Source organism: Paenibacillus sp. NPDC093718 (assembly GCF_050279985.1).
Taxonomy (GTDB): domain Bacteria; phylum Bacillota; class Bacilli; order Paenibacillales; family Paenibacillaceae; genus Paenibacillus_AQ.
This window is the reverse complement of sequence record NZ_JBNNUS010000008.1, coordinates 272,847-315,734: the sequence shown is the minus strand read 5'-3', so window position 1 is coordinate 315,734 and position 42,888 is coordinate 272,847. Positions and strand designations below refer to the sequence as shown.

The 42,888-nt window shown below is 51.0% G+C and carries 43 protein-coding genes (1 of these 43 cut by a window edge); 14 read left to right on the top strand and 29 right to left on the bottom strand.

The features are described from left to right. Positions 1-223 precede the first annotated feature (223 nt). From ACQKPA_RS24245 to citZ, 4 genes are all read right to left on the bottom strand, one after another. A complete protein-coding gene (locus tag ACQKPA_RS24245; protein WP_076324327.1) occupies positions 224-649 on the bottom strand; it encodes a hypothetical protein in 426 nt (141 codons plus the stop codon). A 153-nt stretch (positions 650-802) separates the two neighbouring features. Beyond that, positions 803-1,744 carry a malate dehydrogenase gene (gene mdh, locus ACQKPA_RS24240; RefSeq protein WP_427495047.1) on the bottom strand — a complete coding sequence of 314 codons (942 nt, stop codon included), beginning with the start codon at positions 1,742-1,744 and terminating at the stop codon, positions 803-805. A gap of 14 nt (positions 1,745-1,758) precedes the next feature. Next, on the bottom strand, positions 1,759-3,051 hold the full coding sequence (icd, locus tag ACQKPA_RS24235) for an NADP-dependent isocitrate dehydrogenase (RefSeq protein ID WP_100538798.1): 1,293 nt from the start codon (positions 3,049-3,051) through the stop codon (positions 1,759-1,761). A 142-nt stretch (positions 3,052-3,193) separates the two neighbouring features. After that, positions 3,194-4,306, bottom strand: coding sequence for a citrate synthase (gene citZ, locus ACQKPA_RS24230; protein WP_427495046.1), 1,113 nt, complete (start codon positions 4,304-4,306; stop codon positions 3,194-3,196). Between the two features lie 376 nt (positions 4,307-4,682). On the opposite strand from citZ, the gene ytvI (ACQKPA_RS24225) reads away from it, so the two are divergent. Continuing rightward, on the top strand, positions 4,683-5,801 hold the full coding sequence (gene ytvI, locus ACQKPA_RS24225; RefSeq protein ID WP_071218068.1) for a sporulation integral membrane protein YtvI: 1,119 nt from the start codon (positions 4,683-4,685) through the stop codon (positions 5,799-5,801). A gap of 162 nt (positions 5,802-5,963) precedes the next feature. On the opposite strand, the gene ACQKPA_RS24220 is transcribed toward ytvI (ACQKPA_RS24225), so the two are convergent. From ACQKPA_RS24220 to ACQKPA_RS24185, 8 genes are all read right to left on the bottom strand, one after another. Continuing rightward, positions 5,964-6,356, bottom strand: coding sequence for an FxsA family protein (locus tag ACQKPA_RS24220; RefSeq protein ID WP_427495044.1), 393 nt, complete (start codon positions 6,354-6,356; stop codon positions 5,964-5,966). Positions 6,357-6,360: 4 nt separating this feature from the next. Further along, positions 6,361-6,870, bottom strand: coding sequence for an acyl-CoA thioesterase (locus ACQKPA_RS24215; RefSeq protein WP_113057495.1), 510 nt, complete (start codon positions 6,868-6,870; stop codon positions 6,361-6,363). Between the two features lie 103 nt (positions 6,871-6,973). Next, a complete protein-coding gene (gene pyk / locus ACQKPA_RS24210) occupies positions 6,974-8,401 on the bottom strand; it encodes a pyruvate kinase (RefSeq protein ID WP_071218065.1) in 1,428 nt (475 codons plus the stop codon). A gap of 120 nt (positions 8,402-8,521) precedes the next feature. After that, the gene (locus ACQKPA_RS24205; RefSeq protein ID WP_427495043.1) at positions 8,522-9,505 is read right to left on the bottom strand and encodes an acetyl-CoA carboxylase carboxyltransferase subunit alpha; all 984 of its coding nucleotides are present in this window, start codon (positions 9,503-9,505) and stop codon (positions 8,522-8,524) included. Next, a complete protein-coding gene (gene accD, locus ACQKPA_RS24200; protein WP_071218063.1) occupies positions 9,505-10,398 on the bottom strand; it encodes an acetyl-CoA carboxylase, carboxyltransferase subunit beta in 894 nt (297 codons plus the stop codon). The genes ACQKPA_RS24205 and accD overlap by 1 nt, the downstream gene beginning before the upstream one ends. A 92-nt stretch (positions 10,399-10,490) precedes the next feature. Beyond that, entirely contained in the window at positions 10,491-10,679 is a 189-nt protein-coding gene (locus tag ACQKPA_RS24195) for a hypothetical protein (RefSeq protein WP_006212044.1), read from the bottom strand. A gap of 156 nt (positions 10,680-10,835) precedes the next feature. Further along, the gene (locus ACQKPA_RS24190; protein ID WP_427495042.1) at positions 10,836-11,330 is read right to left on the bottom strand and encodes a phosphatidylglycerophosphatase A family protein; all 495 of its coding nucleotides are present in this window, start codon (positions 11,328-11,330) and stop codon (positions 10,836-10,838) included. A 146-nt stretch (positions 11,331-11,476) separates the two neighbouring features. Continuing rightward, positions 11,477-15,205 carry a DNA polymerase III subunit alpha gene (locus ACQKPA_RS24185; protein WP_427495040.1) on the bottom strand — a complete coding sequence of 1,243 codons (3,729 nt, stop codon included), beginning with the start codon at positions 15,203-15,205 and terminating at the stop codon, positions 11,477-11,479. Between the two features lie 178 nt (positions 15,206-15,383). Here ACQKPA_RS24185 and ACQKPA_RS24180 point away from each other — a divergent pair, with 178 nt between their 5' ends. The 3 genes from ACQKPA_RS24180 (at position 15,384) to ACQKPA_RS24170 (ending at position 16,676) form a co-directional block, all read left to right on the top strand. Beyond that, positions 15,384-15,710 (top strand): YtrH family sporulation protein, encoded by a 327-nt coding sequence (locus ACQKPA_RS24180; RefSeq protein WP_427495038.1) that lies wholly within the window; start codon positions 15,384-15,386, stop codon positions 15,708-15,710. A 3-nt stretch (positions 15,711-15,713) separates the two neighbouring features. Beyond that, positions 15,714-16,217: a hypothetical protein gene (locus tag ACQKPA_RS24175; RefSeq protein ID WP_427495036.1), complete on the top strand. Its 504-nt coding sequence runs from the start codon at positions 15,714-15,716 to the stop codon at positions 16,215-16,217. Between the two features lie 147 nt (positions 16,218-16,364). Next, positions 16,365-16,676, top strand: coding sequence for a YtpI family protein (locus tag ACQKPA_RS24170; RefSeq protein WP_427495035.1), 312 nt, complete (start codon positions 16,365-16,367; stop codon positions 16,674-16,676). Between the two features lie 81 nt (positions 16,677-16,757). On the opposite strand, the gene ACQKPA_RS24165 is transcribed toward ACQKPA_RS24170, so the two are convergent. The 4 genes from ACQKPA_RS24165 to ACQKPA_RS24150 form a co-directional block, all read right to left on the bottom strand. Next, positions 16,758-18,092: a DRTGG domain-containing protein gene (locus ACQKPA_RS24165; protein WP_071218057.1), complete on the bottom strand. Its 1,335-nt coding sequence runs from the start codon at positions 18,090-18,092 to the stop codon at positions 16,758-16,760. 177 nt (positions 18,093-18,269) lie between these two features. Then, entirely contained in the window at positions 18,270-18,557 is a 288-nt protein-coding gene (locus ACQKPA_RS24160; protein ID WP_427495034.1) for a hypothetical protein, read from the bottom strand. Positions 18,558-18,695: 138 nt separating this feature from the next. Continuing rightward, complete coding sequence (locus ACQKPA_RS24155; protein ID WP_071218055.1) at positions 18,696-19,043, bottom strand: YlbF family regulator; 348 nt, start codon at positions 19,041-19,043, stop codon at positions 18,696-18,698. A 74-nt stretch (positions 19,044-19,117) separates the two neighbouring features. Beyond that, positions 19,118-20,284 (bottom strand): DUF445 domain-containing protein, encoded by a 1,167-nt coding sequence (locus ACQKPA_RS24150; RefSeq protein WP_427495032.1) that lies wholly within the window; start codon positions 20,282-20,284, stop codon positions 19,118-19,120. A 137-nt stretch (positions 20,285-20,421) separates the two neighbouring features. Here ACQKPA_RS24150 and ACQKPA_RS24145 point away from each other — a divergent pair, with 137 nt between their 5' ends. Genes ACQKPA_RS24145 through ACQKPA_RS24120 form a run of 6 tightly spaced genes read left to right on the top strand, consistent with a single transcriptional unit; the run spans position 20,422 to position 27,130 of the window. Next, on the top strand, positions 20,422-21,816 hold the full coding sequence (locus ACQKPA_RS24145; protein WP_427495030.1) for a YheC/YheD family protein: 1,395 nt from the start codon (positions 20,422-20,424) through the stop codon (positions 21,814-21,816). Between the two features lie 14 nt (positions 21,817-21,830). Next, on the top strand, positions 21,831-22,967 hold the full coding sequence (locus ACQKPA_RS24140; RefSeq protein ID WP_427495028.1) for a YheC/YheD family protein: 1,137 nt from the start codon (positions 21,831-21,833) through the stop codon (positions 22,965-22,967). Further along, on the top strand, positions 22,964-24,337 hold the full coding sequence (locus ACQKPA_RS24135; RefSeq protein WP_071218051.1) for a YheC/YheD family protein: 1,374 nt from the start codon (positions 22,964-22,966) through the stop codon (positions 24,335-24,337). The genes ACQKPA_RS24140 and ACQKPA_RS24135 overlap by 4 nt, the downstream gene beginning before the upstream one ends. Continuing rightward, positions 24,334-25,440 carry a YheC/YheD family protein gene (locus ACQKPA_RS24130; protein ID WP_427495027.1) on the top strand — a complete coding sequence of 369 codons (1,107 nt, stop codon included), beginning with the start codon at positions 24,334-24,336 and terminating at the stop codon, positions 25,438-25,440. The genes ACQKPA_RS24135 and ACQKPA_RS24130 overlap by 4 nt, the downstream gene beginning before the upstream one ends. A gap of 53 nt (positions 25,441-25,493) precedes the next feature. Then, positions 25,494-26,033, top strand: coding sequence for a GNAT family N-acetyltransferase (locus ACQKPA_RS24125; protein ID WP_427495026.1), 540 nt, complete (start codon positions 25,494-25,496; stop codon positions 26,031-26,033). Continuing rightward, complete coding sequence (locus tag ACQKPA_RS24120; protein ID WP_427495025.1) at positions 26,015-27,130, top strand: YheC/YheD family protein; 1,116 nt, start codon at positions 26,015-26,017, stop codon at positions 27,128-27,130. The genes ACQKPA_RS24125 and ACQKPA_RS24120 overlap by 19 nt, the downstream gene beginning before the upstream one ends. Before the next feature lie 107 nt (positions 27,131-27,237). Here ACQKPA_RS24120 and ACQKPA_RS24115 read toward each other — a convergent pair whose 3' ends face one another. Next, positions 27,238-27,924 carry an HAD family hydrolase gene (locus tag ACQKPA_RS24115; RefSeq protein ID WP_427495023.1) on the bottom strand — a complete coding sequence of 229 codons (687 nt, stop codon included), beginning with the start codon at positions 27,922-27,924 and terminating at the stop codon, positions 27,238-27,240. Positions 27,925-28,112: 188 nt separating this feature from the next. Here ACQKPA_RS24115 and ACQKPA_RS24110 point away from each other — a divergent pair, with 188 nt between their 5' ends. After that, positions 28,113-28,391: a hypothetical protein gene (locus ACQKPA_RS24110; RefSeq protein WP_427495022.1), complete on the top strand. Its 279-nt coding sequence runs from the start codon at positions 28,113-28,115 to the stop codon at positions 28,389-28,391. A 15-nt stretch (positions 28,392-28,406) separates the two neighbouring features. Here ACQKPA_RS24110 and ACQKPA_RS24105 read toward each other — a convergent pair whose 3' ends face one another. After that, positions 28,407-28,613, bottom strand: coding sequence for a DUF5957 family protein (locus ACQKPA_RS24105; protein ID WP_427495021.1), 207 nt, complete (start codon positions 28,611-28,613; stop codon positions 28,407-28,409). Between the two features lie 7 nt (positions 28,614-28,620). Next, positions 28,621-29,013, bottom strand: coding sequence for a DUF6220 domain-containing protein (locus tag ACQKPA_RS24100; RefSeq protein ID WP_427495020.1), 393 nt, complete (start codon positions 29,011-29,013; stop codon positions 28,621-28,623). A 182-nt stretch (positions 29,014-29,195) separates the two neighbouring features. On the opposite strand from ACQKPA_RS24100, the gene ACQKPA_RS24095 reads away from it, so the two are divergent. Both ACQKPA_RS24095 and ACQKPA_RS24090 read left to right on the top strand, forming a co-directional pair. After that, a complete protein-coding gene (locus ACQKPA_RS24095) occupies positions 29,196-29,882 on the top strand; it encodes a response regulator (protein ID WP_427495019.1) in 687 nt (228 codons plus the stop codon). Then, a complete protein-coding gene (locus tag ACQKPA_RS24090) occupies positions 29,879-31,252 on the top strand; it encodes an ATP-binding protein (protein WP_427495018.1) in 1,374 nt (457 codons plus the stop codon). The genes ACQKPA_RS24095 and ACQKPA_RS24090 overlap by 4 nt, the downstream gene beginning before the upstream one ends. 103 nt (positions 31,253-31,355) lie before the next feature. Here ACQKPA_RS24090 and ACQKPA_RS24085 read toward each other — a convergent pair whose 3' ends face one another. From ACQKPA_RS24085 to ACQKPA_RS24040, 10 genes are all read right to left on the bottom strand, one after another. Then, the gene (locus tag ACQKPA_RS24085) at positions 31,356-31,925 is read right to left on the bottom strand and encodes a manganese catalase family protein (protein WP_113057512.1); all 570 of its coding nucleotides are present in this window, start codon (positions 31,923-31,925) and stop codon (positions 31,356-31,358) included. A gap of 96 nt (positions 31,926-32,021) precedes the next feature. After that, complete coding sequence (locus tag ACQKPA_RS24080) at positions 32,022-32,297, bottom strand: spore coat protein CotJB (RefSeq protein WP_127593322.1); 276 nt, start codon at positions 32,295-32,297, stop codon at positions 32,022-32,024. Between the two features lie 6 nt (positions 32,298-32,303). Further along, complete coding sequence (locus ACQKPA_RS24075; RefSeq protein ID WP_074961779.1) at positions 32,304-32,525, bottom strand: spore coat associated protein CotJA; 222 nt, start codon at positions 32,523-32,525, stop codon at positions 32,304-32,306. Between the two features lie 152 nt (positions 32,526-32,677). Further along, positions 32,678-33,709, bottom strand: a complete 1,032-nt coding sequence (gene ytvI / locus ACQKPA_RS24070) for a sporulation integral membrane protein YtvI (RefSeq protein ID WP_427495017.1) — start codon at positions 33,707-33,709, stop codon at positions 32,678-32,680. A 34-nt stretch (positions 33,710-33,743) separates the two neighbouring features. Further along, entirely contained in the window at positions 33,744-35,069 is a 1,326-nt protein-coding gene (locus tag ACQKPA_RS24065; RefSeq protein ID WP_427495016.1) for a hemolysin family protein, read from the bottom strand. A 25-nt stretch (positions 35,070-35,094) separates the two neighbouring features. Further along, a complete protein-coding gene (yfkAB, locus tag ACQKPA_RS24060) occupies positions 35,095-36,234 on the bottom strand; it encodes a radical SAM/CxCxxxxC motif protein YfkAB (protein WP_071218038.1) in 1,140 nt (379 codons plus the stop codon). A 139-nt stretch (positions 36,235-36,373) separates the two neighbouring features. Continuing rightward, positions 36,374-38,635, bottom strand: a complete 2,262-nt coding sequence (locus ACQKPA_RS24055; RefSeq protein ID WP_427495015.1) for an MMPL family transporter — start codon at positions 38,633-38,635, stop codon at positions 36,374-36,376. Between the two features lie 29 nt (positions 38,636-38,664). Further along, positions 38,665-39,750 (bottom strand): HD-GYP domain-containing protein, encoded by a 1,086-nt coding sequence (locus tag ACQKPA_RS24050; RefSeq protein ID WP_427495014.1) that lies wholly within the window; start codon positions 39,748-39,750, stop codon positions 38,665-38,667. A gap of 108 nt (positions 39,751-39,858) precedes the next feature. After that, a complete protein-coding gene (locus tag ACQKPA_RS24045; RefSeq protein ID WP_427495013.1) occupies positions 39,859-40,683 on the bottom strand; it encodes an undecaprenyl-diphosphate phosphatase in 825 nt (274 codons plus the stop codon). A gap of 69 nt (positions 40,684-40,752) precedes the next feature. Next, on the bottom strand, positions 40,753-42,186 hold the full coding sequence (locus ACQKPA_RS24040; protein ID WP_427495011.1) for a bifunctional metallophosphatase/5'-nucleotidase: 1,434 nt from the start codon (positions 42,184-42,186) through the stop codon (positions 40,753-40,755). A 113-nt stretch (positions 42,187-42,299) separates the two neighbouring features. Here ACQKPA_RS24040 and moaD point away from each other — a divergent pair, with 113 nt between their 5' ends. Further along, positions 42,300-42,888, top strand: the 5' portion of a protein-coding gene (gene moaD, locus ACQKPA_RS24035) for a molybdopterin converting factor subunit 1 (RefSeq protein ID WP_427495010.1). It continues 149 nt past the right edge of the window; the window shows 589 of its 738 coding nt (coding positions 1-589); the start codon lies at positions 42,300-42,302; the stop codon falls past the right edge of the window.

Sequence of the window (42,888 nt, the reverse complement as noted above, 5' to 3'; positions counted from 1 at the left end):
AAAAGCCCCACGTTCTCCCGGCTACCACCATCTTAAAGCACCTATAAAATTAGGCCAACCAAAATTTCTGGCTGACCTAATAATACGAAAAAGCCCCCAAAGTGGGGCCTTGCTCCGAAGTCCATTCAGCTCCTTTGCGGGGCCCCGGTAATTTATCATTTCTATAATGTCAAAAAAAGCCGCCCGATAAACGGAACGACTTCTCTTTCGTATGTAGCTATTCTTAGATGATATGGTTGAATACCATGAAGAAGATCATAACCAAGAGCAGCAAGGAAAGAAGTGCGCTAAGCGTACCCAGCTTGCTTGTTTCTTCCTTCACTTCACGCTTCTCGCGGATCCCTGCAAGCGCATTCTTCAATGGCTTGCTCATGATGCCTCCAATAGCAAACATCGCCAGCAGCAATACCGTTACAATGATCATCCAAGGAACCGAATACTCGCCTTGGGACATCATGTATCCGCCAGTCAACAACTGAATAACTAAGCCGTACTGAGCAAAACGATTCGCTACTCGAATCGTATTAACGGCTCCTTCTTGAGCGCCGAGGGACAGCTTCTGAATACCGCCAACAACAAACGGCAGAATCAAGTAAAATCCTAGCGCCGCCGTACCGACCATATGCAGAAAAAATGTCACGTTCCACATAAACAATTCCTCCAAAGTCGTTAGTGTGATTTTTATTACATTAAGTTCATCGTCTCTTATTATACTGGAGAGATCATCCAAAGAAAAGCAATCCCGCCCCGAATCATGGGACGGGATTGCATTATTAGACGATTTTGTGAATCCTGATTCAAATTACAGGCTCACGACCGAAGTGACGTTGCGTACGGATTCCGCCGACTTATCCAGCGCCGCTTTCTCTTCGGCGGTCAGCTCCAGCTCGAAAATCCGCTCGATGCCGTCTCCGCCGAGAATGGCCGGTACGCCCATGAACAGGTTGTCATAACCGTACTCGCCTTCCAGAAGGGCAATAACCGGAATAATCCGTTTTTTGTCCTTTAGAATCGCTTCCGTCATTTGTACCAGGGAAGCAGCCGGCGCATAGTATGCGCTGCCGTTACCCAGCAGGTTCACGATTTCGCCGCCGCCGACCCGCGTACGCTGCACAATCGCTTCAATGCGCTCAGCCGGAATCAGCGTGTCGATCGGAATGCCGCCCACGCTGGAGTAGCGAACGAGCGGAACCATGTCATCGCCATGGCCGCCAAGTACGAATCCGCGGACATCCTCAACGGATACGTTCAGCTCTTGCGCGATGAAGGTGCAATAACGGGCCGTATCCAGTACGCCGGATTGGCCGATGACGCGGTTCTTTGGAAATCCGAGCGTGTTGTATGCCACATAGGTCATGGCATCCACCGGGTTGCTCAGAATGATGACCGTGGCGTTCGGTGCGTGACTCTTCACATTCTCACATACGGATTTCACGATCCCTGCATTGGTATTAACGAGGTCATCGCGGCTCATGCCCGGCTTGCGGGCTACACCTGCTGTAATGATTACGATATCGGAATTAGCTGCATCCTCATAGTTGGATGTACCGACTATGTTGCTGTCAAATCCTTGAACGGGACTTGCTTCGAGCATATCCAGCGCTTTACCTTTGGTTGGGTTCTCGAGCTGCGGGATATCCAGCAGCACCACATCACCCAATTCTTTTTGAGCAAGCATCAGGGCGGTAGTCGCACCTGTGAAGCCAGCACCTACTACCGTAATCTTTTTACGAGTAATTGCCACGATGAATCTCCTCCTTACAGGTTTTTAATGATTTCGTCTGCGAACTCGGAGCATTTCACTTCTGTAGCGCCTTCCATCAGGCGGGCGAAGTCATAAGTCACGGTTTTGTTGTTGATGGATGTTTCCATGCCTTTGTAGATCAGGTCAGCCGCTTCCTGCCATCCGAGGTGCTCAAGCAGCATGACGCCGGAGAGGATAACGGAACCAGGGTTTACTACGTCTTTGTCTGCATATTTCGGAGCTGTACCATGAGTCGCTTCGAAAATTGCATGTCCTGTTACATAGTTGATGTTAGCCCCTGGAGCGATACCGATACCGCCAACTTGTGCAGCCAGCGCGTCAGACAGATAGTCCCCGTTCAGGTTCAATGTCGCAATGACATCAAAGTCGGTTGGACGAGTCAGAACTTGCTGCAGCGCAATGTCGGCAATCGCATCTTTAACGATGATTTTGCCAGCTTCTTCAGCCGCTTTTTGAGCAGCGTTAGCCGCATCTACGCCGTCTTTGTCCTTGATGATATCGTATTGAGCCCAAGTGAACACTTTATCGCCGAATTCAGCTTCAGCCACTTCGTAACCCCAGTTTTTGAAGGCACCTTCTGTAAATTTCATGATGTTACCTTTGTGAACCAGTGTCACGGATTTGCGGCCATGCTTGATCGCATACTCAACCGCTGCACGTACAAGACGCTTGGAACCTTCGGAGGATACAGGCTTGATCCCGATGCCGGACGTTTCCGGGAAGCGGATTTTGTTTGCTCCCATTTCGTCTTGAAGGAACTTGATCATTTTCTTCACTTCTTCGGAGCCTTCTTTATACTCAATACCTGCGTAGATATCTTCTGTGTTCTCACGGAAAATAACCATGTCAACCAGCTCAGGGCGTTTTACCGGAGATGGTACGCCGTTGAAGTAACGAACAGGGCGCAGGCAAGTGTACAGGTCAAGCTCTTGGCGAAGGGCAACGTTCAGGGAACGGATACCGCCGCCGATTGGCGTTGTAAGTGGTCCTTTGATAGCAACGATGTACTCGCGAATCGCTTCAAGCGTATCGTTCGGGAGCCATTCACCGTATGTATTGTATGCCTTCTCACCGGCAAATACTTCATACCAGGCAATTTTCTTGGAACCGTTATATGCTTTTTCTACTGCTGCATCCAGGACGCGCTTGGAAGCTTTCCAGATGTCACGGCCTGTGCCGTCGCCTTCAATAAAAGGAATGACAGGGTTGTTAGGCACCTGCAGGGTTCCGTTATCAATCGTGATTTTCTCGCCTTCAGTTGGTAATGCGAATTTTTCCAATTTCATGAGTATGAGTTCCTCCTTCGAATATGGTTCTTGTCTCTAGCCATTCCCAAAATACTCGCGAATAGGCACAGAGAAACCCGCCACCCGCGATTCACTCACGTTTGAGCGGTTCTCTAGCCTATTGTACATGATTGCCAGCCACTTAGCGAAGTTCTATCGGCACATATTTTTGGTCGGTCATCCCTGTATACTCTGCGCGCGGGCGGATGATACGGTTGCCTTCATACTGCTCAAGAATATGCGCGGTCCATCCGGATACACGGCTGATGGCAAAAATCGGCGTAAACAATTCATGTTCGATGCCGAGCTGCGTATAGACCGATGCGGAATAGAAATCAACGTTCGGCTTCAGCCCTTTTTGGTTGGTAACCGTTTCGTCGATCAGCACCGACATGTCGTACAGCGTGGTGTCGCCTTTCATTTCACCAAGCTCGCGCGACATTTTTTGGAGATGCTTCGCGCGCGGATCGCCGTTTTTGTATACGCGGTGTCCAAAGCCCATTATTTTTTCACGGTTGTCCAGCTTCTCCTGAATGTAAGCCTGGGCCCGATCAATCGAACCGACTTCGTTCAGCATCTTCATGACGGCTTCATTCGCGCCGCCGTGCAGAGGACCTTTAAGCGCGCCAATAGCGGAAGTAACGCCTGAATATATGTCGGACAGCGTGGCTACGGTTACACGAGCAGAAAACGTGGATGCGTTAAGCTCGTGATCCGCGTGCAATACCAGTGCCTGGTCCAGAGCCTTGATCGAAGTCTGATCAGGATCTTCGCCTCTGAGCATATACAGGAAATTCTCCGCGATGGAGACGCCGGCTTTCGGAGCCACCGGCTCTTTACCCTGACGAACACGGGCGATGGCAGCAATGATCGTTGGAAGCTGAGCTTGAAGTTTAACCGCTTTCTTCTCATTCGATTCACGGCTCATATCGTCGCCTTCGGCGTCATACAGAGCAAGCGCGGATACAGCCGAGCGAAGCGCAGCCATCGTATTGGTATCCTTCGGATACAATTTGATCTGCTGGATAAGCTCATCCGGAATGGCAGCATAGTCGCTCAAATCTTGTTGAAGGGCCTTAAGCTCTTCAGCATTCGGAAGCTTTCCGAACCAGAGCAGATAGGCTACCTCTTCAAAACTTGCATGTTCTGCGAGATCGTCAATATCATATCCACGGTAAGTCAGAACGCCATCGACGATCGAACTAATCGCGGAGGTGGTAGCTACAATGCCTTCCAAACCCTTGGTAGCTGTCATGCAACATCTCTCCTTTATGATCGGGATAAACTGAACTATTTTGACATTCATGAAAACATTTTCATGAAGTCGGATAAAAAAGAAAAACGCGAAAAAAATTGCTATGGTCCTAGTCACAAACCTTCTCATATCATACTGGATTTTGTCTGATATGTGAACATGAGGAGCGACATTCGCCGCATCAAATTGTTTTATCGACACCATAAACATTTTTTTGAAATCACTTACAATTCCATTATACCTGTGATAATTCTCATTGTCGAATCATGAAGACAAGCGTTTTCCAACTCTTTATCCTTATATTGAATCTCCTTGCATACGTATAGGAATGAGCGTTTCTGCTCGTCCCTGAAGTGCTGCAAAGGAGTGTGATTGTTTGGAACGATTGATGCTCAAGCGTTTTGGCCGGGGAGTGTGGGTGCTGTCTTCCATCTTCGTGATTGCCTATTTGATCTATGTACTGCTGCCGCTGCTTTACCCCTTCCTTCTGGCCTGGATCATCGCCTATGCCATGAATCCTTGCGTGCGCCTGCTTCAGCGGAGTTTGAAGCTGCCGCGGTGGCTCGCTGTCATGTTGTCCCTGCTGCTGTATTTCGGAGCGGCTCTGCTGATTCTCACGGCAGCCGTCACGAGACTGGTCAAGGAGCTGATTATCCTGTCCCAGTCCTTCAATCTTCATATTGATGCCTGGATGGAATGGCTGACCGCCTGGACCCAGAATGATAGCTTCCAGAATATCATCAATGAGATTAGCCGGTTCTATCAGAACAACCCGAATTATCACGATACCATCAATCAGAACATTACCCGCACGACGCAAACGATTGGCACGGCCGTGACCGACCTCGTTACCGGTATTTTTAACGGAATTTTGCAAATTATTTATTACCTGCCGAACTTAGGCACGATTCTCATCGTCGTTTTGCTGTCCACGTTCTTTCTCAGCAACAGCTGGGAGCGCCATAATCGCGCACTTATCCGCATCCTGCCCGACGTCATTCGCAAACCCATGATCTATATTTTCACAGATCTAAAAAAAGCGCTGTTCGGATTCGCGAGGGCCCAGCTGATTCTGATCTCCATCACGGCCCTGATCGTCATGATTACGCTTTATGCGCTCGGGGTCGATTCCGCCTTCTCCATCGGTCTTCTGATCGGCTTGGTGGATCTTCTCCCCTACTTGGGCGTCGGCATCGTCCTAATCCCCTGGTCGCTGTATGCCTTTATGTCGGGCGACCTGACGCTTGGCATCGGACTAACCGTCCTGTACAGCATCATCCTGATCGTCAGACAGATCATGGAGCCCAAGGTGCTCGCCAGCAGTGTGGGACTGGACCCGCTCGCCGCCCTGCTGGGCATGTTCGTCGGTCTCAAGCTGTTCGGCATTCTGGGACTGATTATAGGTCCAGTGTCGCTTGTCATCCTGGATGCTTTTCACCGGGCCCACGTATTCAAGGACCTAAGGAATTATATTATCGGAGGCAGGTTCAGATAGCAGTCAAACGAACAAGCTTGACTCGGCCTATAGTTATAGTGATCAGATTATCACAGGATTAATAAGGTACTTCATGATTGCTGATTCCTGATATTTCCTCGTGCTCCATAAATAAATAGACCGGCCCATGATGGGCCGGTCTTATGGGTGATCCTGTTTGTATTACCTGCGAAAGATCGTAATCTTGCCGTTTTCCATATTTTTCTTCATCCATTTCAACAGCAAAATCCGATACAGCGGGCGAGTCAGCGGAAATATCAGCGTAAATCCGATTATGTCAGTTACAAAGCCCGGCAGAATAAGCAGCACTCCACCCGCAAATATACATAGGCCATCGGCCATGGAAGCACCCGGAACCATGCCTGAGTTCATTCTCTGCTTGGCATCTTCCATCGCTTTGCGACCTTCAAACCTCATCATGGCCACGCCAACCGCAGAGGTCAGCAGTGTCAATAGCAAGGTATTCATGCCACCCACGCGATCCGCAACAAACTGGAAGCCGAATATTTCAATAGCAGGCACGAAGATAATCGCTGCCAGCAACCATTTGAACATGAAGCTACTCCTTCCTCCCCCAAAGGGTGTCCCTCAATGCATCATACAGCTTTGGCGCGCATTTATCCAGTCGGGCGGGTTTCCACTCTCTATTCAGCCATACATGACGGGTCGCGCCGGCCGTTAACAAGGCACCGGGAAGCTCGGATTCGGGAGACAGGTCCATCGTCCCCAAATCTGCCTGCTCCTGTTCGCTTAGCAACCGGACCTCATATTCATAGTGTATTCGAAGCGGGGAGAAAGCAGTCATTCTGGTAAATACCGTTACAAGATCATCATACCTCGCAGGCTGGCGGTACTTGATATCAAGATCAACTACCGGGAGGAGGACACCTTCTTCTTCCATTCCGCGATACGTAAATCCCATTTCACGGATCATTTGGGTACGCCCGATCTCGAACCAGTTTAAATAGTTCGCGTGGTATACAACACCCATTTGATCGCTTTCCTGGTAACGCACCCGAAATGACGTCCAGAACCAGCGGCTTAGTGTCGGTACGGATGGTTTAGGCATCAACATCACCCCTTATCTATGCAAAAAGCAATGGTCGACAGAATCATCGTCCATTGCTTATATTCTGCTATATTCAGAATCCAACGGATTCTTGACGGTTGTATTACTTCTCCTGTGGAATTTGATCCACTTTCAGGAGGTTGGTCGAACCGGAACGGCCAAGTGGTACGCCTGCTGTAATCACAACAAGATCGCCTTCTTTCACGAGTCCGGACTTCACGCCGCCTTGCAGCGCGTAATCAAACATCTCGTCCGTAGAAGAAGCCTGTTCGCCTTTAACCGGCGTTACGCCCCAAGTCAGTGCCAAACGTCTCAATGTTCTGTCTTGAGTCGTGACGGCGACGATAGGAGCCTCTGGACGGTATTTGGATACCATGCGAGCTGTTTGACCGGATTCCGTGGACGAAATGATGGCTTTGGCATTCAGGTCAAGTGCCGAGATCGCAACGGATTGGCTGATTGCTTCGGTAACGCTGGTATCTTGAGCAATACGCTGCTTCAAGAACATTTCACGGTAGTTCAGCGCGGATTCCGCTTTCTCCGCGATACGGGACATGGTCAATACGGATTCTACAGGGTATTTACCTGCAGCCGTTTCGCCGGACAGCATGATGGCATCAGTACCGTCAAAAATCGCATTGGCAACGTCACTTGCTTCCGCACGGGTAGGACGTGGGTTGCGCTGCATGGAATCCAGCATTTGCGTAGCCGTAATGACCGGTTTGCCAGCCAGGTTACATTTTTCGATCATGCGTTTTTGAACCAATGGAACTTCCTCTGCCGGAATCTCAACGCCGAGGTCGCCACGGGCTACCATCAAGCCGTCGGATACTTCGAGGATTTCATCCAGGTTGTCAACGCCCTGCTGGTTCTCGATTTTGGAGATGATTTGGATGTGCTCGCCATTATGCTTCTTCAGCAATTCGCGAATTTCAAGCACGTCACTTGCTTTACGAACGAAGGAAGCGGCAATAAAATCGATGCCCTGTTCGATCCCGAAAATGATATCGTTGGCGTCTTTTTCCGTAATGCCTGGGAGAGAAATCGCGACTCCCGGTACGTTTACACCTTTTTTGCTCTTAATGGTTCCGCCATTGACGATGCGGCATCTGATTTCAGTGCCTTGAATCTCTACCACGGTCAGACCGATCAGACCGTCATCGATCAAGATCGTGGATCCGACTTGAACATCTTGCGGCAACTCTTTATAAGTAATGGACAAACGATTCTTATCACCAAGGATTTCCTCGGTAGTAAGGGTGATATATTCATCTTGTACAAGCTCAATCGGTTCCACTTCAAGTTTACCTGTACGGATTTCCGGTCCTTTGGTGTCAAGCAGGATCGCTACCGTTTTGTTCAACTCTTCGCAAGCTTGGCGGATGTTCTTGATCCGGTTGCCATGCTCCTCGAAGTCGCCGTGAGAGAAGTTCAGACGAGCCACGTTCATGCCGGCCATAATGAGCTTCTTGGTGTTTTCCAACGATTCACTGGAAGGACCGATGGTACATACAATTTTTGTTTTGCGCATTTGGGTTTCCTCCGTTTATTAAAGGGTTCTCTATATCTCTTTTTCCAACAACTAAATCTACTACAAAAAGTCTAATTTGTATAGGAACTTTGTCATATCGTCACATACTCATCAGAACTTTTACAAAATCGCGTCTTCCTGTTCCGCCTTCGCAAAATCGAATTCGCCAATCTTGCGGAATTTGCGGTACCGGTCTTCCTTCAACTCGCAGGCATCCATAACGGATAGTTCTTTCAGCTGGCGGATCAGTGCGCTTTGAATCGCGGCGGCCGTCTCTTCATAGTTGCGGTGCGCACCGCCCTTAGGCTCCGGTATAATTTCCTCAATGACTTCCATCTCGAGCAGGTCCTTAGCGGTGATCTTCATGGCTTCCGCAGCCTGATCCGCTTTGGATGCGTCCTTCCACAGAATGGATGCGGCCCCGTTCGGTGAAATGGCAGAGTAGATAGCATGCTCAAGCATCAGCACACGATTGCCTACGGCCATCGCAAGAGCACCGCCGCTTCCACCTTCGCCGATGACCACACAAACAATAGGCACCCCAAGGGACGACATTTCCCGTAGATTACGGGCAATCGCCTCGGACTGACCTCTTTCTTCTGCTGTATTACCCGGATATGCGCCTTTTGTATCTATAAACGTGATAACAGGACGCTTGAACTTGTTCGCCTGCTGCATAAGCCGCAGGGCTTTACGGAAGCCTTCCGGATGCGGACTTCCGAAGAAACGCGCGATATTGTCCTTCGTATCCTTACCGCGCTGCTGACCGACCACCGTGACGGGAACACCGTCAAGTTTGGCCAAGCCGCCGACAACGGCAAGATCGTCCCCGTAGAGACGATCTCCATGCAGCTCGATAAAATCCGTAAAGATCAGCTGGATCAAATCAAGCGACGTCGGTCGCTGCTGATGACGGGCCAGATGCATTTTCTGGGAAGGAGAAATCGACGAGTAGATTTCTTCCTCCAAGCGACTATATCGTTCTTCCAGGCGGGCGATTTCATCCGTGAAATCGATCCCTTTTTCCTGTCCGAATTGTTTCAATTCATCAATCTTCTTGCGCATTTCGGCAAGTGGCATTTCAAAAGGCAATTCGCCTGACATCAGAATCCCCCTTTCACGGTATGCATCTCCAGCAGCTTACCAAGCATGGAGCGCATATCTTTCCGATGAATAACCATGTCAAGCTGACCATGCGCCAAGTTGAACTCCGCTGTCTGGAAATCATCCGGCAGCTTCTGGCGAATGGTCTGTTCAATAACGATACGGCCCGCAAAACCGAATACGGCTCCCGGCTCGGCAATATTGATATCGCCAAGCGTCGCAAAGCTGGCGGATACACCGCCGGTCGTCGGATCCGTTATCACTGAAATATAGAGCCCGCCGAGCTCGTTAAACCTGGACAGGGCTGCGCTTGTTTTGGCCATCTGCATCAAACTGAGAATGCTCTCCTGCATCCGGGCGCCGCCGGAGGTGGAGAAAATAATGAGCGGTAAACGCTTGTCCGTCGCAAACTCGATCGCTCGGGTGATTTTTTCCCCGACGACGGAGCCCATGCTTCCCGTGAAGAAATCAAAACTCATCACGGCCACCACAACAGGCTGGCCGAGAATCGACCCTTGACCGGTAATAACCGCATCATGAAGACCGGATTTCATCTTCTGCTGCTCGAGCTTGGCCGCATATCCCGGAAACTTGAGCGGATCCACCGAGATCATATCCGCATCAAACTCTTCAAAGCCTGTCTCATCCAGCGTCATGGCAATCCGTTCTACTGCGTTCAGGCGCATATGATGTCCGCATTCCTGACACACCTTCAGATTCTTCTCAAGCTCTTTGCTGTATTGAATGGTGCCGCACTTAGCACACTTATTCATCAGTCCTTCCGGAATTTCCCGTTTCGGGCGTTCGCCTTCCTGAGGCTGCCCTGCTGTCCCAAGTCGTTCCGATGGGATCGTTGCGTATTTCCTTTTTTTCTGAAACAAGTCTTTAAACACAACTACACCTCTCCAGCCGTAAATTTGAATGGCCGCTGCAATAGCACATCGCCGATCCGTACGCTAAGCTTCGCTATGTAACCCAGATGAAACTAGGGGTGCAATATCGAATTCAACACTTCCTGTACTTCCTCAAGCTCTCCGGAGGGTACCAAAATCTCAAACTGCTGTTTGGAAAGATTCACAGGACGGCTTTGAACCAAAAAACCTTCTTCCGTTAGCCTGGTCTTGATCATTTCCGCCACCTTTGCAGTTGGCGCAATATAGATTACCGTCCACATGCCTTTCAGATCCCCCTAATCTCGTCCCACAGGCATATCCTGAGCCGATATAATGGATAATGATAACATACTTCAGTTTTTACCTCAACAAAGAGAGCAGGGGGCTGAAAGCCAAATCTATACCCTCAGGCAGCGATTCGACACCGCTCGTGCTAATCAGTCAGAACCCGCGGTATAATGCGCCGCATCAGGATTGTTATGCGCGATGCGCGAGGAAGCGGCAGCGGCGATGCCTGCAACGAGATCATCCAGAAACACATGAATCCCGTCCGTTTTTTCATTTAATATCTCAATCACGCCAATTTTTTCTTTATCCAGGTAGCCGAAACTGGTCAGTCCAATCATGCCGTATATGCTCGTGACACCGAGCGCCATGGTCTCATCCACTCCGTAAAGCGGTTCGTCTTGCTCCATAATCGATTGCAGCGGCTCCGGCAGCAGTTTCTTCTCCGCCAACTCATCCAGCGCAATGCCCGTGTACAGCGTATACTGCACTTCGCGCTTGCCGAGAACGGCCCGGACGCTTTCTTCACATTGCTCGATGGTTAGCTTCGGATGATAACGCTGTTGAAGCTTCAACACAATATCCGCGATGGAGCTTACGCTGACTCCTCTGCGGCTGAGCATGCTTTCTGCCAAGTCCATTGACATCACAAATCCCCCCCGCGTCTTTGGCCGCGCTCTTTCAATCCTTCTCTATCATGAAAGAGCCTTCTTCATGCTAGTACTCGGCCAACATTACCTGTAGTGTCCTAATTGTATGCGGGAGGGATGCGAAACGTTCTTAAATTTTCATGTTACTTCACTTTAACGGTGTCCTTGCCCAGCATGCTTTCCATTTCGGCAAAAAGCTCTGTGGAAGGCTTAATTCGATAGGCATCGCTAAGCGCAAGCACCTTCTGGCTCCGCTCATAAAACAGCACCGTTGGCACATGCCCCGGATGCTGCTGCAGGAGCTCTTTCAGCTTCACCAGCAGCTCCGATTGCTCCGCATCGGCCGTTATTTTCACAAACACACGCTGCTCAGCCTTATGATTCGATACGACGGTACGAGATTCCTTCTCGGGCGATAGGCTGTCACCCGACGCTTCGTTTCGGATAGAGGACGAATCCTGTCCACTCCGGGCGGCAAGCGGCTCCGGAGTCGGGACTGCCGATGGATTACCGGCCAAAACCGGCTGGTTGCCGGCTGCACCCGATTTACCACTACGGCCGTTATTCTCTCCGCCGGATCTTCCTCTGCCGCCCGCTGTTCCCCGAACCTTGCTCCGGTGAACCAGTTGACTCAAGGTTTGCGGCTCAAGCGGCGCGATTTCTTCGGCCAGCAGCTTGAAGCCTTCGTCCTGCAGCTGAACCTTCGCCCGGATCGCGAGCAGCGCGCCTTTCTCAATCAGATGCGCGCTTCGCTTCCACACTTCAGGAAAGAGAACGACCTCGCAGCGCTCAATCTGATCCTCGCACTCCATGAAGGCCATCGCCTTTCCCTGTTTCGTCGTAATGGTCTTCAGTGTAACCACCATCCCGGCAACCGTAGCCATCGACTCATCTTCCGCTTCATGGAGATCCATTAACCGATCAGCTCCGGACTCCGTCAGCGTATCTTCGAAGCCGTCCAGCGGATGGCCGGACAAATACATGCCCAGCAGCTCGCGTTCGAATTCGAGCTGCTGACTTGCGGTATACGGCGGGATGTCCGGATATTCGATGTCCCAATTCGTGGTTTCCACGAAGTCGAAGAGCTGAATCTGGAGATCATCCCGTTCCTTTCTCCACTTCACGGCCGCTTCGACCGTTTCGTCCAGCATGGCAACCAGCTGGGAACGGTGTCCCTGCAAGGAATCAAAAGCCCCCGCCTGGATAAGCGACTCGATCACACGCTTGTTGCATACGCGAAGGTCCACCCGGCGGCAAAAATCGAGCAGGCTTTCAAACGGCTTTTCACGCCTGATCTCGACGATATTCTCCACCGCCTGCGTGCCTACGTTCTTGATCGCGGCTAGCCCGAATCGGATTCCGCCTCCGGCCGGACGTTGGACTTCATCATCACCGCCCTGGGCAGCAGAACCGCTCATGACCGGCGTAAAATACGTTCCGCTTTCGTTGACGTCCGGCGGCATGACCTCGATGTCGAGGCGCCGTGCCTCCAGCACGTATTCGGCTACTTTCCGGTGGCTGCCCATAACGGCAGTCAGCATGGAAGCCATGAACGGAACCGGATAGTGCGCCTTAAGATAAGCCGTCTGGAAAGCCAGCACGCCGTAAGCGGCGGCATGGGCACGGGGGAATCCGTAGTTCGCGAACCGGACGATCATATCGTACACGCGGTTGGCCTCATCCTCGCTATAACCGAGTTTGAGACTGCCTGAAACGAAATGGCTTCGCTCTCGGTCCAGCACTTCACGCTTCTTCTTCGACACCGCTCTTCGCAGCAAATCCGCTTCCCCGAGCGAGAAGCCGGCCATCGTCGAAGCAATCTGCATGATCTGCTCCTGATAGACGATAATGCCGTACGTATCGCCTAATATCGGGATCAGATCCGAATGGGGATACTCCGGCTCAATCCGGCCGTGCTTGGCTTGAATGAACTTCGGAATAAATTCCATGGGACCCGGACGGTATAAGGCATTCACGGATACGATATCCTCAAACACCGAAGGTTTCAGATCCTTCAGCACCCGCCGGATGCCCGCGGATTCGAGCTGAAATACGCCCGTGGTATCGCCGCGTCCCAGCATCTCATACGTCAGATGATCGTCATCCGGCACTTGTTCGAAATCGAGTGTTCTGCCGGTCAATTCTTGAATCCATCTCAGGGTGCGCTCAATAATGGACAACGTCCGCAGACCCAAAAAATCCATCTTGAGCAGGCCAACGCTCTCCAGATTCTCCATGGAATACTGCGTCAGCGCCGTCTTCTCGCTGCCTTCCTGCAGCGGAACCGCATCCGTCAACGGATCGCGGGAAATGACAATGCCTGCTGCATGCGTCGAAGCATGGCGGGGCATGCCCTCAACCTTCATCGCCATATCGATCAGCTCGCGCACCTTCGGCTTCGTCTCGTACTGCTCCTTCAGCTGCGGGCTTTGCTCCATCGCTCCCGCGATGCTGATGCCCAGATGGTTAGGGATCAGCTTGGCCGCCTTATCCACATCGCCGAACGGCACATTCAGCGCACGTCCGACATCACGGACGGCCGCCCTTGCCGCCATCGTACCGAACGTAATAATCTGGGCGACATGCTCTTTCCCATATTTATCCACCACATAATCAATGACCTCTTCCCGGCGCTCGTCACTGAAGTCGATATCAATATCCGGCATCGTAATCCGCTCCGGATTCAGGAATCGTTCAAACAACAATTTATATTTCATCGGGTCCACATTCGTAATCTGAAGAGTGTAAGCAACCAGACTGCCCGCCGATGAACCCCGGCCCGGTCCAACCGCGATGCCTTGCCGATGGGCATAGGCGATAAAGTCCCATACGATCAGGAAATAATCGCTGAAGCCCATATTCTCGATGACGCCGAGCTCATAGTTCAGTCGCTGCTCCAGCTCGCTGCGTTGCGCTTCATCCTGCCACCGCTCCGTATTCCCGTAACGTTCTTGCAGACCGTTCAAGCAGAGCTCCCGCAAGTATTCGGCTGCATTTCTCCCTTCCGGAAGAGAGCTGTATGCCGGCAAAATGGACTTGCCGAACTCCAGCTCCAAATTGCACTGGTCCGCAATCTTAGCCGTATTCAGTATAGCTTCAGGCACATGGGGATACAGACGCTCCATTTCGCTGCCGCTCTTTAAATATAGCTGATTCGTCTGGATTTGCAGCCTGTCTTCATCTTCCACCGTTTTGCCCGTACCGATGCAGATCAGGACGTCCTGAACCTCGGCATCGCTCTCGGCTAGATAATGTACATCATTGGTGGCGACCAATGGAATGCCGGTCTCGCGGCTCAGCTGAATCAGCTGGGGATTCACGCGCTTCTGCTCGGGAATTCCATGATCCTGCAGCTCCAGATAGTAGTCTTCTCCAAAAATCGCCTGGTAACGAAGCGCAGCCGCTTTCGCCTCCGCTTCGCGTCCATGAAGCAGATGCTGAGGAACCTCGCCGCCCAAGCAAGCGCTGAGACATATGATGCCTTCATGATGGGCGGCAAGCGCCTCCATATCGATTCGGGGTCTGTAATGGTACCCCTCCAGATGCCCGATCGAGCACAGCTTCATCAAATTGCGATAGCCGGTCTCATTCTTGGCAAGCAGAATCAAATGATAGATCGGCTGATCCTTCCGGCTTCCCCGTTCCTTGCGGGAGCCTGCCGTGATATAGGCTTCGCAGCCGATAATCGGTTTGATGCCTTGCGCCATGCAGGCTTTATAGAACGGAATGGCACCATACATCACGCCATGATCCGTCAGCGCCAGCGATTTCATGCCAAGCGCCGCCGCTTCCCGCACCAGGTCACCGATACGTGCCGCTCCATCGAGCAAACTGTATTCGCTATGCACGTGCAAATGCACGAAAGAGCTCATCGTAACGCCTTCCTTTCGTCGGTACATGTATATTTAAAATCAATCCAGAAATATCTGAAAAAGTCTTTATACCATTTTATCATAATCCCGCTAGGCCCGCCCATAGAATGAAACTAGGGAATACGTGGACAGGCGGTTGCCGTGACATCCACCAAGAGAAGAAAGGAGACATGAGGGCATGAGCGTTTTTTTATCCAAAGCGATCCTGGACTTTTTTATAGCCTTCGGCATCGTGCTGGGGGGTGCCATGGTGGGAGGCGTGGGCGCCGTGCTGTCCCTGCAGCCCCCCACCGTGACCATGCTTGAGGTCGCAGACCGGATTAAGATATGGGCGCTTGCGGCAGCCATAGGGGGCACCATTGATCCGATGCGGGTCATTGAAAGCAACGTGGCCGTCGGCAATTTATCCCCTGCCATCAAGCAGGTTTTATATCTAGGTTTTGCATTTCTCGGAGCACATATGGGCAGCGAGCTGGTCAAATGGGTGTGCTCCAGCCGGAGCTGATTGATGCGCGTACCTCCAGCCCACCGCTTCCGCCCCTTCTATCAGGTCGCATCCATCTTCGTGCTGGGGATGGTTGTCGGCAGCATCGTCTACAACTCGGTCTATCATGCAGCCTACAATAAACTATGGGAAACGAATCAAGACCAGCAGATCAAAATTGCACAATATGAAGAAGACATCGATTCGTTAAAAAAATACAATAAACAATCCACGGTCATCAAAGAAATCAAGATCCGCAGCGAGCAAAACGACAGGGAGCCGCTGGATCCCGTCATCATCAAAGAGCTCGTCAGGCTTATGAGCGACGATCTGGCAGCCCTTCGCGGCCGCAACGTGTTTGATATCGACGCGGACAGCAAGCTGACGCGCTCACTCCTCGGAGACAAAATTTATACGGTCCGCGAAAAGGATTATAAGGTCCAAATCAAGACCATGCTCGTTATGGAAGGCGTCCTGCAAATCTGGGTTAGCGTTGTTCATGTGGATGCAAAGTCAACCGGATCATGATACAATACCGTTATCGTAAATGATCGAATCTAACATGCTTTTAGAGGTTGTTCAAAAAGTCATCTTTTGATCACGAAGCAGCACATGAACACATACCTTTAGCCACATTGCGAGCATGTTACCGAATATGAAGGAGCCTTCCATTCCATGATAACCGTCATCCACTATATCCTGTACATCGTTCTCGTTCTGTCCGTGGTCGCGGCGGCGCTCTATAGCATTCGCGCCCGGCGTGTAGCGGATCCCGCTGACCGCGGCATGTATATGTCCATGATGAACCTCTGTATGGGCATTATGCTGGTGTCCCTTTCGCTGATCTGCATGTTTCTGTTCAGCGGCTCCACGCCGGCTGTCATTGTAGAAGCCGTGTTCTTGGTGCTTGGCGCATTTAATATATTTGCCGGTATAAGAAGCCGCACCTATTACAGCAGACTGAAGAATTCGCGGACGGCCAGCTAAGTTAAACTGAACGGAACAGGGGCATCCAGCAAGGTCCATAAAGACCTGCAGGATGCCCCTTTATTTTGTCCGAAGTTTACTTTAGCCGTGATCGATCGCCTGCATCGTCATGACCGCTTTTGCAATCAGGTTCGTCTGATGCTGGATCTCGATTTCCATCTTACAGGTACGGCGGCTGATTTCCAGCAATTTCGGCATAATGACGATCGGATCCTCGATCTGCACGGGCCGGATGAAATACGTCGACAGATGGTCCAGCACATGATCCCAGCCGCTGATATCCTTAGCCGCTTTAACCGCAGCTTGGCTCATGACGGTCGTGAGCACCCCTTGCGAAATCGTTCCAAGTTCTGAAGCCATTTGGGGCGTGATAAAACCGTGAAAGAACAAACGCCCTTCCTCATCCCGATCCTCTGCAATCCCATTCCAGATCAGCTGATCAAACGTCTCGCCAAGCTGAGGCTGGTTTCGCGCATCCCGCAGTGCCCCTAACACTTCTTTACGAGTAACCGTTGCAAGCAGCTTGCGGTTCCGATCCACGATCGGTAGAAAATCGATCCCTTCCCACATCATAATCTGCGCCGCAGATGCGAGCGACGTTTTCATGCTTGCCGTTACCGGGTTGCGGGTCATCGCTTTCTCGATCGGCTGAGTTTCGGCGAGCCCTTCCACATCCCGAACCCCGACGATGCCGATGACCCGGTTCCATTCGTCTGTTACCGGATACCGGATTTGCCCGGTCGCCTGTGAAATCCGTTTGAATTCCTGAACGGTGACGGAGTTTTTCAACTGGTGATTCTTCGGTTTATCATGAGCGATATCCTCCACCAGCATAATTTTCTTCTTGATTAATCGGTCAAAAATGGCGCGGTTAATCATGGAGGCGACGGTAAACGTGTCATGCCTAGACGATATAATGGGCAGATGCAGCTGGTCTGCCAGCTGTTTCACTTCCCGGCTGGTTCCGAAACCGCCCGTAATCAACACGCCCGCCCCCTGCTCAAGTGCCAGGGAATGGGCATCTTCGCGGTTACCGACAATCATGAGGCTTCCGGCATCGATATATCGAATCATCGCCTCCACCTTCATGGCGCCAATCACGTACTTATGCAGGCTTTTATTAAGCCCTTCCGCACCGCCAAGGACATGCCCTTCCACAATTTCAACGACATCGGCAAACGTAAGCTGCTCGGATATGTTACGCGGCTTCCGTTCCACACGAACCGTACCGATCCGTTCCTTCGTGACCACGATACCCAGGCTTTCCGCTTCCTTTACCGCCCGATAAGCGGTTCCCTCGCTGACGCCCATCTCTTTCGCTAACCGTCGCACCGAGATTTTGCTTCCAACCTTCAAACTTTCAATATGCTGAACCAATTGCTCGTGTTTGGTAATCGTATCATCTCGAACGTCCAACTGTTACACCCCCAGAACACTATCTGTACCATACTGTATCTATTATATCACGTCCTTTGACGCTCCCATACTCGTCAGACCCAAAAAAACCTCCCCTGAAGGATAACGGATGGGCACAATCCAACCGTATCCCTTAAAGGGAGGTTTTTTGTTCATCACAGCTCTCGCTGAGAACTCTTAATTGGCTTTCTGGCTCTTCTGTTCCTCAGGCCATTTCAATTCCCATTGACGCAATTTCTCCCTGCGGATCTCATCGAGCGCTTTCTGTTTCGCTTCATCTACACCGATGAGGTAATAGAGATGCGAACCGATCACAAGCAGGGCAAATCCTGCCCAGACTGCACCGAACAGCGAAACCCACGAGAACCCGCCAGAGAAAGAAATGCTGGGAAGGGCGTATATCAACATGCCGAGTGCAACCAATAAATAAGCGGTGTGTTTAAACCTGTTCTTCTTTTTTTTCATTGTAAACGCAGCTCCTCTACTCTCTGAAATCTATATTTCTACTCTATGAGGAGCTTGCGCAATTTATGAGACAAGTTTTTAAAATTGTACCGAATTTGTCTTGAAGTTATCGGTCCGCAACTTTATAAAAGGGAGCGTCTAGGGTTGGGCCGGACCATACAGATGCTGAAGACTATCCGATATAATCTTGTTCACGTCCTCGATTATGACACTCAGACGCCGCTCTGCGTCGAACAAACGGCGGATGTTCAGGTTCAGGCTCAGCACCTCAAACTGCTTTTCCATCTTCTCCATTTCGTCCTGTGCCGGCATATCGCCGGACATCATGCGCTGTTGAAGCTCCATCTGGCGCTGTCGGAAGTCATCCAGCATGCGTCTGCTCTCCGGATCTGCATCCACGAGTTTCATAGCAGAGGTAATTTCCTCTACCTCCTTGCTTTCCTTCATCGCTTTTGCCAAGTCATGTGCCTTGTCATAAATGTTCATTTTTAATTCCTCCAATATATTCGGCCTAAAACGCCGTTTTTTAATTCACCTTTCGCCTTACTCCATCAAAAATCTCATCTCCACAGCACGATCAGCATGGACTGGAACAATCCGATCACTCCGCCCAGCAGCACCCCAAGCCAGGTGATGGCCCTGAATTCGCGGCCGGACACACTCAGGATGATCTCTTCCAGCCGCTCAATCGGAAACTTCTCCACCTGCTCCTGCACGAGCTGCGGTAAGTTCACAGCCTTCATGGCCGCCGGGATGCTTCGCTCAAGGAAGCCCAGTCCCTTATCGAGCAGTCCAGGCAGAGCTGCTTCGATGGCAGGCATTCGCGGTCCAATCAGCTCGCCTATGCGAAGAGACTCGATTTGCTTAATCCACTTGGACCAAGGAAGCTTGTCATCCAATGTACGGGAGATCCAAGCGAGGCCCGGCTCACCTGCGGCATGTTCGATGATATTCCCGAGCGGCATCTCACCGTAATACGACAGCTTTCCTGAGATAATATCCGTGATGGTCTTGCGGATCTTCTCACCCTCCAGCTGCTGAATCAGCATGGGCGTCAGCTTCTGGACCAGTTTATCCTCATCCACAAAGATCGAGGCCATCGTCCCCAGAAATCCGCCTGCCTTATCGATGAGTGAAGAAGCCACATCCGATAGCATAAGCTGCCCCTTCGCGGACAACAGCGTGCTCCTCAGTTCCTTCAGCACAATATCGGCGGCAGCCCCGCTCCAGCCCTGGATCGTTTCCTCGGACCAACCGGGAACAAGCTCCTTCAGCGGCTTTGCCTCCAATCCGTATCCGTGCCATACTGCTGCGGCACCCCGGGCTGTAAGCTGGCGCGCCGATTGTTCGGCACGGACCTTCAATTGCTCCCACTGTTCGGAACTCCATACCTTTAGCGCCAAGTCTCCGAAGCTCAGCTCCGACTGGCTCCATTCCTCCAGCTTCCGATAGAGGCTGTCCTCTATCTTACCCCGAAACACCGGCTTACGAATAAGCTCCTGCAAGCCCTCGCTTGTCACCAGGTAATCCGAGACCACACGTCCCAACGACTCGGCTATTTCGTCCTTGCGCTTTGGAATGAGTCCTGGCGTAAAGGGTACGCGGCGGCCCAGGATGATTTTTTCTTCACGGGGATGAAACAGCATTTTTATCGCAAAGTGGTTCGTTATGCCGCCAACAAAAGCAGCAACGCACACGTTCACCAAAATAAACAGCCAGTTCTGCATTTAAAGCACTCCTTTTTCCCGAGCAGTACAATCACCAAGGGATATATGTCCTCATATGATGCATTACATGCAATGATCAGATGTAGTCTTTCGTCTGTTCACTTAAGTATCCAGTTGTTGTCGGAAGGAGATCCATCATGCGCAAATCCAAGATCAAATCCAACACCAAATCCAAGATATCGACTCAATTAATCCGCTCAGCCCAGCTTTCGGATAACGATATCAAGCTTGGTGACCGGCTCATAAAACAGCTCCGTATCCCGACAGATTCAAAGGTACAGCTTGCCTTTGGCTCCTTCAAGCAGGAAGTCCGCGTTATCTCAGGAGGTAAATCAAACTCGCTGGCCTTAGGCCCTTCGGTATTCAGCCATTCGGGACTTCTTCCTCGTACCGTCATGAATGTCAAATATTACCCAACGGAAAGAACGCTGAAGCTCGGTCCGCTCATCGGGATCATGGTCAGCCGCTATCAACCGGATGAACCTGATAAACCTTTCGGATCGATCTCAGCTTTCTGCCTGGAAATGGTCAACGCGGCCAAAAAACGAGGCGCATATGTATATTTTTTCACCCCTGACATGATCGGTTCGAACCCGTCAACACTTGAAGCTATTGTCTATGACACGGGATGGAAAAAGCTCAGCGTTCCAGCTCCGGACGTCATTAATAACCGGCTGTCTACCCGCAAACTGGAGAATAGTCCTAGCGTACAGCATTTTATGAGAGAAGTAAAATCGCGATTCGGCACCCAAATCTTTAACGAGAAATTTCTCGATAAATCGGATGTCTTCGAGGCACTCGGGCCTGATGTGAAACTGCAGAAATATTTGCCCGAATCCTATTTGCTCAGCGGTTATCCGACGCTCAAAAAAATGTGCGCCACATATCGGACGGTCTTCCTGAAACCGGTGCGGGGTAGTCTGGGAAAAGGGATCATCCGGATATCCCGCCAAGAGAACGGCAAATATCAAACGATGACCACCTCTCTTGAAGGAAGCAAGAAGAATACCTACTCCTCACTTCCAAAGCTGTTCAGCAGCTTATCCGGGAAAATAAAAAAAACGCGTTATCAAATTCAGCAAGGGCTGGATTTGATCCGCATCAACCGGCGAAATGTTGATTTTCGCGCGCTTGTTCATAAAGACAAGAATGGAAAGTGGGCAGTGACTTCGGTCGTGGCCCGTATTGCCGGCGGAAACCACTTTGTTTCCAATCTTGCCAGAGGCGGTACGCTATCTTCCGTCAAGGACGCACTTGCCATGAGCAGTATCCCGTTAACCTCCAAACAAACGGCCCCCGCCCGAATGAATCAAGCGGCGCTCGATATTGCTCATGGACTGGAGGCTGCCATTCCCTATCACTTCGGGGAGCTCGGCATTGACTTGGCGATTGATACGGCTGGACGCATTTGGCTCTTGGAGGTCAACTCCAAACCGTCCAAAGGTGAAAATGCACCGCTGAATGCCGACTCCAAAGTAAGACCGTCAGCCGTGCGACTCGTTCAATACTGTCAATACTTGACGGGTTTCTAAAAAAGGAGAACATTATGTCGTCAAACGAGATAGGCACCCTGGGTGTCATGGCATGCCGCAAACCCGGCTTCCCTCCCTTCGCAGAGAAGGAATTTCTCCGTGAACTTAGCTCGAAGGCCAAGGGACTCAGCATACAGGTATTTGTTTTTTGTCCGGATGATGCCTCTCCTGCTTCTGGTGTTGAAAGCCCCATAGACAGGATACAAGGATATCAATTCAATCCTGGAAAAGGCTGGAGTTTCGGCACCTTTCCTCCTCCAGACGTCATCTATGACCGATGTCTGCACCGAAACGGTGAGGAAACAGCTGCAGCAGGTGAGTGTCTGAACCGAATGCTGCAGCAGGGCGTAAGACTGTGGGCACGCGGTCTGCCCGGCAAGCAGAAAGTGCATCAACTATTAAAGCGCTCCTCCGCCTTAAGGCCATATCTGCCGGCAACCTTAAGTTATACGGGAGCCGAATCACTGAGCAGGGCCCTGCTGGCTTTTGGCTGCAGACTTTTCATGAAGCCTAGCGGAGGCTCTCAGGGTCGTCATACTTTGTACCTCGCTTTGACAGATCAACAGCGTGTCAGACTGCAAGGAAGGGACCGGAGCAATCGCATGTTCCAGCAGACTATTCCCGCACAAGAGATGAACGAATGGGTGAGTCGTTTTACCGGTCGACGCCGGTTTATCATTCAACCCTACCTGGAGCTCCGCAACCGCAACGGGGATCCGTTTGATATTCGGTCATTGGTTCAAAAGAATGACCGCGGCAGATGGACCATCACAGGAATCGCCGCACGGCAAGGCTTAAGCCAAGGACTGACCTCGAACCTTCACGGGGGAGGCACGGCATTTCCGGCCCTTCCCTATCTAACGACCGATTTCGGAGAAGAAAAGGCCATGGACATCATTCAGACCATCCGAGATCTGTCCGCTCAGCTTCCATCACTGCTCGAAGAAGGATTCGGCCGACTTGGCGAGCTGGGAATCGATTTTGGCGTGGATACAAAGGGACGGGTCTGGATCCTGGAGGTCAACTCCAAACCGGGCCGCCGCGCATTTACACTAACGGGAGATGGTCACGCAGCCCGGCTGTCCGTCGAACATCCGATTCAATACGCCCGTTATTTATTGCTTCGACAACTTAGGAGGGTAAATACATGAGTTTGAATTTCGGAAATATTCATTTCTCGCAGCAGCCCGAAAAAGTCGTCTTTTTATCCGGTTCGCTTCTGAAGAGCCTGGGGCTATCAAGCAGGAAATCGATTAAGCTACGCATCGGTACCAACACGGTGTCCGCTGCTGTGAAACCGATAGATCGATCGGGGAAACACATCTATTTAAGCAACGGTGTCCGAAACGGTATCCACGTTCCCAGACAGGGCCCTGTCTATATCCATTCCCCCCGTGAGGGAGAAATCGAGCTGGGGCCCGTAGTCGGGGTTCTCTCCGACGGACCGCATAATCCATCCAGCCCCTTTGGAGCCAGAACCTCGTATATTCGACAGCTTCTTCGTGAGGGCAACAAAAAAATGTTCGTGTATGCCTTTGCCCCCCGGGATATCAACTGGCAGCGCGAAACGGTTCATGCCTATATGCTCGGTTCCGGCGGCGGTTTTGTGCGCAAAACCGTTCCGCTCCCTAATGTCGTCTATAATCGCCTGCCTAGCCGAAAAACCGACTTCTCCCCTTTTACCAATCAACTGAGAGATCGGTTTCTGAAGCGCAACATCAAATTTTTCAACTGGGCCTTCTTCAATAAATCCGATGTGTACTCCCAGCTGGACGGCGACGTGCAGGCAGGCAAATATTTGCCGGAGACGCATAACAATCCTAGTCCCGAGCGGATTAAGGATATGATGGAGCGCCATAACTTTGTATATTATAAGCCCTCAGCCGGAAGCTTGGGCCTCGGGATTTACCGGTTAACCTATCTTCCCAAAAAAGGATATTTTGCACGTTATCATGGAAACGGAGGCAACACCCTTCTCAAGTTCCCAAGCTTTAATAGTCTGATGCGTATGCTTCAGGCCAAGCACGGCTCCAAGCTGCGTAACTATGTTATCCAGCAAGGAATCCGCCTCATTGAAATCGATGGCTGCCCTATCGATTTCAGATTCCATATGCATAAGAACAGCAAAAACCGGTGGTCCGTGGTTGGTATCGGCGCCAAAAAAGCCGGTCGGGGCAGCGTCACAACGCATATCAAAAACGGGGGCTCCTTGATGACGCCGGAGCAGGCGCTCAGCCGTGCCTTCGGCTCCAAAGCTCGAGATGTGCTGGAGCGTGCCAAGGACGCCGCCATCGCGATGTCGGAAGCCATCGAGAATCATCATCCGCATCTGTTAGGAGAAATCGGGTTTGATATAGGAATAGATGATAACGAGAGAATTTGGATGTTTGAAGCGAATTCGAAGCCGGGCCGATCGATATTCAACCACCCTTCTCTTAAAGGGGAAGGAAAAGCATCGGTGGAGCATATTTTTGAACACAGTATGTATCTCAGCGGCTTCCACAGGGGGAATGACTCGTGATCAACCGAGTGGAGAGTGATGGAAGACCGGTTGTAGCCATCCTGACCATGCACGATTCGCATACGATGTTCAGGGGCAACCGGCAAAACTTTCAGGAAATTATCAAGACGGGAAAGGATATGGGTTTTCTGGTCTATGTCGTCACTGTACGTGATCTGAAGCTCGATACGGGTACTGTCAAAGGCTATATACTGAACAGCGACCATTCCTGGGAGCAGAGGCTATGCCCTCTGCCCCAGGTTATATATAACCGGATCCCTTACCGAGAAGATGAAGCCCTTCCCTGGGTTCGACGCAAAATCCAGGAATGCCAAAAACATCCCCATATTGATATCTATAACCCACACTTCTTCAATAAATGGCGGCTGTTTGCTTGGCTGAACAAATCACGGTTAACCAAAAAGTGGGCACCTTTGACAAAGCGTTTAAAGGGTTACCCTACTTTATATGAAATGATGAAGCGGAAGCCCTACCTGTATCTTAAACCAGAGGACGGCAAAGCCGGGCAAGGAATCATGAGGGTAAAGTATCAGAAAAACAAATCGCTGCCCTACCGCATACAGATACAGAACAACAAAAACAGCACCACGTACAAAGCAGCCTCCTTAGAGCGGCTTTGGAACCGGGTATATCAGGAGACTAAAGGAAGCTCATACCTGATCCAGCAGGGAATCGAGCTGGCCCAGGTCCACGGTCGCGCCTTCGACCTCCGCATACTTGTGCAAAAGAACGAATACGGCTCCTGGGCAGTTACAGGAATTGGAGCTCGAATGGCAGGCGCCAAAAGCATCACCACACATGTTCCTCGCGGAGGAACGATTGAGGATCCGGAGAAGCTGCTGCCGATTGTGTTCGGTCAGGAACGGTCCGACGCCATCCTTAGCGAAGTTAAAAAAGCAGCCGTGCATATGGCACGGCAGATTGAGAAGAGCTCTGGTCAGATCCATGGCGAAATGTCCATGGACCTCGGAATTGATAGCGAAGGCGTTCTCTGGTTCTTCGAAGCCAATTCAAGACCCATGAAATTTGACGAACCCGCGATCCGGAAAAAATCACTGGAGCGGATTTTTCAATATTCCGAATATCTGATCAATCAAAGGTAGGCCCTGCATCAGCCAGAGCAACGTTTATGGAAGACATGAAAGGAGGGGATCATGTGGAAATCTCATGTCTATCTCTCTCAAGCCCGGAAGAATGGCCGCATGCCAGACAGCAGTGCAGCGATTTCTTCCGGCGGTACAGCAACAAACGTCTAACCCGCGAAGGTTACCATCGTCTGGCCTTGCTATCCTATGACGAGCTGCTGCAGCCCGGCACCTCGATCGTGGCAGCTACGGTTCGAAGCGATGTCGGCCGCATACCTGTGGGGATGTGCTTTGCGGCGGATTATGGGGAAGGTGCCTGCATGGTTGCTGTACAGCCTCTATACCGCAACCGGCATATCGGTTCTTCCCTGATCCGCTCACAATTATCCAAATTCGGGCGGCTGCGATGCAAGGTGGCCGCCGATCATTCGGCAAGTTTGCAAATGTGCTTTCATGCAGGGCTTCAGGCCATAGCGCTTGAGCAAGGACCGACGGGCAAACCTACGCTCGTTATGAGCGGAACCCTTCCCCTGCACCCATTCCACAGTTCTTCAGCATCTCGTGCTGACTCTGTTCAAGAAGGTGAACTTCTGTGTCAAAACCCGTCTTAGGTATTATGACGTTATACTTGGATGAACGGAAAACGCTGGAGGAGCGGCATATCTACGAGCATATGATCAGGGAAGGAAAAGCGATGGGGCTTGACGTTTACGTTTTCACCCCCGCCGACGTTAACAGTGGCCAAGGCCTGATCAACGCCATGGAATACGATCCGGATCGCCGGAGATGGAGCCGCAGATGGCGCTCGTTTCCCAATATGATCTTTGATCGCTGCCGCATTCAAAAGAGCCCCCGCTTTCAACAGCTGCTGCGCTTTCGTTCACGCTATCGGCATTTACTGTTTCTGAACAGACCTTTACGCAACAAATGGACGATACATCAAGTATTATCCACCAAGAAACGCTTCCGTCCCCATCTACCGGATACTCGGATCGTAACCAGCACAAGTGACATCCACCGAATGCTCAATGTTCATCCTACCGTCTATTTTAAACCGATAAACGGAACGGGCGGACGCGGAATTCTGCGGATTACGAAGGTACCTGGTGTTGCGGGCACGTATGAAATCCGGGGACGCAATTCCAACCGGAGCATCATCAGACCCAAGCGAATGCCTTCAGGCCATTTGGCGCAATATCTGTCGGGCTGGGGCAATAGAGATCGATATCTGGTTCAAGAGGGGATCCAGCTGGAGCTGCCGGATGGAAGAGTGCATGATTACCGGATGCTCGTACAGAAAAATGGATCCGGTCAATGGCAGGTGACCGGTTGCGTGGGACGCGTTGGAGCGCCGAAAAGCGTGACCTCCAACCTGCATGGCGGCGGACGCGCGACCATGATGGAAGAATTGTTAAGCAAATGGATCGCAGATCCGGCAAAGCGCGCCAGCATCCGCGAGGAAGCCGATTCCCTCGGCGTGGACGTAGCCCAATTTCTTGACGGACAGTATGGAGGCTTGTGCGAGCTTGCCCTGGATCTGGCCGTGGACAAAACCGGAAGAGTTCTTCTTCTCGAGGTGAATCCGAAGCCATCGAGGGAAGTCTTCTCTCAAATCGCCGATATGGCTGCCTACCGTGAATCGATGGTGAAGCCTTTAGAATATGCATTGTGGGTGTACAGCCAGAAAAAATCCGCGAAAAATGCTTAAGTTAAATCGTAAGAAAACCGTATTAAAGAATCCAAAAAACGCGCAAAGGCTATTTCCAAGAGGGTTGCTTGCTACCCTTGGAAACAGCCTTTGTGACTCCTATCTATCTATTCGGCTTGATCATGAAGCCTCAGCAGGTGTGAAAAAGAATGAATAACGACATCTGATCCCTTAAGCTCCTGCTCCCCACCAAAGCCTGCATAGCGGCAGCCAATGACGGTTTGTCCGTTCTCTTTGCCCGCCTCCACATCCGATGACCGGTCCCCTACCATCCAGGCGTCCCGGATATCGTGTTCATCCAACAGCAGCCTTACCAAATCCACCTTGGAAGCCGTTCCATGCTCTCCGGCACTGTAGACTCCTTCAAAGAGCGATATGATCCCTCTCGCTTCGGCTATGCCTTTCACGTAATGCTCCAGGCCGTTGCTGGCAACAAACAATCGGACGCCCCGCCGATGAAGCTCCTCCAGCGTCTCCTTCACCTCGGGATATAATACGGCTGCTTCATTGCTTAAGCCTTCGAGCTCAAGCTGCAGCAGCAGCTCGTCTGCACGGCGATGGGCTGCGGGCGTTCCATTCGGTATGACAATCTTCCAAATGTCTTCGAGCAGCATGCCCAGACATCCAAGCATGAGCTCCTCAGCCGGCGTTTCTCCTTCATAATGCCCCTCTTCACGCAAAATGTCGAACAATTTGTGATAGGCGGGCAGCAGCAGGGTCTCCGTCTGAAACAGCGTTCCATCCATGTCAAATATCATCGCTTCCGGCTTGATCAACGTTGCTGTATTTTCCAATTTGGTCCTTCCCTTCGCTCCATATAATCTGATTCTAGTCTAATCTTTCCTCATCATATAGGAACCATATCACATCTGCAAACCCCAATTCCTCATTACTTTTGATCTTATGTCCATAAAATATGCATAACCGAGGGAGCTTTATAGTTGTTATACATATAACGCGTACTAACGAGAGGAGGATTTACATGCCTGGAAAAAGGGAGTCTGAAACTGCGCCGCCAATCGGGCAGCTGGAAGTCGAGCTGATAGCGGAGCTGAGCCGCTATGAGCCCCATGAACAAGCTGCGATTCTCAAGCGGATGGTGCACCGTCTTAAGAAGGGGCGATATGTCCGCAGCCCAATCATAATTGTTAAGGATATGATCCGGACGCCGCTTGTGTGGCTGCTGCTGTCCATGGGAGTGATGATTCCCATTCTATTCTATATCCTGTTCGTTTGGGTATCACTGGCGGTTGAAGGGTAAAGTCGGAACGAAGCGCTATGGTTTATATTCCGGGCACCGCCAGATCATTAAAGTAGCGGCGTACCATGCCGAGGTAACAAACGGCAGGTACTTGAGCCCCTTCAACCCGCTCTCGTCTCCTCCGTATATGATGTGCGATATAACGACAATCGCTGCATTCAGAACGACCCCGCCCGCAAAACCTCCGATTAAAGCCATAACCACCGCGGTAAGGCTTCTCATGTTCGTGCTACCCCTTCTGTTCCCGTCGATCGGACGGCAGGACACCACGCGCCGTATCCACCGCAAGCCAGAACAATCCGATGGCGATGACCGGATGCCAGGCCCCGGCGCCAGGCAGGTTGGCGGTGAGGTATTGGCTGAAGACCAATAACAACAGAACCAGCGATCTCCATTTATACGGGGCGGGCAGTTTGCCTGCAATACCAAATATCAGCATGAGGAGCGGTACGATTTCAAAAAAATGGACAAACAGGGTATGGCTTCTCCACATCGATCCATCGTGAAACAGCGCCATGCCGGCAAACAGCGTCTGAATGGCAATACAAACAACAAATATCCATGCCAGCCCTAACGATATCCATACGACCAGCGGTGTTTTTCCTACAGCTTGTTGCTTCATGTCGGGCATCCCTCTCTTGATTCAAATATCTTTACGAAATCATCCTATCACCGAAATGTTGCGATCTTGTGATGATGGCTTGCGGATTCCGTGAAATTTTCCAATTGCGGCTGGAAACCGTATATAATGGGGTGGATTTACGGCTGAACCTAACGAATCAAACGGAAAGGCAGGATCCTTGCATGGCACATACCTTGCTTCTTGTGGACGATGAACGAAAAGTCATTGAGTTTATGGAGCCGTTCCTCCGGCAGGAGGGATTTCACATCATTACCGCTGCGACAGGCACGGAGGCTTTGGCCAAAGTGAGGGACTTTAAACCGTCGCTGGTCGTATTGGATTGGATGCTGCCGGAATTAAGCGGCATTGAAGTATGCCGGGAGCTCAGAAAATCAAGCCGTGTCGGCATCATTATGGTTACCGCCCGGGTTGAGGAAACCGATAAGCTGATCGGGCTGGAGATAGGGGCAGACGATTACATGACCAAGCCTTTCTCCCTCCGTGAGCTGGCCGCGCGTATCCGGTCGGTCCTTCGCAGAATAGAAGGCGAAACGGTTACCGAAGAAATGCTGAAGCGCGGCGAGTTGATGATCTCGGAAAACCAATGCCGGGTATGGAAACGCGGCCGGGAGATCCAGCTTACACCAACCGAATTCAAACTCCTCCTAACCCTTGCTTCCAGGCCTGGCGTGGTTTACAGCCGCCTGCAGCTGCTTCAGGCGGCCATGGAGGATGATATTCACAATGATGAACGGACCGCGGACGCCCACATCAGCCGAATCCGCAAAAAAATCGAAGATGACCCGGCCGAGCCCGTTTTTGTCAAAACGGTGTATGGATTCGGTTACCGGTTTGAGCAGCAGCCATGAGCGTGGGCCGCAAAATATTCATCGTCCTCTCATCGTTCATTATCGGTTTCAGCACCGTCTTCGTTCTTCTTACTTATGTCGTAATCCGCGATTCCATGGATGCCATGCTGCAAACCTCGCGCGAAGAAGAGCTGGATCAGCTACAGGACCGACTGCTCGATTACTACGTGAAGAATGGGCATACTTTCCGCGCCGTTCAGGATCAGGCGTGGTTAGCGGACAGTCCCCGTTCACCCGACCGCCTGGAAAGCATCCTTCTAACATCAGGGGAACAAAAGACCCTCTTGCATGAGGGGGAGGCTGTGGAGAAGCAGATCAAACGCCTCGGCGTAAAGCGGACGTTGCATGTTGAAGGCGAACCGGTCGCGGAGCTGTATTATTATGATACGGATGTGGCAAACCTGACCAAGCTTCGGATCGGCACGCCCACATCGATCATCATTTTGCTGGGAGGAGGCACCGTCCTCTTCGTCCTGCTTTCCCTCGGGGCGGCCTACTGGATATCGCGGAGGCTCACTGCGCCCCTGCGCAAACTCGTCCCAGCCATCGAACGTCTCGGTCAAGGCGAGTACGGTGTTCAGGCTCCCGTTACCTCGGAGGATGAATACGGGAGGGTCGCGGTTGCTTTCAACGGCATGTCTTCCAGGCTCGAGCAGTCCGAGATGGTCCGCCGCAATCTGGTGGCTGATGTCGCCCATGAGCTTCGAACACCGCTGACGATCGTAAGAGGCAAGCTGGATCTGCTTCAACAGAGCAGGCAGCCGATCCAGCCGGAACTATTGCTTCCCATCCAGGATGAGTTGATTCGCTTAACCCGTCTCGTGGGCGACCTTCATCAACTCTCTCTGGCCGAAGCGAAGCAGCTGCCGCTGGTTCGGAAACCCACGGACATGCTGGATCTTCTGGGTCAGATACAGGAGCGCATCGAGCCAGATGCCGATGCCAAGAACTTGACCCTGCGTTTGACGAGCGCTACGGAGCGCACTTCCGTTCCTGTGGATCCAAGCCGAATCACACAGGTGTTGCTGAATCTATTCATCAACGCGGTTCGGTATACACCCCAAGACGGGCTTGTCCACACCACGATCCAAGAAGAGCCCGCTTCCGGCATGCTTCGGATTGATATTCGGGATACAGGTCCAGGGATTGAGGAGGAGCATCTTCCCTATCTCTTTGACCGCTTCTACCGTACGGACGCAGCACGTGCGCGGCATCAAGGCGGTATGGGACTGGGTCTGGCGATTGCCAAGGAATTTATCGTATCTCATGGCGGCACGATTCAGGCACAGAGCCAGCAGGGGCAAGGAACTACATTTACGGTCCGGCTGCCCTATCATGATCATGACTCGGAGCAGCCGCACGGGATATAAAGGTCCCCATAACTTCCATCTAACATAAACAGACAGGCCCGGACAGATATCGACCGGGCCTGTCATTGTTTATCCATTCGGATGTCGAAACGATACCCTCTCCCTAGAATATTTTTTTCGTTGCCCGATCTTCCTTGATGATCTCTACGGCTTCCCTAAAGCGGATGGAATGGATAATTTCACGTTCCCGCAAAAATTTGAGACTGTCCTGCAAGTCCACATCATCCGTCATGTCGATGAGCCATTGATATGTAGCGCGTGCTTTCTCTTCTGCCGCAATGTCCTCATACAAATCCGCTATCGGATCGCCTTTAGCTTGAATATAGGTTGCTGTCCAAGGGACCCCGGCCGCATTCTCATAATACAGCGCATGATCATGATTGGCGTAGTGCGCTCCCAATCCGGCAGCCTCCAGCTCCGCCACGCTGGCATCCTTCGTCAATTTGTACACCATGGCGGCAATCATTTCGAGGTGTGCAAATTCCTCGGTTCCGATATCGTTGAGCAATCCGATCACTTTGTCTGGAATCGTATATCGCTGGTTCAAATAACGCAGCGCAGCAGCCAGTTCGCCGTCAGCGCCTCCGTACTGCTCCATCAGAAATCTTGCCATTCTCGGATCACATTTACTGACGCGCACCGGATACTGAAGCTTTTTTTCATATACCCACATGGGCTCTTCCGCCTCCTTGTTCTGGCTTTTCCTCTTCATAAGGGCTGCTTGCATAAGGTAAAGAAAAGCCGCAGCCCCCTTGCCATAGCGTCATTGTTAAACCTGCCAAGGCCAAGGACCTTGGGCCCATTCAAACGGATACTTGGAATACGCCCGGCCAAAATTTTGCAGCGGCCCATACAGCTCTTGAAATTGCTTCGCTAACACCGTTCTCTCCTGTGTCAGTTTATTGAACTGCTCGATGCTCTTGAGATCATCCGGATGGGTGTCCAGGAACAGGTTCAGCTCCACCAGGACAAAATCCAATGCCTGAAGCTGCTCCAGCATTTCGTAATACTTCAGGTCTCCAACCTGGGGTCTGGCTTCATTCACCGCATATCACTCTCCTTTAAATTTTCGCGAAGTATACGGGCTATACAAGGATGGCCATAACGTTCCGTGCCTTAGCGCCTCAGCAGGGCTAAACTGGGGCAGACCCGGCGGCTGAAACACGACATACTGGTTAACAGGTACCACATACGATCTGTAAAGTTTGGGCGGGCATGGATCAAATGGCGAATGAAATACCGGGTATACGCGCACCTCTGGATTTTCCTTCAAAGGGATTTCCTCCTTATCGTTACGATCCGTCGTTATCAAGGACTCTTCGTATTTAACATATGTCTTCCGCCCAGAAAATGAACTCCAAAATGACAAAAAAAAACCCTCTCCCCTGGAATATTTCTGGGAAAAGGGTCTTCATGGAGTTGTCCTTAAAATTTGATTTTAATTTGGAACAAGCCCGCTTTACGCATAGCGGAATAGATAATAACGACCAGGGGGCCGATAAAAAATCCGATCACGCCAACCAGTTTAAATCCGATATACATGCTGACCAGGGCAGGCAATGCGCCGATGCCGACGGCATCCCCTATGACCTTCGGTTCCAGCACGCGGCGGATCACCGTAATCAGAATGAACATGAAGATCAAGCCGACTCCTGTAAAAATATCGCCTACCGCGAGCAGGTAGATGGACCATGGTATCAAAACGGAACCTACGCCCAGAATCGGCAGAATGTCGACAATGGTGACAAGCAAAGCGATGGCTAGCGGATAGTTAACGCCTAATACCAGCAAGCCGAGCAGCGTAATCACGTACGTAAACAGGCTGAGGATCAGCTGGGCCCGCAAAAAGCCGAAAATTGATTTTTTCAGGCTGACCAGCACTTCGTTCACCTGCGACTGTGATGTCTCATCAAACAGCGACAGCACTTTCTCACGCATCGTATCGAGGCTGAAAGCGAACAAATACACCGCTACGCAGAATACAATGAACGTGACGAACAGGTTCGGCAGCGTTTTGGCAAAGGACAAAAATGTTGATGATACTGAATTGACAAGCGACCGTATATAGGAAGAAATATTCGACATGAATTCGGTAAGACTGTCGGCAAGACCCGGCGAAATGCCGTTCAGCATGTCTTGCGCTTGTATAATCGTGTGCTGAAGGAATTCGTTGGCCCCTTCAAAATATTGCGGAGCCCGGCTCCAATATTCGACCAGCTGGTTAAACACCTGAAGACCGATCAAATAAGCCAGGAGCAGCATCAAAAGGAGGAATAGCGTGCTTGTCACCGTTGCGGCCGCAATGCGGTTCATGCGAAGTCTTTTCATTAAGAGCCGATTTAACGGCTCCAATGCAATAGCAATCACGATGGCCAGCAGGAACGGAGCTCCAACCGTAAACATTCCGTACAGCAACAGGAGACTGAGACCGATAAAGATCAACTGCTTAATCGACATAATCCACTTCCTAACAAATAGAGTCTTGCTAGTTCTAAATGAAGCTGCTCTCGAGCTTCTGATGAATCATGACGCGAGTTACACGCAACCGTGTAGACTCCTCTACCTCAAAGACCACCCCGTCAAAGATGGTTTTCTTCCCGACCACCGGGTTCCCTTCAAGCTCTTTGAACAACCAACCGCCGATGGAATCCACGTTATGCTCTTCAATCATCAAACCGGTCAAATCATTCACTTCTTCAATGAGCATGCGCCCGTCCACTGAAAAGTACTCATCATACACTTCAATTTCAGGCCGCTCATCTTCAAATTCATCGTACAGGTCCCCGACAATCTCCTCCAAAATCTTCTCGGCTGTGAGAATACCTGCCGTCCCCCCATATTCGTCAACCACGAGCGCAAGCTGCTCATGTCTTGCCTGCATCTTCCGAAGCACCTCGCTGATTTCCGTTGATTCCGATACGTCCATAATCGGTCTCATCAAGGAAGCCAAATCACGCTGTTTCTCAGGCTCCGCCAGCAAGAGATCGGTAATGTGGACAAATCCGATGATGCGGTCTTTGTTGTCCGTTGCAACCGGGTAACGGGAGTGCTTCGTCTCATTGACGATCCGAAGATTCTCTTCCAAGGTATAATTGGTGAAAAGAACGTCCATGTCCGTCCTTGGCAGCATAATTTCTCTGGCTCTCAAGTCAGAAAAATCGAACAGGTTGTCCATTAATTTCATCTCGTTCTCGTCAATGACACCGCTCTTTGCGCTCTCGTTCATCAGAATCCGAATCTCTTCCTCGGAGTGGGCCGCTTCGGCCTCGCTTGCCGGCTCGATGCCAACCATCTTCAGAATCCGATTGGCGGAAGCATTCAGAACCCAGATCACCGGCAGAAAAATGCGGTAAAACCAAAGCAGCGGCGCCGACAGAATCAGAGCAGTGCCCTCCGTCCGCTGAATAGCCAACGATTTCGGTGCAAGCTCCCCTAACACAATATGCAGGAAAGTGATAATACAGAAGCCCACCGCCACCGATATTGTGCCAATCAATCGCTCATCCGTAAATCCAATGCTATGCATAATGGGGGCCACCAGCAATTCTGAAATGGCAGGCTCCCCAATCCAGCCAAGACCCAGGGAAGTTAATGTGATCCCAAGCTGGGTTGCGGATAAATAGGCATCCAGCTTCTGGTTTACTTTCAGGGCAATGCCTGCCAGCCGGTTCCCTTCGCTAACGAGCTGGGTCAACCGGGATTGACGCATTTTTACCAGTGAAAATTCGGCCGCTACAAACACGCCGTTCAACAAAACGAGCAGGAAAACCAAGAGCAAATTCAAAATCAGTTTCCCGACCTCAAATTCCTCCGCCATGATGACACGCCTTCTTTCTAGGGTTCTAGTTTGTCTTTGCTTGCCTTGACTTGAAATCCACACCCCGGTAGTACATGTCGGCCACCAACAGGTTCGGCCCACAGCAGCTCACTGCATCGCAGTGACAGTTAACTGTTTGGTTCAACGGGTGTCCTGTTGTCCATTCGTTAAAAATATCGTCAAGCTTCTGTTCCTTAATATTACCAAAAGCCGGGATATCAGCAAAATCCGTTACATATACGTCGCCCGAGAATAAATTCACATTCACCCGGTTACGGCCATCCGGATCATTCCGGACCGTTACGTTCGGTTCTTGCCGCAGGCGGCGAATGATCTCCTGGTCATCATCATCGGAGCTGCAGGCATAGAAGGGCAGCGTTCCGAACAGCATCCACATGTCCCGATCCCGGACATCCAGCAAATGGTGGATGGCAGCTTTCGTGTCGTCCAAGGACAGTACGGGCAGAGCGGAAGCAAAGTTTGAGGCATACATCGGGTGAACCTCGTGCCGCTTGCAGCCCATATCCTTGATCAGCTTGTGGATGCCGCTGAGTTTCGTATGCGTCCGGTAGTTAATCATCGATTCAGCGGATATGTACATCCCTGCTGCACTCAGTTTCTCCGAATTGACCAGCATTGTATCGTACATTTTGTATGCCGTTTCCTTTGAGACGGGACGTGCACTATTCGCAAACCCGACTTCATAGAAGTCATCCCCGTTCAAATAATTGAATGAGATATGCATAACGTCCAGATAAGGCAGCATTTTCTCATACCGACTTATATCGAGCGTCAGATTGGAGTTAATCTGAGTCCGGATGCCCCTTTCCTTGGCATACTTCAGCAAGGGAACAATCACGTTATCCACTGTTTTGCCAAGAAATGCCGGTTCACCGCCCGTCAGACTGATCGTCTGCAGATGCTCTACTTCGTCCAATCGTTTCAACATCGTATCGAGTGGCAACATCGGCGCTTCCTTCATGACAAGCATATCACCGACAGCGCAATGCTCACAGCGCATATTACAAAGATGCGTCACTGTCATTTCCACACTGGTCAGCACATGACGACCATGCTCGCGCAGTGAAGTTATCGGATCCCATGGATCATAACTCGGCGAAATGGGCCTTACGGCTGATGGAAATGGCTGTGCTGTATTACTCATGGTTCACTCACCTTATTTCTTTGAATTACCGATTCATTCAGTACAACTTACGCTATATGTACTCTACGGTTTTGATAATGTCCATTATATGATTATAACATACCCGAACAGAAGGCTTCTGCTTGATTCGGCTGGGAAATCATCCACTTTCCCCATATTCGTCCGAGCATTTCTTGGAAGTAAGCTTATGTGCCGGAAACATCCATCTTGGACTCCACCAATTCGCTCTGCCCATCATCTTCATAAACGCAGGCACAAGCAGCACCCGAATCACGGTGGCATCCAGCAGAATGGCTGCTGTCAGTCCTAAACCGATCGCTTTCATCACTTCATTATCCGTAAATACAAAGGCACCCACGACGACAGCCAGAATCAGGGCAGCGCTTGTAATCAGCCCGCCCGTACTCTCCAAGCCTTCGGCTGTGCTGAGTTCGTTATCTCCCGTCCGTTCGTAGTTCTCCATGATTCGCGAGAGCATCATGACCTCATAGTCCATCGATATGCCGAACACCACGCAGAATATCAGGATTGGCAAAAGCGCAAAGATGGATCCCGTGGAGGATACGCCCAGCCACTGCGCGCCAATCCCCTCTTGAAACACCCATACCACGATACCGAGTCCGGCGCCGAGGCTGAGCATATTCATAACGCTTGCTTTTAAAGGGAGCACGACTGATCGAAACGCCAATAGGAGAATGACATAGGTAACTACAAAAACAAAGACCAGAACGTAGGAGATATTCTGATGGATGGCTTCCATGATGTCCAGTTTATATGCGGGGCTTCCGGTGACATAGGTCGTCAGCTCATCCGTGTCCATCGTCCGTAACGCTCGGACGAGCTGCATAGTCAATACATGGGATTCCCCATACTCCGGGATCACGGCAACGGCTGCCATATTCCCCTTAACAAAACGATGCTGCTCCAGCTGCTGGCGGATATCTTCGCGGGATAAATACTTCGAGGCTTCTTCCACCGAACCTCTGCCGATGCTCAGATAACTCTCTACCTGCTTCACACCCGGCATCATCCTGATTTCATCCGAATATGCCTTCATTAGCTCGAGGCTGCGCGAATCCTCATAAGAGGCCGGAAGCTCCACCGCTACAACGATCGAATTCAATTCACGTTCATCATAAGCCTGTGTGAGCAGGTCGTGTCCATAACGGGATTCATAGGCGGGGGGAAGCACTTCGGCTGCGGGGATGGCGATATTCATGTCCCGAACCGGATATATCGCCACCAATAGTAAACCGATCGCTGCGATAGAGATGGTCACCGGATGCGCCATGACAAATTTGGAGAGTCTTCTCCACAAACCGGAGGTCTGCCGTGCCCGGAGCGTCCGGTAAGCGGCAGGGAATAGAGGGAGCGCATCTATACGCGGGCCCAATATTCCCAATAATGCGGGAAGAAGCGTGTTGCCGGCCAGTACCGATAACAGCACCACGGTAATGCCGCCTATGCTGAAGGAACGGAAGATCGGCAGATCTATGAAACTCATCGCCACAAAACCGATCAACACGGCCGCCCCGGAGAACATCACCGCTTTGCCGGCGGTTGCGCAAGTGACAGCCAGGGCAGTGCCCACATCTCCGCTCCGTGTCCGCATCTCTTCTTTGAATCGGCTTACGACCAGCAACGCATAATCGATACCCACGGCCAGGCCCAGCATCGTTACGACATTCGGAAGGAAATTGCTGATTGAGCCGTCGACCAAAGCGACGAAATACAGGATTCCCATCGTGACCACCACGCTGGCAACACCGGCTAACAATGGCAGAATCGCCGCAGTCAATGTTCCGAATACGACCGCCAGAATGAGCAGAGCTGCGGGAATGCCTATCATCTCAGCATGGATGATATCGCTTTTGACGGCTTGGTTCATATCGGCGAAGATGGCGGTATTCCCTGTTATGTAAGTATCCGCTCCCGTGATGCCCGGAACCGAGCCTCGAATCTCTTCAAACTGCTTCAAGGCTTCCGTGGAATCCAAATCCAGCAGCACGGTCACGGATACGATATGATCCTGGCCTGCCTTATGAGCGGCCATATTCATATAAATATCCCTGACATAGGGACGGTCTCGCAAAGGCTCAAGCTCCGTCAATATTCGCCTCTGCGCCGTGCCTGCCGTCAAATTCTCATCGTGCTGACTCACTACGACAATATCCAGCGAAGCTGCCGACAATCCTAATCCCTCTTCCAGCTTCTCAATCCCGATCTGGGCCGGACTATCCTTTGGAGTAAACCCGTTGTGCTGCAGAATGGACGGCAGCTTGAATGCAAACGGAAGCAGCACGCAAAACAAAAGAAGCCAGGTCACAACAATGGCTTTACGGTAGCGGTATATCTGTCGCCCCCATGTATGCAGCAATGTTGTATGGCTGTTACGTCTCACGAGTCTACCTCCTTAAGTGTAAGATTGATCTATGGTGCTCGCCCGATACCAGCGATCATAATGGCCAGTGTTTCAGACAAATCCAATTCATAAGGTGCAGATAGCGGAGTGCCTTCGGCATCGGTTAATACGCGGACAACGGGTCGATGTGGCACATGTGCGTGAATTTTGGATACCACTCCACTCTCACCCGTATGCAATTTCACGGTGATCCCTGGAGGATATATCGCTACCCGATCCCGAAACATGGCCAGGAATGACTGTTCATACAATGTTCCCGAGCCTGCATACATCACCTCTACCGCTTCATGCGGCAATAAGGCGGGCTTGTACACCCGCTGCGTTGTCATCGCATCGTAAGAATCCGTAATCGCAATCCATTTGGCGTATTCATGAATCTCAGGTCCCTTCAAGGCTCTGGGATAACCGCTGCCATCTAGGCGTTCATGATGCGACAGGGCGCAATGCGCCGATAACAACGGAATGTTCGGTTCGTCTTTCAATATTTTGAACCCGATCTCGGTATGCTTCTGGACCTCGCGAAAGTCTTCTTCGCTCAGCCGTCCCGGATGATTCAGCAGTTTCTGGGATATCCTCGTCTTGCCGATATCGTGAAGCAATGCCCCCAAGCCCAGCACCTTCAGATCCTCCCGATTATAGCCGTAAGACACCCCAAGAACCGTTGAATATAGACAGACGTTAAGCGAATGACGATACAGGTTGTAATCGTTCGTATTCATATCCGTCAGGAGCACCATGCCCTCGTCATGATCCGATATTTCATCCATAATAGACTCCATCATCCCGGAGAACGTTTTGCCTAAATGAAGGAAGCTTCCCTTCAGAGCAGCCTGGCTCTCCAGGGTCTTGAAGCTCGTCCGTATCGACTGGATCGCTTGCAGCCGGGTCTCCTCGGTTAACAATTCCGGAACCACGATATCCTCTGTCATCGGCTCCTCGATATAGACATACCCGATCTCCAACGTGCCCAGTCGGCGGATCAGCCCTGTCGTCAGCTCCACGCCTTCGGCAAGCAGAATTAAACCGTCACTATTATATATTCTCTTACCAAGAACCATTCCCGGCCTCAACGCGTTGATAGGTATAAGACGCAAAATCCGTCACTTCCTCTGCTATTCTCAAACTTGTGTGGGATATAGCGTCCAGTCTTCAGTGGATCACGATACGAAGAAGCCGGATCTCCTCCTTGTGTCTACTCCTGCTTAATGCATGATAAACAGCCAAAAAACGGCAGCGAGAACAAAACGGTAGATCGCAAAATGAGTAAGCCTTATCTTCTGTATGAGTTTCATGAAGGCCAAGACGACAAAATAAGCAACAACAAACGAAACGATAAATCCGGCAAGAAATACGCCGATCGTATCTAAAGTAAAATATCGGTAAGAATCCAGCAATTCATATCCGGATGCAGCACACATAATGGGAATTGCGATAATGAACGAGAAATCGGCCGATGCCTTATAGCTCACCCCGCTAAGCATCCCCCCGGAGATGGTGGAGCCCGAACGGGAAAAGCCCGGCCATAAAACGGATATGATCTGGTAGACACCAATCTGAAGGGCCTGCTTGTATGTCAAATCATCCAAATCATGTGATGTTACTTGAACTTTATGCTTATTGTACCATTCTGCAAAAATCATAAAAACACCGCCGGCAACGAGTGCAAACAGCACCGTCTGCGCATGGAACAGACTCTTGATAAAATCCCTCGCGAAAAAAGCAACCAGCAGTGCAGGCGCAATTCCCAAAAATATATGAATCAGATTCAATCTTTTTCGAGGCGTTTTGTTGGTCAACGGTTCACTTCGGCTCCAGCCGAGCAGGTTCAAAATACGATTCCAGTATACGATCGCGATCGCCATAATGGCGCCAAGCTGAATGACAACCTCAAACGTCTTCATGATCGGAGTTTGATCGTCGTAACCGAGCACTTTGGCCGTCAAGATCATATGACCTGTGGAAGACACCGGAATGAATTCGGTTAGTCCTTCCACGATCCCCAGTATAATGGATGTGATAAAATCCATGGTCCTTCCCCTCCCTTACCTTTGTCCTCCTCATATGTATGCTCGGCCAAAGGAAGTTAGTCGGGATTGTCAGGATATCCAGCGTGGAATCATGGACTCTTGAAGCGAACCGGGCCTCGATAGCTCACTTCGCAGCAGGTCTCTTATAAACTCCGGCAGCATATATACCGTATCCTTGCCAAGGGACAACGACTCGTATCCGATTTTAAACGTAAACATGTCGAGTGTCCCCACCTTATATTCCCGCTGCGGCTCTAGCGGTTGCCCCTTCAAGGAGATATGCGTAATCTTTCGGTAAGGCTCTCCGTTCTTGTCATAGTGAATTTTCAACCCATCGACTGCCAGGCCGCCTAATATATAACCGCGGAAACCAAAGCCCAATATCTTCTTCCCGCTGAATTCCTGAAGCAAACTCTCCTCAAGTGCTTGATAGATATGTTCTCCGCGCAGCTTCACGACGCAGGGATTAATCGGTGACGGGCACAGGCCGTGCAGCATACCGGTGCTGATCTCGCCCTCCGGCAGCGGTCCGAGCAGCTGCCCCGAGTTCACGATGGCAAAATCCGCATCCGTGTGCTGCAGCACGGCTTGAGCCAGTAGGTTCGCAAACGGCGACTCCTCCTCATAGTGAATGGGCAGACTACGATCAATAACGGCAACGGCCTCCGTTAATTTCTCCCGTGCCAGCTCATGGTGTCTCATGATCGCCTGCTCTACGATGGGTTCTATCAAGTTTTTATCCACGGGGAGCAGACTTCCCTCTATACAGGTAAAGCGATCTTCAGCATGACTGCGCTGCATGACGAGGCGACCTACGTATTGTCCGAACTTGCCTGCACCGCACACGGCTGTCTTTCCGATCATCAAGGGCTCCTCGAGTATATGATGGGTATGACCGCCAAGAATAACATCAATCCCCTCAACACTTTCTGCTAATCTTTTATCAATCGTTAGTCCTAAATGGGATAACACGATCATGATATCACACTGGCCCTGAAGCGCTCGCACTTGCTCAGCAATAGCCTGCACCGGATCTCCGGCTTCCCAGCCTAACAATTGATAAAAACCTGCAAAAGCAGCCGTTGCGCCGGTGAGCCCGATTCGAATGCCTTCTCGTTCCAGGATCACATGCGGCTTCATCCATCGAGGAGGATTGCCACTCTTAGTCTCACTTATGTTGCAGCACACAACGGGACACTGCAGTCCGGCGTATACACTCTCCAGAACATCATACGAAATGGTGAGCCCTTCGTTATTGCCAATCGTAATGGCGTCGTATCCTGTCAAATTAATGACATCCACATTGGCTTGGCCCATGGTGCCTTCGGTTTCCACCGTTGCCCGGTCCATATGATCACCGATATCCAGTACGATTGCCCCATCACCGGCAGCCGCCTTTTCCCGGGAAATAAGTGCTGCCACACTGCTCATCATCTCAAAATGGCTGTGTATATCGTTGGTATACAATATCGTCAGCTTCTGTTTGTCGCTTCCTAACCCCATTTGGCGGCCCCCTCCCCAAGTTCGTTATTCGATAATTTCCGGTCTTACAAGCATAACATTTTAGCGAAGAATATGGTATATTGTAGCCGATAAGAATTACGAGGTGATGAAGAATGTCAACAACCATTTCTATATTACTATTTGCAGGATTAGCTGATCGAATCGGCACAGCTTCGCTTACATTCAACGTACCGGGCTTGCCCCTTACAGCCGGGGAATTAAAGCTGCTGCTTAGTGAAGCTTATCCTGATGCTCAATCTCAGATTTCCACGGCTTTCGTCGCGGTCAATCAAGAGTATGCGCCTTCGGAACAGCTTATTCAGAGCGGCGACGAGGTAGCTCTAATTCCGCCTGTGTCCGGTGGTGACGGCACAACCCCGCAGGACTCCAAATCCAGGTCCTCGGCAGATGGAAAATGCACGATATCCTACGGCCCGCTGTCCGTAGAGGCAACCATTGCCAAAGTTCATGATGATAATCATGGAGCAACGCTATCCTTTGTAGGTACAACGCGAGAGATGACCGGCCAGATGCGAACGGTTACGCTGGAGTATGAATCATACATCCCGATGGCGCTTAAAGAAATGCAGCAAATATGCGCGGACATCTTTCGACAATGGCCCGGTACGCAATGTGCGATTTCCCACCGTATCGGTACGGTCGGAATTGGAGAAACCAGTGTTGTGATCGCTGTATCCTCCC

Bases quoted from the DNA above. Each gene is read 5' to 3' on its own strand.
- ACQKPA_RS24245 (WP_076324327.1), bottom strand. From the start codon at position 649: ATGTGGAACGTGACATTTTTTCTGCATATGGTCGGTACGGCGGCGCTA.
- icd (WP_100538798.1), bottom strand. From the start codon at position 3,051: ATGAAATTGGAAAAATTCGCATTACCAACTGAAGGCGAGAAAATCACG.
- citZ (WP_427495046.1), bottom strand. From the start codon at position 4,306: ATGACAGCTACCAAGGGTTTGGAAGGCATTGTAGCTACCACCTCCGCG.
- ACQKPA_RS24220 (WP_427495044.1), bottom strand. From the start codon at position 6,356: ATGTTCAAATGGTTGCTGGCAGCGATTATCTTCGTGCCTGCTATTGAA.
- ACQKPA_RS24215 (WP_113057495.1), bottom strand. From the start codon at position 6,870: ATGCCTAAACCATCCGTACCGACACTAAGCCGCTGGTTCTGGACGTCA.
- pyk (WP_071218065.1), bottom strand. From the start codon at position 8,401: ATGCGCAAAACAAAAATTGTATGTACCATCGGTCCTTCCAGTGAATCG.
- ACQKPA_RS24205 (WP_427495043.1), bottom strand. From the start codon at position 9,505: ATGTCAGGCGAATTGCCTTTTGAAATGCCACTTGCCGAAATGCGCAAG.
- ACQKPA_RS24195 (WP_006212044.1), bottom strand. From the start codon at position 10,679: ATGTGGACGGTAATCTATATTGCGCCAACTGCAAAGGTGGCGGAAATG.
- ACQKPA_RS24190 (WP_427495042.1), bottom strand. From the start codon at position 11,330: ATGTCAATGGACTTGGCAGAAAGCATGCTCAGCCGCAGAGGAGTCAGC.
- ACQKPA_RS24185 (WP_427495040.1), bottom strand. From the start codon at position 15,205: ATGAGCTCTTTCGTGCATTTGCACGTGCATAGCGAATACAGTTTGCTC.
- ACQKPA_RS24180 (WP_427495038.1), top strand. From the start codon at position 15,384: ATGAGCGTTTTTTTATCCAAAGCGATCCTGGACTTTTTTATAGCCTTC.
- ACQKPA_RS24175 (WP_427495036.1), top strand. From the start codon at position 15,714: ATGCGCGTACCTCCAGCCCACCGCTTCCGCCCCTTCTATCAGGTCGCA.
- ACQKPA_RS24170 (WP_427495035.1), top strand. From the start codon at position 16,365: ATGATAACCGTCATCCACTATATCCTGTACATCGTTCTCGTTCTGTCC.
- ACQKPA_RS24160 (WP_427495034.1), bottom strand. From the start codon at position 18,557: ATGAAAAAAAAGAAGAACAGGTTTAAACACACCGCTTATTTATTGGTT.
- ACQKPA_RS24155 (WP_071218055.1), bottom strand. From the start codon at position 19,043: ATGAACATTTATGACAAGGCACATGACTTGGCAAAAGCGATGAAGGAA.
- ACQKPA_RS24150 (WP_427495032.1), bottom strand. From the start codon at position 20,284: ATGCAGAACTGGCTGTTTATTTTGGTGAACGTGTGCGTTGCTGCTTTT.
- ACQKPA_RS24145 (WP_427495030.1), top strand. From the start codon at position 20,422: ATGCGCAAATCCAAGATCAAATCCAACACCAAATCCAAGATATCGACT.
- ACQKPA_RS24140 (WP_427495028.1), top strand. From the start codon at position 21,831: ATGTCGTCAAACGAGATAGGCACCCTGGGTGTCATGGCATGCCGCAAA.
- ACQKPA_RS24135 (WP_071218051.1), top strand. From the start codon at position 22,964: ATGAGTTTGAATTTCGGAAATATTCATTTCTCGCAGCAGCCCGAAAAA.
- ACQKPA_RS24110 (WP_427495022.1), top strand. From the start codon at position 28,113: ATGCCTGGAAAAAGGGAGTCTGAAACTGCGCCGCCAATCGGGCAGCTG.
- ACQKPA_RS24105 (WP_427495021.1), bottom strand. From the start codon at position 28,613: ATGAGAAGCCTTACCGCGGTGGTTATGGCTTTAATCGGAGGTTTTGCG.
- ACQKPA_RS24100 (WP_427495020.1), bottom strand. From the start codon at position 29,013: ATGAAGCAACAAGCTGTAGGAAAAACACCGCTGGTCGTATGGATATCG.
- ACQKPA_RS24095 (WP_427495019.1), top strand. From the start codon at position 29,196: ATGGCACATACCTTGCTTCTTGTGGACGATGAACGAAAAGTCATTGAG.
- ACQKPA_RS24090 (WP_427495018.1), top strand. From the start codon at position 29,879: ATGAGCGTGGGCCGCAAAATATTCATCGTCCTCTCATCGTTCATTATC.
- ACQKPA_RS24085 (WP_113057512.1), bottom strand. From the start codon at position 31,925: ATGTGGGTATATGAAAAAAAGCTTCAGTATCCGGTGCGCGTCAGTAAA.
- ytvI (WP_427495017.1), bottom strand. From the start codon at position 33,709: ATGTCGATTAAGCAGTTGATCTTTATCGGTCTCAGTCTCCTGTTGCTG.
- ACQKPA_RS24065 (WP_427495016.1), bottom strand. From the start codon at position 35,069: ATGGCGGAGGAATTTGAGGTCGGGAAACTGATTTTGAATTTGCTCTTG.
- yfkAB (WP_071218038.1), bottom strand. From the start codon at position 36,234: ATGAGTAATACAGCACAGCCATTTCCATCAGCCGTAAGGCCCATTTCG.
- ACQKPA_RS24045 (WP_427495013.1), bottom strand. From the start codon at position 40,683: ATGGATTTTATCACATCCATTATACTGGGGATCGTGGAAGGACTAACC.
- ACQKPA_RS24040 (WP_427495011.1), bottom strand. From the start codon at position 42,186: ATGGGGTTAGGAAGCGACAAACAGAAGCTGACGATATTGTATACCAAC.